The 57,039-nt window shown below is 69.7% G+C and carries 44 protein-coding genes (2 of these 44 cut by a window edge); 20 read left to right on the top strand and 24 right to left on the bottom strand.

All coding sequences use genetic code 11. The annotated features are described in order from the left end of the window. Positions 1-706, bottom strand: partial view of a phosphate/phosphite/phosphonate ABC transporter substrate-binding protein gene (gene phnD / locus BM133_RS19140; RefSeq protein ID WP_093436974.1) — the 5' portion only. It extends 356 nt beyond the left edge of the window; the window shows 706 of its 1,062 coding nt (coding positions 1-706); the start codon lies at positions 704-706; its stop codon lies off the left edge, out of view. A 163-nt stretch (positions 707-869) separates the two neighbouring features. Here phnD and BM133_RS19135 point away from each other — a divergent pair, with 163 nt between their 5' ends. From BM133_RS19135 to BM133_RS19125, 3 genes are all read left to right on the top strand, one after another. After that, positions 870-2,762, top strand: coding sequence for an ATP-binding response regulator (locus BM133_RS19135; protein WP_093436971.1), 1,893 nt, complete (start codon positions 870-872; stop codon positions 2,760-2,762). Between the two features lie 152 nt (positions 2,763-2,914). Beyond that, positions 2,915-4,012 (top strand): ABC transporter substrate binding protein, encoded by a 1,098-nt coding sequence (locus tag BM133_RS19130; RefSeq protein WP_256219262.1) that lies wholly within the window; start codon positions 2,915-2,917, stop codon positions 4,010-4,012. Continuing rightward, complete coding sequence (locus BM133_RS19125) at positions 4,009-6,024, top strand: hybrid sensor histidine kinase/response regulator (protein WP_093436969.1); 2,016 nt, start codon at positions 4,009-4,011, stop codon at positions 6,022-6,024. Before BM133_RS19130 ends, BM133_RS19125 begins: the two co-directional genes overlap by 4 nt. Positions 6,025-6,027: 3 nt before the next feature. Here the strand turns inward: BM133_RS19125 and BM133_RS19120 are convergent, their stop codons facing one another. After that, entirely contained in the window at positions 6,028-7,017 is a 990-nt protein-coding gene (locus BM133_RS19120) for a GlxA family transcriptional regulator (RefSeq protein ID WP_093436966.1), read from the bottom strand. A gap of 95 nt (positions 7,018-7,112) precedes the next feature. On the opposite strand from BM133_RS19120, the gene BM133_RS19115 reads away from it, so the two are divergent. Beyond that, the gene (locus BM133_RS19115) at positions 7,113-7,745 is read left to right on the top strand and encodes a cysteine hydrolase family protein (protein WP_093436964.1); all 633 of its coding nucleotides are present in this window, start codon (positions 7,113-7,115) and stop codon (positions 7,743-7,745) included. Positions 7,746-8,024: 279 nt separating this feature from the next. Here the strand turns inward: BM133_RS19115 and BM133_RS19110 are convergent, their stop codons facing one another. From BM133_RS19110 to BM133_RS35195, 6 genes are all read right to left on the bottom strand, one after another. Then, complete coding sequence (locus tag BM133_RS19110; protein WP_093436961.1) at positions 8,025-13,421, bottom strand: two-partner secretion domain-containing protein; 5,397 nt, start codon at positions 13,419-13,421, stop codon at positions 8,025-8,027. A gap of 2 nt (positions 13,422-13,423) precedes the next feature. Then, positions 13,424-15,199 carry a ShlB/FhaC/HecB family hemolysin secretion/activation protein gene (locus tag BM133_RS19105; protein ID WP_256219261.1) on the bottom strand — a complete coding sequence of 592 codons (1,776 nt, stop codon included), beginning with the start codon at positions 15,197-15,199 and terminating at the stop codon, positions 13,424-13,426. Between the two features lie 14 nt (positions 15,200-15,213). Continuing rightward, the gene (locus BM133_RS19100; RefSeq protein WP_256219260.1) at positions 15,214-17,280 is read right to left on the bottom strand and encodes a CHAT domain-containing protein; all 2,067 of its coding nucleotides are present in this window, start codon (positions 17,278-17,280) and stop codon (positions 15,214-15,216) included. Positions 17,281-17,552: 272 nt separating this feature from the next. Continuing rightward, positions 17,553-20,441, bottom strand: coding sequence for an ExeM/NucH family extracellular endonuclease (locus BM133_RS19095; RefSeq protein ID WP_177224873.1), 2,889 nt, complete (start codon positions 20,439-20,441; stop codon positions 17,553-17,555). 271 nt (positions 20,442-20,712) lie between these two features. Continuing rightward, a complete protein-coding gene (gene katE, locus BM133_RS19085) occupies positions 20,713-22,908 on the bottom strand; it encodes a catalase HPII (protein WP_093436948.1) in 2,196 nt (731 codons plus the stop codon). Positions 22,909-22,982: 74 nt separating this feature from the next. Next, positions 22,983-23,135, bottom strand: coding sequence for a hypothetical protein (locus BM133_RS35195; RefSeq protein ID WP_177224872.1), 153 nt, complete (start codon positions 23,133-23,135; stop codon positions 22,983-22,985). A gap of 291 nt (positions 23,136-23,426) precedes the next feature. Between BM133_RS35195 and BM133_RS19080 the strand changes: the two genes are divergently transcribed. Next, a complete protein-coding gene (locus tag BM133_RS19080) occupies positions 23,427-24,245 on the top strand; it encodes a transglutaminase-like domain-containing protein (RefSeq protein ID WP_093436945.1) in 819 nt (272 codons plus the stop codon). Positions 24,246-24,263: 18 nt separating this feature from the next. Here the strand turns inward: BM133_RS19080 and ligD are convergent, their stop codons facing one another. The 3 genes from ligD to BM133_RS19065 all read right to left on the bottom strand — a co-directional run bounded on the left by ligD (position 24,264) and on the right by BM133_RS19065 (position 28,882). Continuing rightward, positions 24,264-26,822 carry a DNA ligase D gene (ligD, locus tag BM133_RS19075; RefSeq protein WP_093436943.1) on the bottom strand — a complete coding sequence of 853 codons (2,559 nt, stop codon included), beginning with the start codon at positions 26,820-26,822 and terminating at the stop codon, positions 24,264-24,266. 12 nt (positions 26,823-26,834) lie between these two features. Further along, entirely contained in the window at positions 26,835-27,818 is a 984-nt protein-coding gene (locus BM133_RS19070) for a non-homologous end joining protein Ku (protein ID WP_093436940.1), read from the bottom strand. A gap of 65 nt (positions 27,819-27,883) precedes the next feature. After that, positions 27,884-28,882: a succinylglutamate desuccinylase/aspartoacylase family protein gene (locus BM133_RS19065; RefSeq protein WP_093437141.1), complete on the bottom strand. Its 999-nt coding sequence runs from the start codon at positions 28,880-28,882 to the stop codon at positions 27,884-27,886. A gap of 155 nt (positions 28,883-29,037) precedes the next feature. On the opposite strand from BM133_RS19065, the gene BM133_RS19060 reads away from it, so the two are divergent. Next, positions 29,038-29,319 carry a hypothetical protein gene (locus tag BM133_RS19060; protein ID WP_093436938.1) on the top strand — a complete coding sequence of 94 codons (282 nt, stop codon included), beginning with the start codon at positions 29,038-29,040 and terminating at the stop codon, positions 29,317-29,319. Here BM133_RS19060 and rpe read toward each other — a convergent pair. Further along, positions 29,309-30,001 carry a ribulose-phosphate 3-epimerase gene (gene rpe, locus BM133_RS19055; protein WP_093436935.1) on the bottom strand — a complete coding sequence of 231 codons (693 nt, stop codon included), beginning with the start codon at positions 29,999-30,001 and terminating at the stop codon, positions 29,309-29,311. The genes BM133_RS19060 and rpe overlap by 11 nt on opposite strands. A gap of 59 nt (positions 30,002-30,060) precedes the next feature. Between rpe and apaG the strand changes: the two genes are divergently transcribed. The 4 genes from apaG (at position 30,061) to BM133_RS19035 (ending at position 35,028) form a co-directional block, all read left to right on the top strand. Continuing rightward, positions 30,061-30,456, top strand: coding sequence for a Co2+/Mg2+ efflux protein ApaG (gene apaG / locus BM133_RS19050; RefSeq protein WP_093436933.1), 396 nt, complete (start codon positions 30,061-30,063; stop codon positions 30,454-30,456). A 119-nt stretch (positions 30,457-30,575) separates the two neighbouring features. Next, the gene (locus BM133_RS19045) at positions 30,576-32,558 is read left to right on the top strand and encodes a site-specific recombinase (RefSeq protein ID WP_093436930.1); all 1,983 of its coding nucleotides are present in this window, start codon (positions 30,576-30,578) and stop codon (positions 32,556-32,558) included. Further along, positions 32,555-33,826: a cation:proton antiporter gene (locus BM133_RS19040; RefSeq protein WP_093436928.1), complete on the top strand. Its 1,272-nt coding sequence runs from the start codon at positions 32,555-32,557 to the stop codon at positions 33,824-33,826. The genes BM133_RS19045 and BM133_RS19040 overlap by 4 nt, the downstream gene beginning before the upstream one ends. Beyond that, entirely contained in the window at positions 33,823-35,028 is a 1,206-nt protein-coding gene (locus BM133_RS19035; RefSeq protein ID WP_093436925.1) for a YbdK family carboxylate-amine ligase, read from the top strand. The genes BM133_RS19040 and BM133_RS19035 overlap by 4 nt, the downstream gene beginning before the upstream one ends. 33 nt (positions 35,029-35,061) lie before the next feature. Here BM133_RS19035 and BM133_RS19030 read toward each other — a convergent pair whose 3' ends face one another. Next, the gene (locus BM133_RS19030) at positions 35,062-35,298 is read right to left on the bottom strand and encodes a hypothetical protein (protein ID WP_093436922.1); all 237 of its coding nucleotides are present in this window, start codon (positions 35,296-35,298) and stop codon (positions 35,062-35,064) included. Positions 35,299-35,423: 125 nt separating this feature from the next. Here BM133_RS19030 and thiL point away from each other — a divergent pair, with 125 nt between their 5' ends. After that, positions 35,424-36,383 (top strand): thiamine-phosphate kinase, encoded by a 960-nt coding sequence (gene thiL / locus BM133_RS19025; RefSeq protein WP_093436920.1) that lies wholly within the window; start codon positions 35,424-35,426, stop codon positions 36,381-36,383. Here thiL and BM133_RS19020 read toward each other — a convergent pair whose 3' ends face one another. Together BM133_RS19020 and BM133_RS19015 are read right to left on the bottom strand one after the other, a co-directional pair. Next, the gene (locus tag BM133_RS19020) at positions 36,384-37,094 is read right to left on the bottom strand and encodes a DUF3053 domain-containing protein (protein WP_093436917.1); all 711 of its coding nucleotides are present in this window, start codon (positions 37,092-37,094) and stop codon (positions 36,384-36,386) included. Between the two features lie 36 nt (positions 37,095-37,130). Then, complete coding sequence (locus tag BM133_RS19015) at positions 37,131-38,039, bottom strand: LysR family transcriptional regulator (RefSeq protein ID WP_093436915.1); 909 nt, start codon at positions 38,037-38,039, stop codon at positions 37,131-37,133. A 101-nt stretch (positions 38,040-38,140) separates the two neighbouring features. On the opposite strand from BM133_RS19015, the gene BM133_RS19010 reads away from it, so the two are divergent. After that, entirely contained in the window at positions 38,141-39,148 is a 1,008-nt protein-coding gene (locus tag BM133_RS19010) for a Bug family tripartite tricarboxylate transporter substrate binding protein (RefSeq protein WP_093436912.1), read from the top strand. A 51-nt stretch (positions 39,149-39,199) separates the two neighbouring features. Continuing rightward, entirely contained in the window at positions 39,200-40,909 is a 1,710-nt protein-coding gene (locus BM133_RS19005; RefSeq protein WP_093436910.1) for an FAD-dependent oxidoreductase, read from the top strand. Positions 40,910-40,913: 4 nt separating this feature from the next. Here BM133_RS19005 and BM133_RS19000 read toward each other — a convergent pair whose 3' ends face one another. Beyond that, complete coding sequence (locus tag BM133_RS19000; protein ID WP_371286347.1) at positions 40,914-42,338, bottom strand: MFS transporter; 1,425 nt, start codon at positions 42,336-42,338, stop codon at positions 40,914-40,916. Positions 42,339-42,559: 221 nt separating this feature from the next. Here BM133_RS19000 and BM133_RS18995 point away from each other — a divergent pair, with 221 nt between their 5' ends. Both BM133_RS18995 and BM133_RS18990 read left to right on the top strand, forming a co-directional pair. Then, positions 42,560-43,087: a phosphatidylglycerophosphatase A family protein gene (locus BM133_RS18995; RefSeq protein ID WP_093436905.1), complete on the top strand. Its 528-nt coding sequence runs from the start codon at positions 42,560-42,562 to the stop codon at positions 43,085-43,087. Positions 43,088-43,092: 5 nt separating this feature from the next. Further along, on the top strand, positions 43,093-43,611 hold the full coding sequence (locus tag BM133_RS18990) for a CinA family protein (protein ID WP_177224871.1): 519 nt from the start codon (positions 43,093-43,095) through the stop codon (positions 43,609-43,611). Positions 43,612-43,638: 27 nt separating this feature from the next. Here BM133_RS18990 and BM133_RS18985 read toward each other — a convergent pair whose 3' ends face one another. Further along, entirely contained in the window at positions 43,639-44,823 is a 1,185-nt protein-coding gene (locus tag BM133_RS18985; RefSeq protein ID WP_256219259.1) for an Acg family FMN-binding oxidoreductase, read from the bottom strand. A gap of 75 nt (positions 44,824-44,898) precedes the next feature. Between BM133_RS18985 and BM133_RS18980 the strand changes: the two genes are divergently transcribed. The 3 genes from BM133_RS18980 to BM133_RS18970 are packed head-to-tail and all read left to right on the top strand — an operon-like array spanning position 44,899 to position 46,650. Then, positions 44,899-45,795 carry a LysR family transcriptional regulator gene (locus BM133_RS18980; RefSeq protein ID WP_093436897.1) on the top strand — a complete coding sequence of 299 codons (897 nt, stop codon included), beginning with the start codon at positions 44,899-44,901 and terminating at the stop codon, positions 45,793-45,795. Between the two features lie 49 nt (positions 45,796-45,844). Beyond that, positions 45,845-46,342 carry a nuclear transport factor 2 family protein gene (locus BM133_RS18975; protein WP_093436894.1) on the top strand — a complete coding sequence of 166 codons (498 nt, stop codon included), beginning with the start codon at positions 45,845-45,847 and terminating at the stop codon, positions 46,340-46,342. Continuing rightward, positions 46,339-46,650 (top strand): GNAT family N-acetyltransferase, encoded by a 312-nt coding sequence (locus BM133_RS18970; protein WP_093436892.1) that lies wholly within the window; start codon positions 46,339-46,341, stop codon positions 46,648-46,650. Before BM133_RS18975 ends, BM133_RS18970 begins: the two co-directional genes overlap by 4 nt. Here BM133_RS18970 and BM133_RS18965 read toward each other — a convergent pair. Continuing rightward, positions 46,640-47,827, bottom strand: a complete 1,188-nt coding sequence (locus BM133_RS18965) for an MFS transporter (protein WP_093437139.1) — start codon at positions 47,825-47,827, stop codon at positions 46,640-46,642. The genes BM133_RS18970 and BM133_RS18965 overlap by 11 nt on opposite strands. Positions 47,828-47,876: 49 nt before the next feature. Beyond that, complete coding sequence (locus BM133_RS18960) at positions 47,877-48,674, bottom strand: UPF0149 family protein (protein WP_093436889.1); 798 nt, start codon at positions 48,672-48,674, stop codon at positions 47,877-47,879. A gap of 56 nt (positions 48,675-48,730) precedes the next feature. Here BM133_RS18960 and BM133_RS18955 point away from each other — a divergent pair, with 56 nt between their 5' ends. Continuing rightward, positions 48,731-50,428, top strand: a complete 1,698-nt coding sequence (locus tag BM133_RS18955; RefSeq protein ID WP_093436886.1) for an FMN-binding glutamate synthase family protein — start codon at positions 48,731-48,733, stop codon at positions 50,426-50,428. Positions 50,429-50,492: 64 nt separating this feature from the next. Further along, on the top strand, positions 50,493-51,392 hold the full coding sequence (locus BM133_RS18950) for a BUD32 family EKC/KEOPS complex subunit (protein ID WP_093436884.1): 900 nt from the start codon (positions 50,493-50,495) through the stop codon (positions 51,390-51,392). A gap of 13 nt (positions 51,393-51,405) precedes the next feature. Here the strand turns inward: BM133_RS18950 and BM133_RS18945 are convergent, their stop codons facing one another. The 5 genes in view from BM133_RS18945 to BM133_RS18925 are tightly spaced (at most 22 nt apart) and all read right to left on the bottom strand, a layout consistent with a single transcriptional unit that may run on beyond the window. Beyond that, positions 51,406-53,703 carry a fused MFS/spermidine synthase gene (locus BM133_RS18945; RefSeq protein ID WP_093436880.1) on the bottom strand — a complete coding sequence of 766 codons (2,298 nt, stop codon included), beginning with the start codon at positions 53,701-53,703 and terminating at the stop codon, positions 51,406-51,408. Then, complete coding sequence (locus BM133_RS18940) at positions 53,703-54,908, bottom strand: TadE/TadG family type IV pilus assembly protein (RefSeq protein WP_093436877.1); 1,206 nt, start codon at positions 54,906-54,908, stop codon at positions 53,703-53,705. The genes BM133_RS18945 and BM133_RS18940 overlap by 1 nt, the downstream gene beginning before the upstream one ends. Positions 54,909-54,930: 22 nt before the next feature. Then, positions 54,931-55,272 (bottom strand): DUF192 domain-containing protein, encoded by a 342-nt coding sequence (locus BM133_RS18935; RefSeq protein WP_042577057.1) that lies wholly within the window; start codon positions 55,270-55,272, stop codon positions 54,931-54,933. An 8-nt stretch (positions 55,273-55,280) separates the two neighbouring features. Continuing rightward, on the bottom strand, positions 55,281-56,171 hold the full coding sequence (locus BM133_RS18930) for a type II secretion system F family protein (RefSeq protein WP_093436875.1): 891 nt from the start codon (positions 56,169-56,171) through the stop codon (positions 55,281-55,283). Positions 56,172-56,186: 15 nt separating this feature from the next. Beyond that, on the bottom strand, positions 56,187-57,039 hold the 3' portion of the coding sequence (locus BM133_RS18925) for a type II secretion system F family protein (RefSeq protein ID WP_093436872.1). It continues 5 nt past the right edge of the window; the window shows 853 of its 858 coding nt (coding positions 6-858); the start codon falls outside the window, past its right edge; it ends in the stop codon at positions 56,187-56,189.

Raw genomic sequence — 57,039 nt, 5'->3', positions numbered from 1 at the left:
GCCCGGCCTCGGCCGGAAAGCGCAGCCTGAAGCGTTCGAAGTCGGCCGAGTTGTTGGTGGCCACGTCGGCCTCGCTGTTGGCCACGGCCAGCGCGTTGGTCTGGTGGGTGCCCACGACTTCGCTCAGAAAGCGCGTCTCCATCGCGATGTGGTTCGGCAGGAACAGCTGCAGCTGCGGCACGATGAAGCCCGACACCGACTGCTTCTCGCCGCGCGCGATCCGCCAGCGGTCGGGCTGGTCCAGCAGGTTCTTCAGCGTATTGAGGGGCGGCGCCTTGCGCGCGAGCAGCAGCGCGCGGTAGCCGGGCAGGCCGTCGTGCCGCACGACCTGCGCCACCACCTTCATGCGGCGCTGGGTCACGGCGTCCAGCGCCATCTTTCCCGAGAGGAAGGCCATGTCGACCTCGTCGCGCTGGATGGCCTGCTCCAGCGCCTCGTACGAATTGACCGAGAGCACGCTCACCGGGCGGTTGATGGCGCGGCTCAGCTCGGCCAGCAGCGGGTCCCAGTCGCTGCGCGACTCGAAGGCGCCACCCAGCGGCAGGATGCCGAAGCGCACGGGGGCCGCATCGGACGGCGTGGGCTGGGCACTGGCCGCCATCGGCAGGCCGAAGCAAAACGCCAGGGCCGCAGCCCGCAAGGCGGCGGCTAAGGCGGCAGGCAAGGCGGCAGGAAAAACGGCGGAAAAGCGCAGGGAAACCAGCATTTTGGGAGCCGAAAGGCGTAGGTCCGCTGCGGACCAGCGGGTCTAACATGGGCGAATCGGACGCCATTAAATATCAAATACAAGTTAATTTCGTGATGTTTTTCCTGTCTTCCATGTTCGCCGCCGCGCCCATAAGCTCGCGCCCCATGGGTTCAATGCATCGATGAACTGGAACTTCCGCGTCCTGCGCAAGCTTGCGCGCCTCACCTTCGCCCAGCAGCTGATCCTGCTGGCGCTGGTGCCGGCGACCGCGGCCACGCTGACTGCGATTGCCGTGCTCACGCGCCAGCACCTGGGCAACCTCACCGAACTCATGCGCGCCAACGCGCAGACGGTGGCGCTGCAGGTGGCCACGGTGGCGCAGGCGCCGCTCGCGCGCATGGACAAGCGCGCCCTGCAGCGCACGGCCCAGTCGGGCACCTACCAGCCGCACGTGCAGCAGGTGCAGATCTGGACCGAAGACGGCGAGATCGTGGCCAATTCCGAAACCGTCGACCGCGCGCGCGGCGAGGGCCTGCAGGTGGTGGTGCCGATCGTGGCCGACGACGGGCGCCACAACGGCAAGGTGATGGTCGAGATCGGTCTCTCCGCGGTGCAGAACGCCCGGCGCTCGGTGTGGCTCAACGTGGCGGTGGTGCTGGCGTTCAGCCTGGTGGGCGTGGGGCTGGCCGGCTGGTGGGCGGCGCGGCGCATCAGCGAGCCGATCCGCGCGCTGGGCAAGGCGGTCGACCGCCTGGGCGCCGGCGAGGACGCGAGCGTGGCCATCGAGGGCACGCTGGAGGTGCAGCACCTGCAGCTGGGCTTCAACCAGGCGGCGCGCGCGCTGGCCGAAAGCCGCCGGCTGCTGCAAAGCCGCATCAACGAGGCCACCTCCGAGCTGGCGCGCAAGAACGCGCTGCTCGAAGTGGCCAGCCAGGCCAAGACGCGCCTTTTGGCCGCGGCCAGCCACGACCTGCGCCAGCCGCTGCACGCGCTCACGCTCTTTTCCGACGGGCTGGCCAACGGCGAGACCGATCCGGTGAAGCTGCAGCGCATCGGCCACATCCGCGAATGCGTCGAGTCGCTGGACCGGCTCTTCTCGGAACTGCTCAACCTCTCGCAGCTCGATGCCGGCGTGCTGCAGCCGCAGTGGGCCGACTTTCCGCTGGACCGCCTGTTCGACGAGATCAGCCGCAACTTCCGCCCGGTGGCCGAGCAGCAGGGCCTCAGGCTGGTGGCGCGCAAGACGGAGCTCTGGGTGCGCTGCGACTACGTGATGCTCTCGCGCATCTTGAACAACCTGGTGTCCAACTCGCTGCGCCACACCATCGAGGGGGGCGTCTTGATCGGCGCGCGGCGCCGCGGCAAGGGCGTGCGCATCGACGTGGTGGACACCGGCGTGGGCATCGCAGCGCAGCACCAGACGCGGGTGTTCGAGGAGTTCTACCAGGTGGAGCCGACCGGCCGCCAGTCGGCGCGCGGCGCGCGCGGCATGGGCCTCGGGCTGGCCACCGTGCAGCGGCTGGCGGAGCTTTTGAACACGCGCGTGGAGCTCAGCTCCCGGCTGCACAAGGGCACCTGCGTGCGGGTGCTGGTGCGCTCGGCGCCGGCGGCGCTCACGGCGCCCGTGCCCTCGCCCATGGCGGCCGGCATCGAGGACGAGGAGGCGAGCCTGGCGAACCTGCGCATCCTGGTGATCGACGACGAGCGCACCATCCTCGAAGGGCTGATCGTGGTGCTGGCCAACTGGGGCGCGGAGGTGATGGCCGCGCAGACCCGCGCCGAGGCGCTCGCGCTGGCCGACACCTGGGACCAGCCGCCCGACGTGGTGGTGAGCGACCTGCTGCTGCAGGGCGGCGACAACGGGCTGGACGTGATCGCCGCGCTGGAGCGCCATCCGCGCGGCATCGGCGCCGGCACGGCGCGCCTCCTGGTGACCGGCGAGACCAAGCCGGACCGCCTGCGCGAAGTGGCGAGCGCCGGCATCACCGTGCTCTACAAGCCGGTCTCGCCGCGCGTGCTGCGCCAGGCGATCCAGGCCCAGCGCGCCGCCGCATTGCTCCACACCGACGCATAGACCATCGGGCATAGGCCGTGCGGCCGCCGCGCTGTGCAGTTCGTCACGCTGGCACGGGGCTCACGGGGACTGACATAGCCCCTCCGCCTTATCGCGCGAAGCGGGCCCCGTCCTTACATTGGGTCATGCACCCTCGCTGCAGAAGCAGTCACATGTCCGTCGTCGCGAAACACCCCTCCACCTCCTTCCGCGGAAGGCTGCGCGGCGCTGCGCGCGCGGTGCTGGCCTTCGGGCTGACCGTGGGCGTGGCGATCGGTCTCATGGGCCTGTCCACGGGCAGCCGCGCCGCGGCGGCCGCCAGCCTGACGGTGCTCATGAGCGACGACAACGCGGCGCATTCGGAATTCGTGCAACAGCTGCGCGCGAGCCAGGAGCCCGGCAGCCGCTTCGAGCTGGTGCGCCTCTCGCCGACCGGGGAGATGGCCCAGACCATCGAGACAGCGGGCGCCGACACCGAACCGCGCGCCAATGCGGGCGTCCGCACGCGCAGCATGCGGCCCTCGGCCGCCGACGCGAACCTCACCATGGCCGTGGGCGTCGCTGCCGCGCGCGCCGCCGTCGAGCGGCCGGGCCAGGAGCCGCTGGTGCTCGCGATGTTGAGCCGCCTGGACTACGAAACCCTCAGGGCCGCGAGCCCGGCCCTGAAGCGCAGCGACCGCCGCGTGGGCGTGCTGCTGCGCGACCCGGCCATGGCCGACCAGCTCGCGCTCATCGGCGCGGTGCTGCCGCAGAAGCACCGCATCGGCGTTGTCGCCACGCCCGAGTCGGAGCCGCTCGTGCGCGAACTGCAGCGCGCCGCGCAAGGGGCCAATCCGGCGTGGGACGTGCGCGTCGAATACGCGCCCGACGCGAAATCGCTCGCCTCCGCGCTGCGCACCGTGGTGCCGATGAGCGATGCGTTGATGGTGCTGCCCGACCTGATCGGCGACAACCAGGCCGCCACGCTGTCGGTGCTGCGCGCCGGTGCGGGCGCGGGCCTGCCGGTGTTCGGCGCGAGCGAGGGCCTGGTGCGCTCGGGCGGGCTGGCCGCGGCGGTCTCCACGCCGTCGCAACTCGCGCAGCAGGCCCGCCTGCTCGGCCAGAAGGTGGCCAGCGCGGGTAACAACAGCAGCGGCAGCAGCAACAACAACCCGCTGGTGGAGGCGGCCACGCCCGCCACCGTGCGCGTCAACGCCACCGTGGCACGCGGACTGGGCCTCCGTCTGCCGGAGGAACGGGAACTGACCGACCGGCTCGCGGCCACGCGATGAGCACCCCACGCCCCGCCGAAGGCTCGGCGCCCGCCGGGGCGGCAGGTGCGGCCACGCCGGCCGACCCCGCGGCGCAGCCCCGCAGCCCCGGCGCTCCCGCAACTTCCGGTTCGCCCGGCACCTCGAGCACGCTGGTCGTGCGCGGCAACCTGCAGCGCGACCTGTTCCGCCTGGGCGTGGTGCCCTGCGCGGCGGTGGCGCTCGCGCTCACCGGCTGGTTCACCCACAACCGGCTGCAGACGCTGGAAGCCCAGTTCGACGCCGAAGGCCAGGCCGTGGCGCGCCAGGTGGCGGCAATGAGCGACCTGAGCCTGTACGCGGGCGACGTGCCGGCCCTGCAGAACGTGGCCAACGCGGCGCTGCGTGGCGGCCAGGTGATGCGCGTGGAGATCAGCAACAGCGCGGGCGTGTACGTCACGGCCGGGCCCAAGACCGAATCGCTCGCGCAGCTGCGCATGTTCACTTCGCCGGTCACGCTGCGCGAAGCGTCGCGTGCGAGCGCCTTCGCGCCCGCCGGCTCCACCGCCGCGGGCGACACGCCCATCGGCCTGGTGCAGACCTTCCGCGACACCACCGCCTACGCGCGCGAGCGCAGCCGCTCGCTCATCGCGGGCATCGGCATCGCGCTGGTGGCGCTGCTGGCGGCGTGGGCCTCGGTGCGCCACATGGCGCGCACGGTGGCGCGCCCGCTCCGGCGCGTGTCGCGCACCGTCGCCGCGCTGGAAGCGGGCCACTTCGACATGCGCTGCGAAGTGGTCGAGGGCGGCACGCGCGGCACCCACGAGCTGGCCGTGCTCGCGCACGACATCGACCGCCTTGCCGAGCGCCTGCAGCACAACCGCCAGGTGAGCGAAGAGCGCGTGCGCGAAGCCACTGCCGTCGCGCTGCAGCGCATGGCCGAGGCCGAGCAGGCCGCGCTCTCCCGCGCGCGCTTTCTCGCCGCTGCGAGCCACGACCTGCGCCAGCCGCTGCATGCGATGGGTCTTTTCATCGACGGCCTGCTGCCCAGCGCCACCGCCGCGCAGCGCCCGGCCGTGCTGCGGCTGCAGGAGAGCACCGAGTTCATGGGCGTGCTGCTGGACGACCTCTTGGAGATCTCGCGGCTCGATGCGCAGGTGCTCACGCCGGCCATCACCCGCATCTCGCTGGCCGCCCTCTTCGACCAGCTGGACGCGCAACACGCCGCTGCCGCCATCGAGGCGCGCGTGCGGCTGCGCTGGAGCGACCGGGGCCTGGCGGTGCGCACCGACGCGGCGATGCTGCAGCGCATCGTCAACAACCTGGTGGCCAATGCGCTGCGCCATGCGCCCGCAGGCGGCACCGTGCTGGTGGCCGCGCGGCGCAGCCCGGCCGGCGTGCGCATCGAGGTGCGCGACAACGGCGTGGGCATCGCGCCGATCCACCAGGGCCGGATCTTCGAGGAGTTCTACCAGGTGGCGAACACCGAGCGCGACCGCCGCCGGGGCTTTGGCCTGGGCCTGGCGATCTGCGCGCGCATCGCGACGCTGCTGGGCACCCGCATCACCGTGCGCTCGGCGCTGCAGGCCGGCAGCACCTTCGCCTTCACGCTGCCCGCCGCGCGCGCCGCCGATGTCGTGCTGCCCGAGCCGCCGCCCGTGATGCCCGCGCCGCTCGCGGGCCTGCGCTGCCTGGTGGTGGACGACGACCCCGCCATCCTGGACGGCAGCCGCGCGCTGCTGGCGCAATGGGGCTGCGAGGTCGAATGCGTGACCACCGGCGCCGAGGCCATCGCGCGGCTGGGCACCGGCGACATCCACTTCGATGCGGTGCTGTGCGACCTGCAGCTGGCCGGCGACGGCGACGGCGTGGACGTGATCGAGGCCGCCAAGCGCCTGCAGCCCGACGCGCTCGCGGTGCTGGTCTCGGGCGCCACCGGGCCCGAAGTGCTGCAGCGGCTGCGCCATGGCGGGGTGATGCTGCTGACCAAGCCGGTGCCGCCGGCGAAGTTGCGGGCGTTGCTCACCACGCGGCGCCACGCGCCGGTGGCCTGAAGCTCAGGCCGCTTCCGCGGTGCGCGAGAACTGCCGGCGGTACACCGTCGGCGACACCTTGAACGCCGAAGTGAAGTGCTTGCGCAGCGACACCGCCGAGCCGAAGCCCGCGCCGGTCGCGACGCGCTCGACCGGATGGTTCGTGGTCTCCAGGAGGCGCTGGGCCAGTGCGAGGCGCTGGTTCTGTATCCACTGCCCGACCGTCGTGCCGGTCGATTCGCGAAAGCGCCGCGTGAAGGTGCGGCGGCTCATCAGCGCGCGGCGCGCGAGGGCGTCGAGTTCGTGCGGCACATCGAGATGTTTGCCCAGCCATTCGAGCAGCGGCGCGAGCCGGTCGCGCTCGGCCGTCGCGGGCATGGGCTGCTGGATGTACTGCGCCTGCCCGCCCTGGCGGTGCGGCGCGACCACCATGCGCCGCGCGGCGCGGTTCGCCGTCTCGGCGCCGTAGCGCACGCGCAAGAGGTGCAGGCAGCAGTCGATGCCCGCGGCCGTGCCGGCGGAGGTGAGCACGTCGCCGTCGTCCACGTACAGCACCTCGGGCTGCAACTTCACCTTCGGGTATTGCCTGGCGAACGCAGCGGCCAGGTTCCAGTGCGTGGTGGCCGGCCGGCCGTCGAGCAGACCGGCCTCGGCCAGCACGAAGGCGCCGAGGCACAGGCCGACGACGGTCGCGCCGCGCCGGTGCGCGGCCTGCAGCGCGCGGATCAACGCGGGCGGCGCGGGCCGGCCGTCGTCGCGCCACGAGGGCACCACCACGATCTGCGCGCGGCGGATCGCCTCCAGCCCATGCGGCACCACGAGCTCGAAGCCCGCGTTGGTCTGCAACGCGCCCGGCTCCGGCGCGCACACGCGCATGCGAAAACGCGGTGCGCCCGAGTCGGTGCGGTCTTCGCCGAAGACCATGCAGGGCACGGACAGGTGAAAGGGGCTGATGCCGTCGAAGGCCACAACGGCAATGACCTCGGCAATGGTTTCTGCGACCGGATGGGACATGGCCCGATCTTATCGATGAATGGCTATCGGGCCACTTTCGGCAAGACGCCGGAAGGCGAACAATCGAGCCCATACCCACCGAGAAGGAGCCAGACATGAGCAACACCCCCACCCCGCGCCGCGCCCTCGTCGTGATCGACGTGCAGAACGAATACTTCGAAGGCGGCGGATTGCCGATCGAGTACCCGCCCATCCTGGACACGCTGCCCAATGTGACCCGCGCCATGGATGCGGCGCGCGCAGCCGGCACGCCGGTTGTCGTGGTCCAGCACCACGCCCCCAAGGGCGCGCCGGTGTTCCAGGCCGACACCCACAACGGCCAATTGCACCCCGAGGTCGCGAACCGCCCGCGCGACCACCTGGTCACCAAGACCTTCCCGAGCGTGTTCACCAGCACCGACTTCGCCGACTGGCTCACCCGCCACGAGATCGACACGCTGAGCGTGGCCGGCTACATGACGCAGAACTGCGATGCATCGACCGTGTTCGAGGCGATGCACCGCGGCCTGAACGTGGAGTTCCTCGCAGACGCGAGCGGCGCGCTGCCGTATGAAAACGCGGCGGGCAAGGTGACGGCGGAAGAAATCCACCGCGTCTTCAGCGTCGTGTTCCACAGCAACTTCGCGGCCGTGACGACGACCGCCGCGTGGATCACAGCGATGCAGGAAGGCCAGGTCATCGCGAAGGACAACGTGGTGATGTCCAACCGACGCGCGCGCGGGGTTTGAGCGTTCGGGGCGGCGATCACGCCGACGGTGGGCCCTGTTTCGCGAATGTCCTCCGGGCTTCGCCCTCCCCCTTGATTTCGCGACACAGGGCCCACCGCCAGCGCGATCTTTCAGAGCACTTGTTGATCGGCCCGCACAAGCAGAGCGCTTTGGGTGTGCAGAGCATCGGGTGCTCCCCGCAGCGAAATCAAGGAGGCGGCCGCAGGCCGGGGGACATTCGCGGAGGGGAGCACCCGGTGGCCTGCGCACGCGCCCCGAACGAGAGCGCGCCTGAACGACTCAGAAGTCCGCACACCCGTTGCGCTTCTCCGTATCCACGCAACTCGAGAGGTTCGGCCGCGACCGCACGCGCGACCATTCGCGCGCCAGGATGTCGCCGCCTTGCGATGCGCGATCCCCTTCGAGCGCCCCGGTCGCGAAGCACATCGGCGGCGGCCCCATGTTGCGGTCGTACAGCCAGGTGGACGGCAAATCGCGCAGCACGTCCGGCCGCGGCAGATTGGGAATCACGGACACCTGCAGCGTCCCCGGCACCACGTTGACCGCATACCCCTCGGCCGAGGTGAAGCTGCCGTTGATCGGATAGCTCCCCGGCGGGCTCGCCGCGTTGGCCGTCGTGCCCGGGGCGCCGTTGAAGCCCGCGCCCGTGTCGCCCAGGATCAACCCGCCGATGAAATAGCTGAAGAACGGATTCGCCGCACCGAACGGCCGGCTCGCATTGTTGATGACCACCGTGGCCACCGGCTGCTGCGCATAGATGAAGTGGTTGTCGCCCGGCGACACGCTCACCGCGCACAGCCCCGAATACGCGCAGTGGTACAGGTTGGGCAGCAGGCCCGAGCCACGCAGCCCGCCGCGGTTCTCGCCGATCCAGGTGTCGGCCCACACGCGCCACGGCGCGCCGCCGATCGTGTAGCCGCCCAGGTTCTGGAAGCGCGAAGCCGCCACGAGATCGGCGCCGCTGCCGCTCGTCACATTGGCGCCCAGCAGGAGGTCGCCCGAGAGCGTGCGCACGAACACCGTGTCGGCCGCCATCGAGGTGGCCGACGCGACCTGCGGCGCATTGCCCGCGGCGTCGTAGCCGGTGACCGAGACCGAACCGAGTTGCACCGTATCGACATCGACATACCGGAACGCACCTGCCGCGCCACCGCCCACGGTGTCCGCGCTCACGTTGTTCGCCGCCGTGTCGAGCAGCACGCTGCCGGCCGTGGAGCGCGCCATCAGCGTGCCCGCCGTGATCGGCGCCGCGGCCGTCTGCGTGATGTTGCCGCGCGAGAGCAGGCCGATCTTCGATGCCGTGAGCGCGCCGCCCAGGTTGATGTTTCCGCCGCCTTCGTTCTGCAGCGTCAGCGCCGAAGGCAGCGCGAGCGGCCCGACGATGTTGATGTCCGCCGCATGCGCATTGCTGCCCGCCACGATGGTGGGCGCGCCCAGCCGCGTGAACTCGGCCGCCGACACCGCGAAGCCGTTGGCGGCCGTGCCGCCCAGCGTGATCGTGTTGGCCGTGCGGTCGACCGCATTGCCCGCCGCGTCCACGCCGCCGGGACGCAGGTTCAGCACATTGCCCGCGCGCACGGTGCCGTCGATCGCCAGCGCATCGATCGAGCCGTCGTTGCTCGCGCGCAGCACCACGTTGCGGTTGCCGTCCACGCGCGCGCCGGTGGCAATGGCCAGGCCCGTGCCGTTGGCGCCCGATTCGCCCGCGACGTCGATGCTGCCCACGCCCAGCGTGGTGACCAGCGTGTTGGCGGCCAGCAGCACGCCGCCCGAGGTGGCGCTCGCGACGCCCGGCGTCACCAGGCCGCGGATGCTGATGTCGCCGTCGATGCTGCGCACCTGCGTATTGGCCAGGCTCACGGCCTGCACCGAGATCGGCCCCGTGCTGGCGTCGTTCACGCCGCTGCCGATGCCCAGGATCGAGATGTCGCCGCTGGTGGTGAGGATCTGGTTGGCCGGCCCGGTCGCGTTCATGCGCACGCCCGCGCCGCCTGGCGCGGTGCCCGAGATCGACACGTCGCCCGTGCTGCTCTGGATCGTGATGCTGCTCAGATCGACCGTCGCGGTGAAGCCCGAGAACGTCGGCGCAGCGCGCTTGCCCGTGATCTGCACGAAGCCGCCGGGGCCTGCATCGCCCAGCGCGGTGGTCCGCGTGTCGATGCTGGTGTTGGTCAGCTGGATCGCGGCGCCGAAGTTCGTGCCGTTGTCGGCATTCATCGTGACGTTGCCGCCGTTGGTGTTGATCGCGCCGTTGAAGAAGATCGCGCCGCCCTGCCCGCCCACGCCCGCGTTGAACACCACGTTGAGCGCACCGGCGTTGGACTGGATCTGGTTGTTGTTGAAAGCCGTGATGCCGTGCGCGGCGTCCAGTTGGAAGGTGAGCGGTGCGCCGCCTACGGAGCGCACGATGGCCGCGTCCTTGGCGAAGGTGATGGCGCCGTCGAACGCATTGCCGCCGGTGCCGGTGGTGATGGTCACGCTGGTTCCCTTGTCCAGCGCGGCGTTGATGTCGCCGTCCTGGACGACCGAGTTGGCCAGCGGATCGAAGGGGTTGCCGGTGAGGCTGCCCGCGGCGGTGCCGTGGGCGATGGTGACGTTGAAGGGGTCGATCAGCCATGAGCCCGCGTTGCCCGCGCCGCCTACGGGCACGGAGGTATCGACGCGCACGCCCGTCAGGTCGAAGTGCGGGGCCGATGTTTCCACGAAGCCGCCGTTGCCGCCCGAGGCGCCCCCGCGCGCCGAGAGCGCCCCATGGGCGCGCAGCGTGTCGCCCGCGACCACCTTCACGATGCCGCCGTTGCCGCTGCCCGTGGCATTGGCATCCAGTTGGGTCGTGGCACCCACGGCAACGGAGCCGGTGCCCGCGATGTCGATGCTGCCGCCGCCGGTGGCGCCGCTGGCATCCAGGCGCGCGACCAGCACGTCGCCGTCTCCGAAGTCGACGCCGTCGACCAGCACGTTGCGCCCGCGCACCGAGATGCTGCCGCCCTTGCCCGTGCTGCTCGCGACCGAGATCAGGGCATCGGTGGGCGGTGCGGCGTTGACGGACGGCGCGGCATCGAGCGCCTGGAAATCCGAGAACGAGTTCACGCGCAGCGAGACGTCGGTGCCCTGCGCATCGATGGCCACCGTGCCGCCGTCGGCCCGCAGTGCATTGGGCTGCCCCGCGTCGGTGCTCACCTGCACGCCCCAGGCCGAACTGCCGTCGGGCGTGATGACGATGGCGCCGCCGGTGTCCAGGTTGGCGGTGAAGCCTTCGCCGCCCGCCTTGCCGATGATGTCGATGCGCCGGCCGTTGCCGGCCGTGACGTTGCCGCCGATGAACACGCCGTCGGAGCTGCCCGCGGAGCGGCCTTCCTCGGCGAAATCCGCGCTCTGGCGCATCGCGTCGAGGTTGCCGCCGGTGCCTTCGATGCGCACGTCGCCACCCGCGACGACGCCGGCATTGCTGCTGATGTCGACACCGCTCTGGCTGAAGATGCTGGCCACCGGCATGTCGGTGGTCCAGTCGGTGCCGCGCCCCGTCAGCTTCACGTCGCCGCCGGTCGAAGCGACGGTGGTGCCGTAGCCCACGTTGACGCCGTTCCCGCCGACGCCGCCGATGCCATCGACGCTCACCGTGCCGGTGCCGTCGGCCTTCAGCGTGCTGTACCAGAGCGCGACGCCCTCGCTCGACGAGAAGCGGGGGTTGCCGCCGTCGTCGGTCGCCACCCACGAGCGGCCCTGCCCGCGCAGGCTGACGATGCCGCCGGCGTTGGTGGCCAGCGTGCTTTCGCTCACGTAGATGCCGGCGACCCACTGCTCGTCGGAATGCGACGACGAGCCGCCCACCGCGCGGCCGTTGAGCGCATCGCCCTGGCCGAAGAAGCGGATGTTGCCGCCGTTGGCGTCGATGGTCGCGCCCGTGAGACGGATCGCGCCCGCGTAGTCGGTATCGAAGTTCGGACTGTTGCCGCTCACGGAGATCTGCGCGGGGTCCGCCGCGCGGGCCGCGATGGCGCCGGTCGAGTCGGCGTTGAAGTCCACGTGGAGCGCGCCCAGCTTGGACACGATCGAGGAGCCGTTGTCCATGCGGATGCTGCCGGCGGAATCCACCCGCAGCGTGGCAGTGCCGCCTTCCTGCTTGACCACCTGCACGTTCTCGCCGAACAGCACGCCGCGCTGGTCGCCGATCGCGCCGCTCGCGAGCGTGACGTCGGTGCCGCGGCCCAGCGCGTTGCCGATGCTGCCCGCATGCACGCGCGCACCGGGCTCCAGGGCCGGAAAGGCCGGGTCGAACGCGGCGATGTCGGCCGCGTTGGCCACCTCGAGGTTGCCGGTCGGGGTGTCGATGCGCCAGCTGCCGTTACCCCCACCGTTCGCGCCGCCGCCGGCGTCCACGCGCGCATCGCCGATGCGAAGGCCATCGGCCTTGGTGGTGATGGTGCCGCCGTTGCCGCTGCCCGCGCCGCGCGCGCTCAGTTCGCCGAACACCTGGACATGCGATTCGCGCTGCGGGGCGGCCAGGCCGTCCGCGAGGACCTGGCCCGTTGCCGTGCCCACGTCGATGGTGCCGCCCGCGCCTTCGCCGGTGGCGCTGGCGCGCAGCGCCGAGCCGGAAGAGAGCGCCACGTCGTAGCCGCGCACCGCGACCGTGCCGCCGCCCGCCTGCCCGCTGGCATCGAGCAGCGCCGGCGGGCCTTCGTTCGTGGCCTCCAGTTTGACCTGCCCTGCCGCGATGCGGATGGTGCCGCCGCGCTCGCCGGCCGCGGCGCCCGTGGCGTCCAGCGTGCCGCCGGTCATCGCGACCTGGTTGTCCCGCCCGCCGCCCAGGAAGATCTCGCCGTTGCGCGTGCCGATGGAGCGCGCGCGCACCGTGCCGGTCTGGTTGACCACCAGTTCGCCCACGGTGATGGAACTGCCCACGAGCGCCACGCGCCCGCCGTCGGCCTGGATCGTGCCGCTGTTGCCCACGGCCGCGCTGGTGGCCATGGCGTCGGGCGCGATCACGATGTTGGTGAGCCCGTCGCCCACCAGGTCCAGCGTGATCTTGCGGCCCGAGGCCAGCGCGACCGTGCCGTTGTCGGCCGTGATGGTGCCGGTGCTGCCGTTGCCCACCGCCGCGCCCATCAGCACCACTTCGCCGCCGCCGGTGGCGGTGATGCTGCCCAGGTTGCGCACCGCAGCCGTGTTGACATCGGCGCGCTCGAAGGTGAGCTTGGTGGTGCCGTCCATGAAGCTCTGGTTGGAGGTCGTCAGTGCCAGGGTGGAGGCGATCAGCCCGCCCACGTTCACCGTCGCGCCCTGGCTGAACATCACGCCGTTGGGGTTGACCAGGATGACGCGCCCATTGGCGTTGAGCTGGCCCGCGATGGTCGAGAGCTCGTTGCCGGTCACGCGGTTGAGCAGCACGCTGCTGGCGCTCGGCTGCACGATGTTGACGACGCCGCCCGCACCGATCGAGAAGGTCTGCCAGTTGGCGATGCCGCGCGCGAGCGGCTGGGTGATGCTCATCACGGCGCCGCTCTGCGTCATCGCGACGCCGCCCGCGATGGGCAGGAAGCCCGTGGGCAGCACCTGCGCGATGGCCGGCGAGAGACCCGCGCACAGGAGCGAGATCGCCAGGGGCCGCAGTTGCAGGCCGCGATGGGTGCGATGGGGATAAGGCCGTTGGCGGGAGAGGTTGCGTTGCTTCATGGTCAGAACGCCTTGATGAGCTGCACGTAGAGGCGCGGATTGCGCCCACCGCCGTCGGTCTGCGCCGGCGGCGTGCCGGCGCGCCAGGCGAGCGTGGCATTGATCGAGAAATTGCCCGGCCGCGACCAGCTCACGCCCACGCCGTAGCCGCGCAGGCTGTGGCTGTTGGCGCCGTCGTAGGGCGTGGGATTGCGCACGATCTTTCCGTGCGCGGCGTCGTAGAACAGGAAGGGCGTGAGCTCTTCGTTGAGCGACCAGCGCCACTCGACCGTGCCGATCACGCCCTGGTCCACCAGGAGTTCGCCCGAGGGGTACGCACGCACCGCGCGCGCGCCGCCGAGCGCGAGTTTCTCGGAGCCGTCCAGGTTCTTGCTGGCCCACTGCCCGCCCACCGACAGGTACAGCGAATGGCGCGGCATGATGGCCTGCAGGCGCGAGAGCTGGAAGCTCAGCTTGGTGAAGCCGCCTTCGGTGCCGTGGCCGCCGAGGCTCTGGTCGGCCAGGCGGCTCTCCGGATCGCGGATCGAAAGATTGCCGTGGTACAGCGTGCCCGAGCTCGCCCAGTAGCCGCCGCCGAACACCTCGTCGCGGCGCTCCCAGGTCCACCCCACGCTCAGGCCGTGCACGCGCTTGCGCGAGTTGGTGTTCGCGATGCCGACCTCGTCGGTCAGGTCCTTGATGTCGGCGCCCAGGCGCAGGAACAGGTTCTGCTGGCGCTGGCGGATCAGCGGGTAGTTCAGCGAGAAGTCCAGCACGTTGGCGCGGCCGCGCGCCTCGTAGTCGGCGAACTGGCCGCCCAGCTCGTAGTTCACGCGCGCCAGGCCCACCCCGGCGCGCAGGCCGCTGGTGCCGATGGGCGCCTCGTAGGCGATGCGGCCGAACTGCAGGTCGTTGCTGTCGGACACCATCAGGCGCATATCGAGGTTGTCGCCGATGCCGAAGGGGCTCAGCCAGCGCGCGGTGCCGCCCACGCGATAGCGCCCCGATTCCTTGGTGCCGTGGTTGTCGGCCTCGGCCGTGAAGGCCCAGCGCGGCGCGGCAGCCACTTCGACCGAGAGGTCGGTGGTGCCGGGCGCCGTGCCTTCCTGCAGGCCCGACGACACCTTGACGCCGGGCTGGTCGGACAGGAGCAGCATCGAACGCTCGTAGCTCTGCGCGCTGACCGCCTCGCCCGGTTGCAGCGGCGCGAGAAAGCCGCGCACGCGCGCTTCGCTCAGCGGCGCATCGGGCGCGACGACCACGTCGACCTTGCCCAGTCGCCCTTCGATCACGCTGATCTCCACGATGCCATCGCGCACCGTCTGCACCGGCACGATGGCCTGCGCGAGAAAGTAGCCGCGCTCCTTGTAGCGCGCGGTGATCGCCTGCGCGAGCCCTTCGAGATCGCCCAGCGTGACGTCGCGGCCGATGTAGGGCGTGGTGATCGATTGCAGCTCTTCGTTGGTCAGCGCCTTGACGCCATTCAGGCGCAGGTCGGTGAGCCTGAACGTCGGGCCGGCGGGGCGCGGCGGGGCCGGCAGGCTCTGCGGCGCGACGGTGCCGGTCGCTTGCGCGAGCGGGCGGTCGCAGGTGCCGCACGGGTCCTTGGTGGGAAGCAGTTCGGTGGTGTCGCCCGCATCGTTGGCCGAGGTGGCCTGCGGTTCTGCCTGCGCTTGTTCTTCGGCATGCGCGCGATCGGCGGCCATGAAGAAGATGGCCGACACCAGGGCGCCGGTGGCCCAGGCGACGGGACGCAGCGCGCTGCGCGGAGCGAGGGCAAGGGAACGGGTTCGGTTCATGGCGTTGCGCATGCTCAGCTCCCCACCGTGAGGCGCCAGTTGCCGATCAGGTTGAACGGCGCCCAGAAGAAGGGATGAGACATCTTGGGGTCCTTCAGCACGGCCAGTTGTCCGGCCTGCATGGCCTTCTGGATGTCGCGGCCCTTGGAGAGCTCGCCGTAGAGCGTGCCCATGAGCACGGCGGTCGCATCGTCCGACACCGGCCAGAGCGAGGCGATGAGGCTGGAGCTGCCGGCCGAGAGGAACGAGCGCGTGAAGCCCAGCACCTCGTCGCCCTGCGCGATGCGCCCCAGGCCCGATTCGCAGGCCGAGAGCGTGACCAGCGCGGTGCCGTCCATCGGCATGCCCAGGATCTCGTGCGCTTCCAGGAAATTCTGCTTGCCGCCTTCGTTGGCCAGCAGGATGCGCGAGTACAGCGGATCGACCGCATCGGCCTCGGCGTGCGCGGCCACGTGCATCAGCGGCGAGCGCGCGGCCACCTCGCGGAACTGCGTCTTGGTGGCGGCCGCGCCCATGTACACGGTGTTGCGCGGGAAGAGTTGCGCGAGCTGCTTCACCTCGGTCTCGGCGCCGGGCAGGTCGTACTTGTCCTCGATGCGCGGATTGCCGAAGGCCACCAGCGAGGCGTTCACGCGCGGCGTGCGCTGCGCCAGCTGCACCGCGATGCTCATCGACGGCGCGACCGACACCGGGTGCGTCTCGATCACGTAGCGGCCGTCCAGCCGCAGCGCCTGGAACGGCAGGTAGTGCAGCGGGCCGTGCGGCACGATGACCAGGCGCTGGCCCGGCGCGAGGCCCAGCGGCCCGAGCAGCGCGGCGCCCAGCTTGTCGGCGTTGGTGATGGCGGTGCGGCGTCCGCGCACGATGGAGTTGCGGAAGGTCTCGACCAGCTCGTTGAGCTCGTCGCGCTTGACGGCCACCGTTTTCTCCTGAATGGCATTCGGGCTCACCACCCACACCACCAGCCGGTCGGGCAGCGAGTGGAACTGCACCACGCGCTCGTCGGCCGCCAGCGTGCGCTGCAGCGTGGCGAGGTCGACGGTGCTGGTGGCCTGCTCGCTGACCTTCGCGCGGCCGCGCACCGCATCGAGCAGCGCGCGCGAGCGGCTGTGCTCGCTGACCTCGAAGGCGGCGCGCGCATCGCCCGCGTCGCTGTAGACCGACACGCCGCGCTCGAACACCGATTGCAGGTCCGAGAACAGGCCCATCTTGAATTCTTCGCTGCGGAACCTGGCGCGCACCTTGTCCACGCCGCCGAGCGCCTGGCCCACGGCCTCGGCCGCGGCCTGCTTCTGGCCCAGCGCGATCTCGCTGCGCGCCACGCCGTCCCAGGCCCAGAGGCGGTAGTACTCGGTGTCGGCCCCGACCTGGCGCGCGGTGAGCGCACGGTACATGTCGCGCGCCTCGGCCGGCTTGTTCTCGGCCAGCAGCAGGCGGGCGCGGGTGCGGTCCAGCTGCGCGGTGAGCGGTGCGTCCTTGGGCGGCGCCATGGTGCCGAGCACTTCGCGCGCCCGTGCGGCATCGCCCGATTCGATGAGCGCGTTGACCAGCGAGGCCTGCACCAGCGGCGCATAGCGCGGCGAGCTGTTGGCCAGCGCCTCGTCGTAGCTGATGACGGCGCCCGAGAAATCGCCGCGGCGCGTGCGCACGTCGCCGATCACCTTCTGCACGGGGCCCACCACCAGCTTGGGGTCGCGCGCCGGGTGCTTGAGCGCTTCGCGTGCGAACTCCTCGGCTTTTTCGAGCTGGCCCGAGTAGCTGTAGACGATGGCCAGGTCGCGGTTGGCCATGGCCATGAGGTTCGGATCGCGCGTGGCGTTGGCCAGGTGCAGCGCCTTGCTCGCGGCGCGGATGCTCTGGCGGAACTCACCCGCCTCGGCCAGCGCGACGGCCTGGCTGCAGTACTGGTAGCCCGAGAGCTTGACCGCGTCCTGCCCGTAGAGCACGGCACCTTCGCTGGTCAGCGCCAGCAAAGTGTCGGTGTCGGCCAGGCGGGCCTGCTCGGCCTTGCTGGCCGCGGCCTCGGCGTTCGGCGCCTGCGGCTGTGCCGACGCCGAAGTACCGTAGCCCAGCAGAAGCATGCCGGCCAGGCCGAGCGCACCTGCGAATCCCGCACGACGACGTGCAGGGAGCTCCCATCCCCAACTTGAAAACCACGCCATTGGACCCCCGCACGCGGCCGGTGCATCTGCTGTTGCTGCAGATGCTCGACGCCGCGGAAGTGCGCGCCGTTCAGGCCTCGTGGGGAAAGTCTAGGAGGGGGTACCTCTCGCGCCTATTCGCAATACGGTCTAGCGCAAAAGGACTAAGTCATGAAGGCGAAACCGGCGTGGGGGCCGGTTTCGCCGTGTGCTCACTGCACCGTGTGCGCGCCCAGGCCCGCGGAGGTGTCGATGGGGAAGCTGTCCCATTCCAGCGACGGATCGAAGGCCAGGCCCGGGTTGCGGTCCCCGGCCTTGATGGTGGCCTTGCGGCGCAGCGTCTGGTTCAGCGTGCTGACGCCGCCGACGCCGGTCCATTCGGTGCCGGGGTCGGTGCCGACCTGGCCGATGCGGTCGATGACCACGCCCGACTTTTCCAGCGTCAGCGCATCGTCGCCATTGAAGTTGATGACGCTGCTGTTGATGATGGTGCCCGGCGGCTTGAAGGCCGCCGTTGCGGCATTGTTCGCAAGCACCAGCACGCCACCGGCAGGCAGGGAGCCGGTCAGCGGCGCGAAGCTGCTCGGGGCGGCCGCGCCGTTGGAATACAGGTTCAGGGTGTACAGGCTCAGGTCCACGGCCGCGGCGGTCGGGTTGTAGATCTCCAGGGCCTTGTTGGTCGCCGAGCCTTCCACGTACTCGCTGAAGAAGAGGTCCGGCGCGCCCGGCGGCGTGACCACCACCACGGTGCTCGCGTTCACGCTGCCCGACTGCACGGCCGTCTGGCCCGCGGAGTTGGTGAGCGTGACCACGACGCTGAAGGTGCCCGCGGCCGCGTAGGTGTGCGTGACCGTGCCGGTGCCCGGCGCCGTCGTGGCGGCGCTGCCGTCGCCCCAGTCGACGCTCAGCGACGCCAGCGTGGTCGCGCCACCGGGCGTGGCCTCCGAGATGTTCACGCTGTAGGTCTCGCCGACCTTCACCGCCGCCGGGATCGACGCGGTGACGATGGGTTGCGCCGCGGCCGCATCGGCCGTGAGCGTGAGGCCGACCAGCACGGGGTCGTGGTCCGACGCGCGGAAGGGCGTGGGCGCGAAGCGGTCGTCGGTGGTGAAGTCGGTGTTGTAGTCCAGCGCCGTGGGCTCGTCGGAGTTGATGTGCCAGACGCTCACGCCCGAGACCTGCGTCTTGAGCGAGGCCGAGGCATAGGAGTGGTCCAGCGCGCCGGTCTCGCCACCGAAGACGTAGGTGTAGCGGTCGTTGGCGGGCATGCGCTTGAGCAGGCTCTCGTTGCCGGCGGCTTCCAGTTGCTGGGTCGGGTCTTCCAGCAGGTAGCTGTTGAAGTCGCCCATCATCAGCACGTCGTTCTCGACCTGCGGCGCGCCCATGAGCTTGAGCTTGGCGACGAAGCTGTTGAGCGCCTTCGCCTGCTCGATGCGCGCCAGGTTGAAGCAGCCCTGGCCCATGTCGATGTCGCCCGTGGTGGGGCAACTGCCCTTGCTCTTGAAGTGGTTCACCACGAACCAGAAGCCGCCGTTGTTGCCCACGGTGTTGAAGCGCTGCGCCAGCGGCGGCCGTCCGCTCGCGGCGGTGTAGTTGACCAGGTCCGCGCCCGTCGGCAGCACGACGTTGCCCACGCGCTGCACCTTCGCGGGCTTGTAGAGGATGTCCACCTTGATGGCATCGGTGCCGAACACGCCGCTGTGCACCGCGGCATAGGTGTTCGCGCCGACCTTGGCGTTGAGCGCGGCCAGCAGGTCGTCGGTCGCCACGTCGGTGTTCTGGATTTCCATGAGCCCGACCACGTCGGCATCGAGCCCCGCGATGGCGGCCACGATCTTGGCCTGCTGGCGCTGGAACTCGACCAGGTTGTTGGCGCCGCGGCAGTTGCCCGCGGCAGCGGGGCCGGTGCCGAACGAGCAGCCCTGCCCGGTCTGGCCCGAGGCGGTTTCTCCGTTCAGGAACGTGGTGAAGTAGTTCAGCACGTTGAAGCTCGCCACCTTGAGCGTGCCGCCGACCACCGGTGCGGTGGGCTGGCGCGCATTGGTCTGCGCGAACACGGGCGCCACCGTCGGCTGGATGCGGTAGGCGCCGAAGTTGTGGCTCAGGATGCCGGTGACCTTCTGCGTCGTGTCGCCCATGCGCCGGGTGCCATCGGTGCCGGGCGCGCTCAGGTAGGGAATGGGGTTCGGGTTCTGCGGCGAGGCGCCGTCGTCCAGCACGATGCGCGAGAGCAGGTTCTGCGCATGCGTGGCCGATGCGTTGCCGTTGGTGGTGTTGAACTGGCGCCCGTTGAGCGACAGCACCATCTGGCCGTAGCGGCCGAGCTCGAAGAGTTCGGTCACGGCCAGCGGCTGCGCGATCTCCACCAGCATGCCTTCGTAGCGCTCCAGCGTGGATTCATCGGCCACCGGCAGCGTGATCTGCTTGGGGGCGACGGCCACGCCGCTGCCGCAGACGCTGATGACCAGCGGGTCGCCGCCGGTGCCCGCGATCTGCGTGATGGCGTCGGGCTTGGCGCCGGCACCCGCGGTCTGGCCGAACTCGGTCACCGCGCCCGAGACCTGGACGTAGTCGCCCACGGCCACGCGTGTGGCGGCGCCCGGCGCGTAGACGAAGATGCCTTCGGAGGTCGCCGGGTCGGCGTCGGGCACGAGTTGCTGCACGAAGAAGCCGTTGAGCTTCACGATGCTGGTGCCGGTGTTCTGGAAGTCGCCGACGACCACGCCGCGCACGGTCACGGCCTGGGACGCCATGGGGCTCAGGTCGCCCGTTCCCTGGATGGCCGAGATGGCCGTGAGCGGCGCGCTGGCCGGCACGGCGGCCGAGCAGGTGGGCGGGGTGACCGGTGGCGTCACGGGCGGTGTGACGGGCGGATCTTCCGGCGGTGTTTCCGGTGGCGTTTCCGGCGGTGTCGCGGGTGGCGTCGTCGGCGGCGTCGTCGGCGGCGTCGTGTCCGGCGGTGCGTTGCCCGAAGGCGGAGGGATCAGCGGGAAGGAAGCGCCGCCCCCGCTGCCGCCGCCACCGCAGGCGGTCAGCACGAGCGCCAGGGTCAGCGCCAGGAATTTGAGTTGCCGGATGGGCCTCGATGCCGGATGCGTCATGTGGGAACTTCTTGAAGGAGATAAGAAACAGCGGGCGAGCAGCGGCTGTTTCTATGTTCCTTGTGTGTCATCCCCGAGTAACCCCGATTTCACTTGGGTGACTGCGCAGGCGCGGCCTTGTCGTGGACAGCCCGCGCAAGGCGCAGCGCGACGCCATCGACGCGCGACGGCGCGAGGTGCAAGCGAGGATCGGAAGGGAGTGGTGCGCGAGACGCGGCTCACGCTCGCCGGGCACTAGAGAAGCGCCCGGCGGATCGGCCTGGACAGCCTGCTAGGCAGGCACCGCGTCGATGTTGGCGCGGTCCCAGTGGCGGTGCTTGGCGATCGCCGCGATGAAGTCGTGCGCGATCTGCGTGGCCGCCGTGCTGTCACCCAGGTTGGTGACCGGCGTGGCGGCCACGACCACGCCCGCGGGCGCATCGCTGTCCGCGCCGATGCCCAGCGTGGCGAGCAGCTGCACGCCCTCGCCCACCGTGCAGATCGCCTTGCAGTGCTTGTAGGCCTCGAGCACGAAGTGCACCGCGTCGCCCGTGGCCGCCATCGCGGCCGCGGCGTCGGCGCCGGCCGGCACCAGCACCGCATCGAACATCACCGAGGGCGTGTTCGTGAAGGTCATGTCGACATCGATCTGCCGCTTGGACGCACTGGCCACCGTGCCCAGTCGCGGACCGACGATCTTGCACTGCGCGCCGGCCTGCTCCAGCGCATCGCGGATCGGCTTGAGCGAGGCCGAATCGACGCCGTCGGCCACCAGGATCGCGATCTTGCGCGTGCGGATCGAGCCGTCGCCGGTGTCGGCCATGCTGAGCGCGGGCGACTCGTCGATGGGCAGCGCGATGCGGTGGTCGCGAAAGCCCGCGCGGCCCGCCGCCGCCTTGGCATCGGGCTCGCCGATGCCCAGCGGCTCGGCCACGCGGCGCGCGAGCTTCTCGTCCACGTGCGCGAGGTTGTCGACCATGCGCTGGCGGATCGCCGGCACCTCCAGCTTGGAAAGCTCGAAGCGGAAGGCCGCGATGATGTGTTCCTTCTCGGCCGCGCTCTGGCTGTTGAAGAACAGGCGCGCCTGCGTGAAGTGGTCGTCGAACGAGGGGCTGCGGCGGCGCACCTTGGGCGCGTCGATCTCCTCGGGGAACGATTGGAAGCCGTTGCTGCCGCCGTCCACGCGGAACTCGGTGCCGCTGCCCAGCGTGTTGGGCTCGTAGGCCACCTGGCCGCGCGCGATGGTCTGGCGGTGCATGCCGTCGCGCTGGAAGTTGTGGAACGGGCACACGCCCTTGTTGATCGGCAGTTCGTGGAAGTTCGCGCCGCCCAGGCGCGAGATCTGCGTGTCGGTGTACGAGAACAGGCGCCCCTGCAGCAGCGGGTCGTTGCTGAAGTCGATGCCGGGCACCACGTGGCCGGGGTGGAAGGCCACCTGCTCGGTCTCGGCGAAGAAGTTGTCGGGGTTGCGGTTGAGCACCAGCTTGCCGATCTTCTGCACGGGCACCATTTCCTCGGGGATGAGCTTGGTCGGGTCGAGCAGGTCGAAGCCCAGCGAATGCTCCTTGTCGGCCGGAACGATCTGCACGCCCAGCTCCCATTCGGGAAAGTCGCCGTTCTCGATGGCTTCCCAGAGGTCGCGGCGGTGAAAGTCCGCGTCCTTGCCGGCGATCTTCTGTGCCTCGTCCCACACCAGGCCGTGGATGCCCAGCTTGGGCTTCCAGTGGAACTTCACGAAGTGGCTCTCGCCGCGGCCGTTGATGAAGCGGAAGGTGTGCACGCCGAAGCCTTCCATCATGCGAAGGCTGCGCGGGATGGCGCGGTCGCTCATGGCCCACATCAGCATGTGGGTGCTCTCGGGCATGAGCGAGGCGAAATCCCAGAAGGTGTCGTGCGCGCTCGCGGCCTGCGGCATCTCGTGGTGCGGCTCGGGTTTCACGGCGTGGATGAGGTCGGGAAACTTCATCGCGTCCTGGATGAAGAACACCGGGATGTTGTTGCCCACCAAGTCGTAGTTGCCTTCGCGGGTGTAGAACTTGACGGCGAAGCCGCGCACGTCGCGCACCGTATCGGCCGATCCGCGCGAGCCGGCCACGGTCGAGAAGCGCACGAAAACGGGCGTCTTCACGTCCGGGTCCTGCAGGAAGTCGGCCGAGGTGAACTGCGACATCGACTTGTAGACCTGGAAATAGCCATGCGCCGCCGAGCCGCGCGCATGCACGGCGCGCTCGGGAATGCGCTCGTGGTCGAAGTGCGTGATCTTCTCGCGCAGGATGAAGTCTTCCAGCAGCGTCGGCCCGCGCACGCCCGCCTTCAGCGAGTTGTGGTTGTCCGGGATCTGCAGGCCCTGGTTGGTCGTCAGGTGCGCGGGATGCTCGGTGGTGAAGCCATCCAGCTGCAACTGCTTGGCGTTGCGGCCGTCCCCGGATTTGGTGGTCTTGGCGGTGCTGGCGCGGCGACCTGCGGCGGCTTTGTTCTGGGGCGTCATCGGGGACCTGGGATCTTTCATGGAGCAGCGGGCGAGAGAGGGAGAGGGGAGAGGAGGAGAACGGAAGAAGGCTCTCAGCCCATTTCGTTGTTGTTGTCCAGGAGCATGTCCAGCACGTTGACCACGGCGACCAGGCAGATGCAGCCTGCCACCGCGGCGACAGCCCACACGAGGATTTCGTCGCCCAGCGAACCGGTGAGCGAGCCGAACAGCGATGAAAGCTCCATGATTTCCCTCCAAGGAATATCCAGATGAACAGAGACCTCCGAGGTTAGGTTTTGAACCGACTGTTACCCGTAGTGGCGCCCCTCCCTCGGATGTCGGAGAGCGTGCGCCCCGGCGGTAGGAGCGCGACTACAGCGCCTCGCGGCGGACTACGACGCGTCGCGGGTTGTGGCCGTGCGGCTTTTGGAGCGCCGTCGCATAGCATGGGGCGAAGACGGCACCGATCGTGCTTGTCGTCTTCTTTGTGCCTCGCGCACCGGCGCATACCGGCTCACCAGGGAAGAAACACGCCAATGCAGATCCAGATCGGCTACGACATCGAAATCGGCGTCACCGCCCCCACGGCGTTGATCTACATGCTGCAGGTGCACCCCTCGCGCGCTGCCGACATCCAGGGCAGCGAGAACATCACCATCAGTCCGCCGCTGGTGACCGACCACTACCGCGACAGCTTCGACAACCAGTGCGCGCGCGTGCACGTGCCGCTGGGCGTGAGCAGCGTGCGGCTGCGCAACCAGGCCACCGTGTACGACACCGGCCTGCCCGACACCATCGACCTGGGCGCCAGGGAGCACGCGGCGGCCGACCTGCCGGTGGCGGCGCTGCCTTTCGTGCTGCCCAGCCGCTACTGCGAGGTCGACAGCGAGCTCCTGCAGTTCGCCTGGGCCAACTTCCTGAACGTGACGCCGGGCTGGAGCCGCGTGCAGGCCATCTGCGACTTCGTGCACGGCCACCTGCGCTTCGACTACCAGAACGCGCGCGCCACGCGCACCGCGCTCGAGGGCTTTCGCGAGGGCACGGGCGTGTGCCGCGATTTTGCGCACCTGGCCATCACGCTGTGCCGCTGCATGAACATTCCGGCCCGCTATGCAACGGGCTACCTGGGCGACATCGGCATTCCGCCGGTGCCCTATCCGATGGACTTCAGCGCGTGGTTCGAGGTCTACCTGGGCGACCGCTGGTACACCTTCGATGCGCGCCACAACAAGCCGCGCATCGGGCGCGTGGTGATGGCGCGCGGGCGCGATGCGGCGGACGTGCCGATCACGATGGTGTTCGGCGCGAACACGCTGCAGCGCTTCGAGGTGACGACCAGGGAAGTGCTGCAGTAGGCGGTTCGGAACCGGGCGCTAGCCCGGCTTGTAGTCGAGCATCTTCATGGCCGCGGCGATGCCTTTCCGGCTGCGCTCCAGCGCGGCCCACGGCTTGTTGCCGGTGGCGAAGCGGTCGGCCACGTTGGCGAGGGTCCATTGCGCGGCGCTTGTGAGCGCGGGCAGCTCGTCCCACGCCACGGGCACCGACACGCCCAGCCCCGGGCGCGAGCGCGCCGACCACGCGCTCACCGTGGTCGCGCCGAAGCCGTTGCGCAGGTAATCGACGAACACCTTGCCCACGCGGTTGCGCGGCCCGCTCTTGGCGACGAAGCGGTCCGGAATGGTCCGCGCCAGGTGCACCACCACGGCCTGCGAGAAGCCCTTGACCTCGTCCCAGCCGTACTGCCGGCGGATCGGCACCACCACGTGCAGGCCCTTGCCGCCGCTGGTCTTCAAGAACGACGGCAGGCCCAGCTCGTCGAGCAGCGTGCGCACCAGCAGCGTGGCCTCCTGGATCTGCGGCCAGTCCACGCCTTCGCCGGGGTCCAGGTCGAAGGTCATGCGGTCGGGCCGGTCGATGGCGCGCGAGGTGGCGTTCCAGGTGTGCAGCTCGATCACGTTCATCTGCGCGGCGCCGATGAGCCCGGTCTTGCTGTCGATCTGCAATAGCGGCTCGTGGCTCGGATCGAGCGCGGGGTCCAGCAGGGTGACGCCGGGTATCTCGCGGTTCTGCAGGTGTTTCTGGAAGAACAACTCGCCGCCCACGCCGTCGGGCGCGCGCACCAGCGACACCGGCCGCCCGCGCAGGTGCGGCAGCATGAGCGTGCCGACCGCGTCGTAGTAGGCGGCGAGTTCGCCCTTGGTGATGCCGCTCTTCTCGTCGATCACGCGGTCGGCGTGGGAAATCTTCAATGCCATGGGTGCCTTCGCTCCTTTCTTCTTCGCGGGCGTCGCGGCCGCTGCGTCGGGCTGCTCGGGTTGTTCCGCGCGCTCGCGCACGATGCCGCGCGCGGGCTTGTCCGCGCGCAGCCCCTGGAACACCGAATGGCGCACGCGGTCTTCGCGCGTCCATTCGCCGAACGAGACCTCGGCCACCAGCGTGGGCTTGACCCACTGCGCCTTCGCGTTCGCGCCGTCCGGCACGGGGGTGAAGGGGCAGTCGCCGGTGGCCAGCTTGTCCAGCCGGGCCTTGATGTCGGCGAGGCGGTCCGCGTTGAAGCCGGTGCCCACGTTGCCGCAATAGCGCAGCCGCCCCTTGTCGTCGTGCACGCCCAGCAGCAGCGCGCCGAAGCCCGCGCGTGCGCCCTTGGGCGCGGTGTAGCCGCCGATCACGAACTCCTGGCGCTGCTGGTTCTTGAGCTTGATCCAGTCGGGCGAACGGCGCGACACATAGGGCGAGCCCTTGCGCTTGCCGACGATGCCCTCGAAGCCGATGCGCGCGGAAGACGCCAGCAGGTCGCGCGGCGATGCATCGAAGGCCTCGCTCAGGCGCAGCGGGGCCGGCGGCCGCTTGCCGAGCAGGCGGACAAGTTGCGCGCGCCGCGCTTCGACCGGCTCACCGCGCAGGTCCTCGCCGTCCAGAAAGGGCGCATCGAACAGCCAGTAGACGATCGACGAGGTGGCGCCGCGGTCGAAGGCGTTCTGCAGCGCCTGGAAGTCGGGCGCGCCGTTCTCGCCCTCCACGGTGATCTCGCCGTCGAGCCAGGCCGAATCGGTCGGCAGCTTCGCGAGCGCCTTGGCGATGGCGGGCAGCTTGTCGGTCCAGTCGTGGCCGTTGCGGGTGAAGCAGCGCACCTTGCCCTTGTCGATGCGGGCGAGCAGGCGGTAGCCGTCGAACTTGAGCTCGTAGAGCCAGTCGCCGGGCGATGAAGGGGGAGAGGCTGCGAGGGTCGCAAGCTGGGGCTGGAAGGCGGCGGGCAGCGCAACTTTCTTCGCGGGCTTTTTTGCCGCCGCCTTCTTCGCCGGCACCTTGGCGGCCACCTTCTTCGGCGGACGGTCCACCTCGTCCACGCCGCGGCCGGTCAGCACGCTCGCGGGCTGTTTTTCGAGCACGTCGTAGTCGGCAAGATCGCGCGCCTGGTCATCGCGCTCCTTGATGAGCAGCCACGGCTCGTGCTTCTCGTCGCCCTTGCCGTGCATGCGCACCAGCGTCCAGTGGCCCTTGAGCTTTTCGCCGCGCAGTTCGAACTTGAGCTTGCCGGCCGCGAGCGCCTTGCGCGCATCGCCGTCGCTGCCCCCGGCCGGCAGCCAATCGCCGCGGTCCCAGACGATGACGGTGCCCGCGCCGTACTGCTTGGGCGGAATGGTGCCCTCGAAGTCCGCATACGAAATCGGATGGTCCTCGACATGCACCGCCATGCGCTTGACCGTCGGGTCGAGGCACGGGCCCTTGGGCACGGCCCAGCTCTTCAACGTGCCGTCCAGTTCGAGGCGGAAGTCGTAGTGCAGATGGCTCGCGTGGTGCTTCTGGATGACGAAGGAGAGCACGCCCTGGCCCGCGCGGCCGCCCTCCTTGGGCTCGGGCGTGCGCGAGAAATCGCGCTTGCCGTGGTAGCGCGAGAGCGCCTTGCGCGCGGTCGATGCGGTGGTGCCCATGGTCGGTGCGCCTCAGGCCGCACGCCTGGCGCGGGGTTTCGCCTTCGCCGGGGTCTTTGAAGCGGCTTTCGCGGCGGGCTTGCGTTTCTTCGCGGGAGGCCGGGGGCGGAGCGCGGGTTCTTCGTCCTCGTCGTCATCATCCTGAACGGCCGCGGCCTTCTTTGCGCCGCCCTTGCCGCGCAGGCTCCGCTGCAGCAGTTCGGTGAGGTCGATGATCTTGGCGCCGCCGCGTTCGGACGCGCCTTCCTCGGGCTCGGGCTGCGTCACCGTCTCGGTCTGGCCCGCCTTCACCTTGCGCTCGACCAGGCGCAGGATCTCGTCCTTGAACTCATCCTTGAATTCGTCCGGCTCCCAGTCGGCGCTCATGTCCTCGACCAGCTCCTGTGCCATCTTCAATTCGCGCTCGGTGAGGCCCGCCTTCTTCGCGTCTTCCGCGGGCAGCGGCAGGTCGTCCCAGGGCCGGATGTCGGCGCCCCAGCGCAGCAGGTTCAGCACGAGGCCCGGGCCCACGGGCACCAGCGCCGCCAGGTGCTGCTTGGTCTGGATCACGACGCGGGCCACGCCCACGCGGCCGCTGCGCTGCAGGGTCTCGCGCAGCAGCGCATAGACCTTCGCGCCGCGATTGATCGGCGCCACGTAGTAGGGCCGCTCCAGGTAGACGAACGGAATGCCGTTGGCCGGCACGAAGGTCTCGATCTCGATGGTCTGCGTGGTCTTGGGGTAGGCGGCGGCGATTTCCTTGTCGCTGAGCACCACGTACTCGCCGTCCTCGTATTCCACGCCCTTGACGATGTTCTCGCGCGCGATTTCCTTGCCGGTCTTCTTGTTGATGCGCTTGTAGCCGACCGGATCCATCGAGCGCTTGTCGAGCCAGTCGAAGTCGATGCCGTGGTTGGTGGTGGCCGAGTAGAGCGCCACCGGGATGTGGACCAGGCCGAAACTGATCGCGCCCTTCCACAGGACGCGCGGCGCGGGGGCTTTTGTCGAGACGGGCATGGACACACTCCTTCAGGCTGGAAATGTGTGCCGCGGGCCCGGCCGGGCGGTGTAGGAACGCGGCCTCAGGCCTTGCCGGCCACCGGCCCGAGCACGCGTTCGCTCGGGCGCGCGAAGTAGAACCACTCGGCGCCCGGCAGCGCGAGCGCGTTGGGGAACACGATGAAGCCGTCCTCGGGCGCGCTCAGCAGCGTGCCGTCGTGGCGCATGCCGATCGGCTCGCCGCGCTGCACCTCGTCGAAGGTGGCCCAGTCGCGCACGAAGCTGTCTTCCTCGTGCAGGCGATCGGTCACGCTGGCCAGGCGCAGCAGCCTGGGCTCGGCCGATGCGGCGGGCAGGCCGGCCGGCAGCGGCGCCATGCCCAGGAGCGCGAGCGTGCGGCGGATGGCCCGCCACGCCACCTCGGGCGCCTCGGGGTCCTGGTGCTGGCCGCATTCGAGCGTGACGCCGTAGCCGCCGCAGCTGCGGATGTATTCGTTGGTGCCGCGGCCGAAGTCGAGCGCGGCCTCTTCGGCCGGCGCGCCGCCCGCGCGCTGTGCGAGGCCCGCGGCGTAGATGTCGAGCCAGCCTTCCACCACGATGGGCGTGCCGATGTGCAGCGCGAGCTGGCCCTCTTCGTAGGAGCGGGCAAAGGGCTCCAGCGTGCCGGTGTTGTCGCGCGGGCCGATCATCGCGAAGGCCTCGCCCTCGCTCTGGAAGGAGTGCAGGTCCAGCAGCACCTCGTGGCGCGCGATGACGGGCGCCAGGCGGTTGGTGATGCGGGCTTCGTAGTCGGCGGGCGCCTCGGTCGGGCGGAACAGGCGGTTGAGGTTGCGCTCGCCTTCGCGCTGCAGGCGCCGGCGCGCCAGCGGGTTGGCCACGGGCACCAGCGTCAGCTCGCCGCGCTGCAGCTGCAGCGTGCCGGCATCGAACTCGGCCAGGATGCGCGCGATGCCCGCGGTGCCGCAGGTCTCGTCGCCGTGCACGCCGCCGACCACGAGCAGGCGCGGACCGGGCTGGAGCGAGGCGAAGGTGTGGATGCGCAGGCTGTCGGTCGCCACGCCGGCAAAAGGATCGGAAGACATGCGGGCCATTATTGCGGAGGCCCTTCACCGGAGGCAAAGCCGCTATGGGTTTCATAGCGCCGAGCGGCCACCTACAGGGCCTGCCTTGCATGTCCTACCGCGGGTGCGGACTCACCGGCACAGGCTTGCCTGCAATGCCACGAAGGAGCCACCGCATGACCCGAGCCAACACCACCAAGACCACCAAGACCCCGCCCACCGATCCCAAGGACGCGACGAAGGACGCGGGCGGCGGCAAGACCAAGGTCGAGCAGGGCGGTGAATCGGCGCCGCGCCTGCCGCACGAGCGCGACCAGTCCTCGGACAGCCAGGCAACCCGGGACGGGCATCCGCCCGAGGTGGGCCGCCAGGCGCATGAAGACGTGGAGCGCGGCGTGGTCGATACCGACCGCGGGCCGGAGGCCGACCGCGTCTACAACGACAAGGTCAAGCGCTGACGCCGGCCAGTTGCTGGCGCATTTCGGCGATCACGGCGCCGTAGTCCTTGGCATTGAAGATCGCGCTGCCGGCCACGAAGGTGTCGGCACCGGCCGAGGCCACGCGCGCGATGTTGTCCACCTTGATGCCGCCGTCCACTTCCAGGCGGATGTCGCGCCCGCTCTGCTCGATGCGCTTGCGCGCGAGTTCGATCTTGCGCAGGGCCGAGTCGATGAAGCTCTGGCCGCCGAAGCCGGGGTTCACGCTCATGATGAGGATGAGATCGATGTCGTCGATGGCCCAGTCCAGCGCCTCCAGGCCCAGCCCCGGGTTGAACACCAACCCGGCCTTGCAGCCCGCGGCCTTGATGGCCTGGATGCTGCGGTGCACGTGGGGCGATGCGTCGGGGTGAAAGCTGATGCAGTCGGCGCCCGCTTGCGCGAAGGAGGCGGCCAGGGCGTCGACCGGCTGGATCATGAGGTGCACGTCGATCGGTACCGGCGTGCCGTCGGCCGTCTTGGCGTAGGGCTTGAGCGCCTGGCAGATCATCGGGCCGAAGGTCAGGTTCGGCACGTAATGGTTGTCCATCACGTCGAAGTGGATCCAGTCGGCGCCGGCGGCGATCACGTCGGTCAGTTCCCGGCCGAGGTGGGCGAAGTCTGCGGAGAGGATGGAGGGGGCAATGCGGAACGGGGTGCTCATGCCCCCGATTCTCGCAGCCGCCAGATGCCCGAGGAAAGCCCTCCGTTACCATCCGCCCCATGTCACACAGCCCCTTCAGCGTCCAGGTCGAGCCGCGCTACCTGGCCGACCAGTCCTCCCCGACGGACAACGTCTACACCTTCTCGTACACGATCACCATCACCAACGTGGGCACGGTGGGGGCGCAGCTGATCGCGCGCCACTGGCTCATCAACGACGCCTCGGGCCATCCGCAGGAGGTCAAGGGCCTGGGCGTGATCGGCCAGCAGCCGCTGCTGGCGCCCGGCGAATCGTTCCGCTACACCAGCGGCTGCCGGCTGCAGGCCGCGAGCGGCACGATGCACGGCAGCTTCTTCGTGGTGAGCGAGGAAGGCGAGCGCTTCGACGTGCCCGTGCCGATGTTCGTGCTGGAAGCCGACATCGGCGGAGCACCCGTTTCACGGGTGCTTCACTAAGGCACTCCCCCAGGCTTCGCGCACTTCGTGTCGCTTCTCCTTCCCCCTCGCCGGGGGCAACACCTGCGGCCCGGCAAAGCCGGTTCCGCGGTGTTCCCACTCTTGAATTGCTGACTCCCATGGCTGCCGCATCGCGCGACTTGCAGGGGCTGCTTGCCGGCCTCGACCCCACGGCCGATGTGGCGCAGCGCCACATTTGGCTCATCGATCTCTTCGACTGGCTGCGCGGCGACCGCGCCTCGCCCCAGGCGGCCATCGGCCGCGTCTCCCTGCTGCTGGACGCCGTCGAGGCGCGCCCCGAGCTGCGCGAGCGCCTGCGCGCCTGGTGGCGCGTGTTCACGCAGTCGGTCGACCTGACCACGCTCCTGGCCGACTACGGCTTCGCACCGCGCACCGCATTCGTGAGCGAACTGAGCGAACGGCTGCGCCGCAAGATCCTGCCCGGCACGCCCGAGACCACCGATGCGTCGGACCTGTTCCGCATGGTGCTGCCCGGCGTGTTCGACGCGGGCTGGATCGCGCTGCTCGACGAGACCCGGCTCGCCCGCATCGGCGCGCTGCTGGCCGATGCGACGGTGGACGCCGACGGCTCGCCGCGCTGGCGCCACACGGTCATGGACGCGGTCACATATTGCGGCAGCCAGGTGGTGGCGGCCGGTTTCTCGCCCGAGCTGCGCCTGCGCATCAGCGCGGAGCACCACGAGGCGCGCCCTTTCCACGCGCTGATGGCCGACCTGGACGAACTGCGCGAGCAGATGTTCGAGCAGCCCGCGGGCGCGGAAAGCGACCAGGCCCTGCAGGCCGCCTTCGTGGCCTTCCGCGACCGGCTCGACGCCTGCCGCGCCAGCGCCTCGTCGGTCTACACGCACCTGGAGGACAACGGCATCTCGGTGGGCCTGGTGTTCCGGCTGCGCCAGTTGCGCGAGCGCGTGCTGCGCATCCGCGAACTGCTCGACTGCCTGATGTCGCCCGTGCCCGCGCCCAGCGTGGCGCGGCTGGTCGGCAAGCTGGTGCTCGCGGGCGGCGAGCGCAACAGCATCCGCGCGCTGGTCGCCTCGAACTCCTCGATGCTCGCGGCCAAGGTGACCGAGCGCAGCGCCGAGACCGGCGAGCACTACATCACCCGCGACCGCGCGAGCTACCTGCAGATGGTGAAGAAGGCCGCGGGCGGCGGCGCGCTCACCGCCGTGACGGTGCTGCTGAAATTCGGCATCTACGCGCTCGCGCTGTCGGCCTTCTGGGCGGGCCTGGCCTCGGGCCTGATGTATGCGGCCAGCTTCGTCGCGATCCAGCTCCTGCACCTGACGCTGGCCACCAAACAGCCCGCGATGACGGCACCGGCGCTCGCGGCGCGGCTGCGCGACATCAAGGCGGACGCAGCGGTGGACGATTTCGTGGACGAGGTGGCCAACCTCGTGCGCTCGCAGGTGGCCGCGGTGCTGGGCAACGTGCTGGTGGTGGTGCCGGCGATGGTCGCGCTCGCGCTCCTGGTGCAGTACGCGCTCGGGCGGCCGCTGCTGGACGCGGCGCATGCCGCGGCCACGCTGCATTCGCTCTCGCTCGTCGGGCCGACCGCGCTTTTCGCGGCAATCACCGGCATCCTGCTGTTTTCGGCCAGCATCGTCGCCGGATGGACAGAAAACGCCTTTGTCCTGCATCGCCTGGACTCCGCCATGCGTTACAACCCACGCATCGGCGCCTTTCTGGGTGCCGCCCGGGCTCGCCGCTGGGCCACCTTCATGCGCACACACATCTCAGGCTTCGCCTCCAACATCTCGCTGGGACTCATGCTCGGACTGCTTCCCGCGTTCGCGGGTTTCTTCGGGCTCGGGCTGGATGTGCGCCACGTGACACTCTCGGCCGGGCAGATCGCCGCGGCCGCGGCGTCCACGGGCCTGCCGGTGCTGCAGCAGCCCGCCCTCTGGTGGGCGGTGGCGGCGATTCCGGTGATCGGCGCGCTCAATGTGAGCGTGAGTTTCTATTTCGCCTTCCGCCTTGCGCTGCGCGCGCACAGCGTGAGCCTGGGTGACCGCGCCCGCATCCGCAGCGCCATCTGGGCGCGCTGGCGCAGCCGCCCCGTGAGCTTTTTTCTACCTGCATGAATTTGACGAGCTTCATCAACGATCTGCTGGGCTTCTGGTCCGAATGGGTGCGCCCCTCGGCGGGCCTGCCCACCGTGCTGTGGTCGCTGCTGCTGGCAGCGGCGGCCGCCTCCGGCCACCTGGTGCGACGCTACCTGGGGCTGCCCAAGGTCATCGGCTATTCGCTGGTCGGCGCGGTCGTCGGCTTTGCCGGCTTCGAGGGCGCGATCTGGCCGCTGCGCGGCATCAGCCTGTTCCTTCTTGAGCTGGGCGTGGCCGTGGTGCTGTTCGAGGCCGGCGGCCGGCTGCCGCTGCGCTGGTTCCGCCACAACCCGATGGTGCTGGTGCAGAGCCTGCTGGAGGCCACGCTCACCTACTTCGGCGTGTACTGGGTGCTCACGCTGCTGGGCCTGCCCGAGCCGGTGGCCAACCCGATCGCGCTGATGGCCATCGTCGCCTCGCCGGCGGTGCTCAGCCGCGTGATCATCGACACGCGCGCCGCGGGCCCCGTCACCGAGCGCGCGATGACGCTGGCCACGCTCAACACCTTCTATGCGCTTGCGCTCGGCTATGCGCAGGCCGGCCTCATCGAGCGCGCGCCGCAGACCATGCTGCAGAAACTCTACCCGGTGGCGGTGGTGCTGGGCCTCTCGTTCGTGGTCGGCGCGATCATGGCGCTGGCCCTTCGCACCGCGCTGCGCGTGATGAGCCCGACGAGCGAGAACACCTCGATCCTGCTGCTCGCGCTCATCGCGGCCGGCGCGGCGCTCACCGCGCACATCGGCGGTTCGGCGCCGCTGGCGGCATTGATCGGCGGCGTGCTGCTGAAAACGCTCAACCCCAAGCCCTGGGCGTGGCAGCGGCAGCTGGGCACCGCGGCCTCGCTGCTCACCATGCTGATGTTCGTGCTGGTGTCCATCGTGGCGGCGCAGGCCGACTGGACGTTGCCGGTGGCCAGCGTGGTGCTGGCCGTGATCGGCGTGCGCATGGTCGCCAAGATCTCGGGCGTGGCCATTGCCAACCCCGGCAGCGGCGCGAGCTGGAAGCAGGCCTTCTGGGTCGGCTGCGCGATGTCGCCGCTGTCGTCGATCGCCCTCTTGATCGCATCGAATTTCGCCACCGCGTCGCCGCTGCTGGGCACCATGATCACGCAGGTCGCCCTGCCATCGATCCTCTTGATGGAGGTGGTGGGCGCCGTGCTCGCCACCGTGGCCATCCACGCGGTCGGCGAGAGTTCGGTGCCCTGGGCGCCCCAGGCCTTCAGCACCACCGAGGACACGCAGCGATGAGCACCGCTCTCCCTACCATCGACCCCGACAGCGACGACGTGCGCTCCGCGCCGCTGGCCGCCGACCCCGAAAGCCGCGCGGTCAAGCTGGAGCCCTTCAACAAATCGGAGGCGCTGTCGCTGGGCGTGGAGCTCGAGCTGCAGCTGGTCAACACGCACGACTACGACCTGGCGCCCTACGCCGAGGACATGCTGCGCCTGATGGCGCAGACGCCGCTCCCGGGCAGCGTGGTGCCCGAGATGACCTCCAGCATGATCGAGATCTCCACCGACATCTGCCACTCGGCGGCGGACGTGATCAAGCAGCTCTCGCCGATCCGCGAGGCGCTGATCAAGAACGCCGACAAGCTCAACATCGCGGTGGTCGGTGGCGGCACGCATGCGTTCCAGCAATGGCACGAGCGACGCATTTACGACAAGCCACGCTTTCGCGAGCTCTCGGAGCTGTACGGCTACCTCTCCAAGCAGTTCACCATCTTCGGCCAGCACGTGCACATCGGCTGCCCCGATGCGGACGCGGCCTTGCTGATGCTGCACCGCATGTCGCGCTACATCCCGCACTTCATCGCGCTGTCGGCCTCCTCGCCGTTCGTGCAGGGGCAGGACACGCAGTTCGACTCGGCGCGCCTGAATTCGGTGTTCGCGTTTCCGCTCTCGGGCCGCGCGCCGTTCACGCTGAGCTGGAAGGAATTCGAGGCGTATTTCGAGCGCATGACCCGCACCGGCGTCGTGCGCAGCATGAAAGACTTTTACTGGGACATCCGCCCCAAGCCCGAGTTCGGCACCATCGAGATCCGCGTCTTCGACACGCCCCTCACGGTGGAGCGCGCCGCCGCGCTCGCGGGCTACGTGCAGTCGCTGGCCGCGTGGTTCCTGCAGGAGCAGCCCTTCGAGCCGACGGAAGACGACTACCTGGTCTACACCTACAACCGCTTCCAGGCCTGCCGCTTCGGGCTCGATGCGGTGTATGTCGATCCGGCCAGCGGCCAGCACATGCCGCTGCGCGAGCACATCCTCATGACGATGACGCAGCTCGAATGGCACAGCGAGGCGCTCAACGCCACGCAGGCGCTGGGCGAACTGCGCACCAGCGTGGAAGCCAATCGCAACGATGCGCGGTGGCTGCGGGAGAAGCAGGGCAAGGAGCGGTTGCTGGCCGAAGTGGTGCGGCAGGCCGCGTTGCGCTTCCGCGGTGCCGCCTGAGCGAACGCTATCTGCCGGCTACCACCACCCGCTTCACGAAGCGAGCGTGGCGCCGACAATGAACATGGCGATGCCCAGGTACCAGATGCGCATCAGCCAGACCCCGACCTTGTGCCGTCTCGCATAGACGTACACGTAGAGCGGCACGAAAAGGCAAAGAAGACCTTTGCCCGGGTTCCCCGTGAAAGCATGCAGGGCGATGCCGGCTTGCGCTGCAAACGCGATGGCAAGACCGGAAAGCAGCAAGACTGGACCAAGCGTTAGAGACACTGAATTTCTCCCTCTTTTCACCCGACTCTAGCCGGAGCGCGCAAGGTCCGGCGAAGCTGCAAGGCAGCTCGCGACGAAATCGATGCGCCCGTCGCTTGCCCACGCACCCCTTATGCTCCACCCCCATGGGTGAATTCGACCTGATCACACGCTATTTCAAGCGTCCCGCCACGCGCTCCCCGCTGGGCGTGGGCGACGACTGCGCGCTGCTCGCGCCCGCGCCGGGCATGCAGCTCGCGGTGTCCTCCGACATGCTGGTCGAGGGGCGGCACTTTCTCTCCACCGTCGAGCCCGCACGGCTGGGCCACAAGGCGCTGGCGGTGAACCTCAGCGACTTGGCGGCCTGCGGTGCCAGGCCATTGGCCTTCACGCTCGCGCTCGCGCTGCCGGGCATTGACGAGCACTGGCTTGAGGGCTTCTCGCGCGGCCTCTTCGCGCTCGCGGACGAACACGGCTGCGAGCTCGTGGGCGGCGACACCACGCGCGGCCCGCTCAACCTCTGCATCACGGTCTTCGGCGAAGTGCCCGCCGGCGCGGCCCTGCTGCGCTCGGGCGCGCGCGCCGGCGACGACATCTGGGTCAGCGGCACGCTGGGCGATGCGCGGCTGGCGCTCGAAGTGTTCCGCGGCACGATCGCGTTGCCTGCCGACGTGTTCGCACAGGCCCGCATGCGCATGGAGCAACCCACGCCGCGCGTGGCGCTGGGGCAGGCATTGCGCGGCATCGCCTCGTCGGCCGTGGATGTGAGCGACGGGCTGGTCGGCGACCTGGGCCACATCCTCGGGTCGAGCCGGGTCGGTGCCACGCTCGATGTGGATGCGGCCGTCGGCACGGTTGCGGCGGCGGGCACAGCAGGCCTGGGCACCGAGATGCTGCGCACCTGCGCGCTGTCAGGCGGCGACGACTACGAGCTGGTGTTCACCGCGCCGCCCTCGGCGCGCGCCGCGGTCGAGCAGGCCGGCAAGGACAGCGCCACGCGCGTGACGCGCATCGGCCGCATCGAGGCCGGAGCGGGCCTTCGCATCGTGGACGCGAACGGCGCACAGGTGGCGCAGCGCTTCGGCTCGTTCGATCACTTCGTCTGATCAGCTCCCGCGCACCATCGCCTGCATCTTGCGCTGCGCGGCGTTGATGGCAGCGGACTGGCCATTGAGGTTCTGCAGCATCTTGTTGAGCTCGGCCTGCACGGCCGGATCGGTCACGGTGACCGAGGCGCCCGAGATCTGGATCTTCGACTTGTTCTGCTGCAGGAAATCGCCCACGGCCAGCGCGCCGTCGAACGTGGTGTCCAGCGCGGGGAACACTTCCTTGAAGGTGGCCGCCGGCGCCGAGACGGTCTTCTCGTAGGCCTTGTCGTAGACCTGCTTCAGGTCGTCGGGTTGCTTCAACTGCGCGCGCGCTGCATCGGCCTTGGCAAGCTGCTGGTCGAGCGCGGTGCGCAGGCCCGCCAGGCCCTCCTTGGCGGCCTTCAGGTCGTCGCGGCGCGTGGCCAGGTCGCCGATGGAGCGCAGCGCGCCCTTGGCCATGACATCGCCCATCGGCTGGCTCACCGACTTGTTCATGCCTTCGTTGAAATCGGTGATCACCGCGTAATGCTGCGCGTAATCGCCGAACGATTTCTTCTGCTCCTCGTTCGGCGACGGCACGCGCAGGCCCGGCTTGTCGAGCACGCGGGTCTGCAGGAACTCGATGAAGGCGGTGCGCTGCTCGGCCTCCTTGTTGCCGCAGGCCGCGAGCGCGAGGCCCAAGGCCAGGACGAGCGACAGGGCGCCCATGCGTTGAACGAAAGCTCTCATGGGACAGGCCCTCCCCGATTGGTATGAATCGAAAAATTATAGAGAGCGCTTGATGGCATCGATCAGCGCACGCGCCGCGACCGACAGCGAGTGGCCGCGCTTGGTGACCACCGAGATGTCGCGGGAGACCCGCGGCGCGCTGAGCACCTTGACCACCAGCGACGGATCGTTCGCATCGCGCGCGAAGGCCGAGGGCATGATCGATGCGCCCATGCCGCTGGCCGTCATCCAGAGCGCCGTGGAGAGAAAGGACACCTCGTTCACCACGTCCAGCGCCACGCCCGCATCCGCCGCGGTGCCGTCGATCAGCGGGCGCACGCCGTAGCCGGGGCGCACGGTGATGACGGGGTGGCCGCCCAGGTCGATCCATCGCACCACGCGCGCCTTGGCCAGGGGATGGTCGTTCCTGCACACGAGCGCCAGGTGGTCGCGCATGAGCCGCTGCACCTCGACCTCGGCGCCGGGCCGCTCGGGCGTGCCGATGCCGAAGTCCACGTGCTCACCGAGGATGCGCGAGATGAACTGGTCGGGCGCGCAGTCGTTGACCATCACGCGAACTTTCGGATGCTCTTCGCTGAAGCTGCGGATCGCCGCGGGCAAGAGGAAGGTGGCCAGCGTGGGCGTGATGGCCAGGGAGACACGCCCCCGCTCGAGCGTGGCCAGCTCGCGAAAACCGGTCGAGAGCGAATCGACGTCGCGCAGGATGCGCTCCGCGGTGGGCAGCATTTCGTTGGCCGCCGCGGTCGGCTTGAGCGAGCGCGTGGTGCGGTCGAACAGGCGCGTGCCCAGCCCCTCCTCGAGCTGGCGGATCAGCATGCTCACTGCCGACTGCGTGACGAAGAGCCTTTGGGCGGCCGCGCTGAGCTTGCGCAACTGGTGCACCGCGAGGAACGCGCGCAGCTGGCGAATCGTCGGGCTGAACGTAGGACTGAAGTTTTCATTCATAAGGTGAACTGATATTTGATACGAAATTTCTCGATTTACGAATGAATTTCCGCAGCGTTCAATCGCTCCAAACCAAGTAAAAAGACAATCAAGGAGTTCCAATGACAGCACCGATCGCCAGCAAGGCGCAACCGCTTCGCAGGCAATTGCTGCTGGCCACGGCCTGCACCCTCTTCGGCGCCACCGCCCTGGCGCAGGCGCCCTCCCCCGATTTCCCCACCCACCCGATCCGCATGGTGGTGACTTTTCCGCCCGGCGGCAGCGCGGATGCCGTGGTGCGCATGCTGGTGCCCCGGCTCAACGAGAAGCTGGGCCAGCAGGTGGTGGTGGACAACCGCCCCGGCGCCGGCGGCAACGTGGGCCTTTCGCTGGTGGCGAAGGCGCCGGCCGACGGCTACACGCTCGGGCTGGGCGCAGCCGGCGCGCTCACCGCCAATGTGAACCTCTATGCGCAGATGCCCTTCGACCCGGTGAAGGACTTCAAGCCCGTGGGCATGGTGGCGGCCACGCCGTTCGTGATCGTCGGGCATCCCTCGGTGCCCGCGCGCACGCTGCCCGAACTGATCGCGCTGGCCAAGGCGAAGCCGGGCACGCTCTCCATGGGCCATGGCGGCAACGGCACCGCGATGCACCTGTCGACCGCGCTCTTCGCGCAGATGGCCGATGTGAAGCTGATCGAGGTGCCCTACCGCGGCTCGGGCCCGGCGGCGCTCGATGCGCTCGCGGGGCAGGTGCAGCTGGCCCTGGTCGACCTGCCCGCGTCGCTGCAGCAGATCAAGGCCGGCAAGCTGATCGCCTTCGCGGTGACCAGCGCGCAGCGCGTGCCGATGCTGCCGGACGTGCCCACCGTGGCCGAGGCGGGCCTGCCGGGCTACGACTCGACCGGCTGGTTCGGCGTGGTGGCGCCGGCGGGAACGCCCGCCCCCATCGTGGCGCGGCTGAACGCGGAGATCAACGCCGCGCTCGGCGACGAACAGATCAAGGCCGCGATGCGCAACCTCGGCGCGGAGCCCGCACCGAGTTCGACCGAGGCCTTCGAGGCCTACATCCGCAGCGAGACGAAGAAGTGGGCCAAGGTGATCCAGGTCGCCAACATCCGGCTCGACTGACAGACCCGACAGGCCCGACAGACCAGAGACAGAGACAGGCAAGCACGAACAATGAACGACACCCCATTGAAGGCCGACGTCCTCATCATCGGCGCAGGCCCCGTGGGCCTCACGCTGGCCATGGACCTGGCCTCGCGCGGCGTCTCGGTGATCATCTGCGAGACGCGCCGTTTCGCCGAGCCGCCGAACGTGAAGTGCAACCACGTGGCCTCGCGCACCATGGAGCAGTTCCGGCGCCTGGGCGTGGCGCAGAAGCTGCGCGATGCGGGGCTGCCCGCGGACTACCCCAACGACGTGGTCTTTCGCACCACCGTGACGGGCGCCGAGCTCACGCGCATTCCCATTCCGTGCCGGCGCGACCGCTACACCGAGACCGAGGGCCCCGACGCCTGGTGGCCCACGCCCGAGCCGCCGCACCGCATCAACCAGATCTACCTGGAGCCCATCCTGCTGAAGCACACGGCGGCGCTGCCGGGCGTGCAGCTGCTCAACCGCACGCAGTTCGCGGGCTTCACGCAGGACGAGGGCGGCGTGACCGCCATCGCCACCGAGATGGACAGCGGCGTCACGCGCAGCATCCGCTGCCGCTACATGGTGGGCTGCGACGGCGGCAGCTCGGCGGTGCGAAAGCAGATCGGCGCCAAGCTGGAGGGCACGGCCGTCATCCAGCGCGTGCAGTCCACCTTCATCCGCGCGCCGCAGCTGCGCGCCATGATTCCCGGCAAGCCCGCGTGGTCGTATTACGCGATGAACCCTCGCCGCTGCGGCACGATGTTCGCCATCGACGGGCATGAGACCTGGCTGGTGCACAACCACCTGAACGCCGAGGAGCCCGAGTTCGATTCGGTCGACCGCGACCAGGCGCTGCGCGACATCCTGGGCGTGGGCCCCGATTTCTCCTACGAGGTCATCAGCAAGGAAGACTGGATCGGCCGCCGCCTGGTGGCCAACCGCTTCCGAGAGGGCCGCGTGTTCCTTGCGGGCGATGCGGCGCACCTGTGGGTGCCGTATGCGGGCTACGGCATGAACGCGGGCATCGCGGATGCGCTCAATCTCTCGTGGCTGCTGGGCGCCTGCGTGCAGGGCTGGGGCGACGAGGCCATGCTGGACGCCTACGAGGCCGAGCGCCAGCCGATCACCGAGCAGGTGTCGAACTTCGCGATGGACCACGCGCAGAAGATGATCCGCGCGCGCCGCGCCGTGCCGCAGAACATCGAGGCGCCCGGCCCCGAGGGCGAGGCGCTGCGCGCGGACATCGGCAGCGAGGCCTACGCGCTCAACGTGCAGCAGTTCTGCTGCGCCGGGCTGAACTTCGGCTACTTCTACACCGGCTCGCCGATCATCATCGCGGACGGCGAGCACACCGCGCCGCCCTACTCGATGGGCGACTTCACGCCCTCCACCGTGCCGGGTTGCCGCGCGCCGCACTTCTGGCTGGCCGACGGCCGCTCGCTCTACGACGCATTCGGCCCCGGCTACACGCTGCTGCGCTTCGACCGCAGCGTGGACGTGCGGCCGCTGGAGCGCGCCGCGCAGACTTACAACATGCCGCTCACGGTGCTGGACATCGAGACCGCGGAAGTGCCCAAGGCCTACGCGCACCGCCTGGTGCTGTGCCGCGCGGACCAGCACGTCGCCTGGCGCGGCGCGCACCTGCCGTTCGACGTGTACGACCTGGTGGCCATCCTGCGCGGCGATGCCAAGCGGGTGCGCGAGCGCAAGCGGGCGCTGGCCTGGGAAGGCGTCGTCGCCGCCGCTTGAGCGTCTAGCCGCGCCGTGCAGCCACGACCCGGTAGGCCAGCCACACGGCCAGCGCGGGGGCGAGCGCAAAGCTCGCGAACAGCCACGCCGCGGCCGACCGCGCGCCCTGGACACCGCCCGGCAGCGTGAGCCCCGCCGCATTGGCCACCAGCCCCGCCACCGCGGCGCCCACGGCCATGCCGTAGAGCTGGATCGTGGTGATCGAGGCGGAGGCCAGCCCCTCCTCGCCCTTGGGCGCCAGGGACAGCACGCGCGTCACCAGGTGCGGCCAGCCGACGCCCACGCCCAGTCCGACGGTCGCCAGCGCCGCGGCAACCAGCACGGTCTCCAGGCCCGCGCCCGGAACCCCGGGGAACGGCAGCAGCAGCGCGAGCGCCACGAGCCCCAGCGTGCAGGCCACGGGACCGGCCCGCAGCATGCGGTCGGCCCCCGCGCCACTGCGCCCCGACGACAGCAGCGAACCCGCGCTCCAGCCGCCGGCCATCGCTGCCGTGAGGTAGCCCGCGGCGAGCGGCGAATGGCCGTGCAGCAGTTGCAGGAAGTACGGCACGAAGATCTCGGTGGTGGTGCCGATCAGCAGCAGCGCGACGCTGGCGTAGATGGCGCCCAGCGGCGCGCTCGACACATACGCGCCGCCCGGCAGCAGCCGCACCGTGGCCTGGCGGTCGATGCGCGTGGCGACGACGCCGATGGCCAGGCCCAGCACCACGCCGGCCGCCTGCAACGCCAGGTCGGGCAGGAGCCCGCTCGCGGCAATCACCAGCACCGAGGCGGCCAGCAAGCCGATCTGCAGCGCCGGAATGCGCGGCATGGTCGCCGGCCTTGAATGACGCACGCCGGCGCCGGGCCGCAGTTGCACCACGACCAGCAGCGCCTGCGCCGCGGCCACTGGCAGCAGGAACCAGAAGGCCCAGCGCCAGTGCCCGGCCTCGGCAAACAGTCCGCCCACGGCCGGCCCGCACAGCGTGGCAACGCCCCACATCCCCGAGACCAGCGCCACGGCACGCGGCCACAGCCGTTGCGCGAACACCAGCTGGATCAACGCATAGCTCAGCGCCGCCAGCAGGCCGCCGCCCAGCCCCTGCACCGTGCGGCCGGCGAGCATCCAGTGCATCGCCGGCGCGAGCGCGCAACCCATCGAACCGGCGGTGAACACGGCCAGCGCCGCAAGGCATGCGCCGCGCGGGCCCAGCACCGCGAGCAGCCGCACCGACAGCGTGGCCCCGAGGATCGAGCCCACCACGAAGAGCGTGGTGCTCCATGCGTACCAGTCGAGCCCGCCGATCTCGCGCACCACCGAAGGCAGCACCGTGGTCACGATGTGGACGTTGACCGCGTGCAGCGCGACGCCCCCGGTGAGCGCCAGCGCGCGCCAGCCGTTGCGGCCGGTGAAGAGTTCGCCCCATCCGGCCGTGGCCGGCGGCGGCATCGAGGAAGGATCGGTGGAGGAAGAAGCGGCAGGCGGCATGGCGGACCCGAAAGACTGGAAAGGAGCCCGGATACTAGGCGCCGCCATTGAATTAAACAAGTTATTGCTTTGATAAATAAAATCCACCGCCCGAGTGAACCGGCGCCCGGATGCGCGACACTTCGGGCCTGATGCAAGCCGCTTCCCCTTCTTCTTCTTCCCACGCCACCGCTTCCGGCGCCATGCCGCAACCCTCGATCCGCCGCCCCACCCTGCGCTTTCTGTTCGGGCACCCGGCGCACGCCATCGCGCTGGGTTTCGGCTCGGGCCTGCCGCGTTTCGCGCCCGGCACCGTGGGCACGCTCTGGGCCTGGGTCGCCTTCGCGGTGATGCAGCTGTGGTTCACGCCGGCCACCATCGGCTGGATCATCCTGGCCTCGCTCCCCATCGGCTGGTGGGCCTGCACGGTGACGGCGCGCGACATGAACCTGGCCGACCCCGGCGCCATCGTGTGGGACGAGGTGGTCGCCTTCTGGATCGTGCTCTGGCTGGTCACGCCGGCCGGGCTCTTCGCGCAGGTCATTGCCTTTGGCCTGTTCCGATTCTTCGATGCCGCCAAGCCCGGCCCGGTGGCCTGGGCCGATGCGCTGTTCAAGCAGCGCGACGCCACCCAGGTGCGCTGGTGGCGCGCGGGCTTCGGCATCATCCTGGACGACCTGGTGGCGGCCTTCTGCACGCTCCTGGTCATTGCGCTCTGGCGCGCGTGGTGAACCCTATGGATTCTTCTTCGACGTTGTCGTCGCTCCCCGACCAGGACACCCCCGCACTCGTTGCGGCCGTGGCCGAACGGCTGCTGAAAAAAGGCTGGATGCTCTGCACCGCCGAGAGCTGCACCGGCGGCCTGATCGCCGCGGCCTGCACCGAGCTGGCCGGCTCCAGCGCGTGGTTCGAGCGCGGCTTCATCACCTACTCCAACGCGGCAAAGACCGAGGTGCTGGGCGTCGATGCGGCGCTGATCGATGCCCACGGCGCGGTCAGCGAGCCAGTGGCGCGCGCCATGGCCACGGGCGCCATCGCGCGCTCGGCGCCGTCCCGCGCGGCCATCGCGGTGACCGGCATCGCCGGCCCCACGGGCGGCACGCCCGAAAAACCGGTCGGCACGGTGTGGTTCGGCTGGTCGGTCGACGGACAGTTGCGCACCGAGCGCCGCCGCTTCGACGGCGACCGCGCCACGGTACGCGCGGCCACGGTGCACTACGCGCTGCAGACGCTGGTGGAGCTGCTGGGCGAATAAGCCCCGCCGCATCCATCAGGCTCGGGCTCAGGCCAGCATGAAGTCGCTGACCGCGCGGCGCGGCGCTGCAGGCACCGACGCCATCGGGTAGCCCAGGCGGCACATCATCTGCAGCGTCTGGCTGCGCGCATTGCGCGGGGGCTCCGCGCCCAGCAGCAGGTCGTGCACCGCCGCGTGGTGCGGCGCCATCTCGGCGAACTCCTCCAGCGGCTGGCTCATCGGGTGCAGGCCCACGCCGAGGTCGGTGGCGCGCAGCTGCTGGCGCACATAGGCGCGGCCCGCGGCGATCTGGTCGGTGCGGCTGTTGCCGCGCGTGCTGAGCCAGACGAAGCCCATGGCCGTGTGGGCCTGGTCCTCGAACACCTGGAGGGTCTCCTTGAACGAGTCGCTGTCTTCCGGGGCGGGCACGTTGCGGTCGAACTGCCCCAGCGCGATCGCCAGGCGCAGCGCCGGGTCGTTGCGCGAGAAACCGTCGCGGTGCTCCAGGATCTCCTGCGGCCCGACGCGCAGCATCCGCAGGTTTTCCAGCGCGGTGCCGGGCGTGGTGATTTCCACGCGCGCGGCCGCCGCGCAGAGCTTGCGCAGCACCCGCACGCGGGGCATGTCCACCGTGCCGTCGGCCCGCACCGTGCCGCCCGCGGGCGCGATGGCGGTGAGCCCCTGCAGCATGTCGGTCGATACCGGCCGGCCGGTATCGAAACGCTGTTTCGGCGTGCGGCGCCTGAGCACCTGCGCAAAGAGCGGATCGGGCGCGCCGCCGCCCGACAGCCGCAGCCGCGCCACCGGGATGTGCGGCCAGTGCCGCGGCTCGCTCGGCAGTTCGCCCTGCGGCCACAGCTGCACGCTGGCCAGGATGCCCTGCTGCGCGAGCGCCATCACGAGCAGCTCGATGAAGGCGCCATGGCCGATGAGGGCCTGGCGGCCATAGGGGTCGGTCTCGGGCAGCAGGCGCTCGCGGTCGCAGTAGAGAACGATGGCATCGGGCTCGCGCAGGTCCACCAGCCAGGGCTGGCAGTTGTACGCGGTGGGCGCGGTGACCGCGTAGGCCACGGCGCGCTTGCGCGCGTCGGGCTCGTTGCCGGGGCCGTTCCATATCTCGAGTGCGGCCGCCGGGATGTCGGAGTGCAGCCACCAGGTTGCCAGAGCCACCGCGCCTGCCGCCACCACCACACCGCCTCCCAGCAGCCGGACAAAGTTTCTTCGTTCATCCATTGCCGGCATTATCGAAAGACGCCTTTCAATTCACAATGCGTCAACTTTTGATACCTGCTATGCGGAACTGAATACGTGGGCCTGGACAGCAACCTGGATTTCGACTGGCGACTGGTGCGTGCCTTCCTGGCCGCGCTCGACCACGGCAGTCTCCTGGCCGCGTCGCGCGCGCTGGGTGCGAGCCAGCCGACGCTGGGGCGGCACATCGCCGAGCTCGAGACCCAACTGGGCGTGGTGCTGTTCGAGCGCACCGGCCGGGGCCTGCGGCCCACGGCCATGGCCGCGCGGCTGGCCGAGTCGGCGCGCGCCATGGAAAGCGGTGCGGTCTCGCTGTCGCGCAGCGTGTCGGGCGCCAACACGACCACCGCGGGCACGGTGCGCATCTCGGCCAGCCAGGCCACGGCGCGCCAGATGCTGCCCGCCCTGCTGGTGCGCATGCGCCAGGAGCTGCCGGAGATCCAGGTCGAACTGGTCTCGACCAACGAGGTCAGCAACCTCCTGCGGCGCGAGGCCGACATCGCGATCCGCATGACCCAGCCCACCACGGCCACGGTGGTGGCGCGGCGCATCGGGCGCTTCGCGCTCGGCGCCTTCGCCCATGTCGACTACCTGCGCCGCCGCGGAACGCCGCGCCAGACGGCCGAGCTGCTGCGGCACGACGTGCTGGGCTACGACCGCATCGACACCATCGTTCGCATGTCCGCGCAGCTGGGCACGCCGCTGCAGCGCGAGGACTTCTGTTTTCGCACCGACGACATGGGCGCCTACTGGGAGGCGCTGCGCCAGGGCATGGGCATCGGCTTCGTGAGCGAATCGCTCGCGCGCACCGACAGCCAGGTGCAGCGCGTGCTGCCGCAGCTGAAGATCCCGTCGCTGCCGGTCTGGCTCGCGGTGCACAGGGAGATCCGCACCGACCGGCGCATCCGCGCGGTCTATGATTTCCTCGCGCGCAACATCCCGGCGTCGATCTGACAGCTCCTGAGAAGCTCCCGAATCTCCCCCGATAACTCCAAGAGGCCTCATGACAGCAGCCACCAATGCCCAGACCATCGAGCGCTTCTACAGCGCGTTCGCCAAGCTCGACGCCGCCACCATGGAGGCCTGCTACGCGCCCGATGCGGTGTTCGACGACGAGGCCTTTTCCCTCAGCGGCCGGCGCGAGGTGGGCGGCATGTGGCGCATGCTGGCCACCGCCACCAAGGCCAAGGGCGCGGACGTGTGGCGCATGACCTTTCGCGACGTGCAGGCCGACGACACCACGGGCAGCGCCCACTGGGACGCGCACTACCGCTTCAGCGCCACGGGCCGGCTGGTGGACAACAGCATCGACGCGCGCTTCACCTTCACGCCCGAGGGGCTGATCGCCACGCACCGCGACACCTTCCCGTTCTGGACCTGGTCGCGCCAGGCGCTCGGAACGCCGGGCCTTCTGCTGGGCTGGACGCCGATGCTGCGCAACAAGGTGCGCGCCACGGCGGCCGGCAATCTTTCCAAATTTCTTTCGAGCCAACCCTCATGAGCAACGACATCGTCTTCACCTCCAACGAAGCGGCCCACCGCTACGAAGCCTCCATCGACGGCCAGCTCGCGGGCTACGCCGAATACAACCTGCTGACCGACGCGATCATGTTCACGCACACCGAGGTGCTGCCTGAATTCGAAGGCAAGGGCGTGGGTTCGGGCATCGCCAAGCACGTGCTGGGCGAGGCACGCACGAAGGGGCTGCATGTGATCCCGGTGTGCCAGTTCATCGCGGGGTACATCCGCAAGCACCGTGAATACGCCGACCTCGTGCGGCCGGATATTCAGCGCGCCTTCAAGATCTGACGGTCACGGCCTTCGGCGCGGGCAGCCACGCGAAGGCCGCGATGCCCAGCACCAGCAAGGTGGCGATGGTGGCCAGCACGGCCGTGAGCGGATCGCCGCCGTGCGCCGCCGCAATGGACGCCGCGACACCGGTGCCCCACTGCATCAGCGCGACGCCCAGGAACATCGCCATCGTGAAGACGGCCATCGCGCGCCCGGTGAGCGTCACGGGATACGCCACGCGCACGTCGGCGTACTGCCACACGATGAAGCCCGAGAGCACGCCGATCAGCACCATGCCGAAGATGTCGAGCCACGCCGAGTGCAGCACGGCGATGAGCGCGAAGAGCGCGGCGTAGACCAGCCCGCAGATCACGATCCAGCGGCGGCGCGCGGCGCCGTCGCGGTCCAGCCGCCCGAACAGTGGCGCGCCGACGAGCGAGATCACCGACACCGCGAGCGCGACGTTGCCGCTCTGCACCAGCGAGTAACCGTGGCGCTCCATCATCAGCGGCCCGAGCCACAAGCCCCGCAGCGAGATGAAGGCGGCATACGTGACCGCGCCGAGCACCATGATGCCCAGCGTGTGCGGCATCGCGAACAGCGCGCCGAACTGGCGGATCGCCTCGGGGATCGACTCTTTCACCTGCGGCGCGGCCGGAGCGGGCTCATGCACCCAGTACCAGATCGCGAGCCACGCGAGCGCCGCGGCAACGGCCAGCACGAGGAAACCCGCGCGCCACGAATACGCCTCGACCAGCCACGCGAGCGGCGTGCCGGTGGCCAGCATGCCGATGCCGCCGATGGCCAGCACCATGCCCGACACGGGCGCGAAGCGCGCCGCTGGAAAGTGCCGCGCGATGAAGACGGTGCACACGAGAAAGGCCGGCGCGCAGCCCACGCCGATCAACGCCTGCCCCGCGACCAGCACGAGATAGCTGGACGACACCGCCGAGAGCAATGCGCCCGCGATGGCGATCGGAAAGGCCACGAGCACCGTGCGGCGCACGCCGTGCAGATCGATGCCGATGCCCATGAAGAGCTGCATCGCGCCGAAGGCGAAATGAAAAGCCCCCGAGAAAATTCCGAGGGCCTGGGCGGAGAGCTTGAAGTCGGTCTGCAGCGGGCTCGCCATGATGGCGCCGACCGTGCGGAAGGCCTGGCTGAGTGCGACCCCGGCGCAGAGCGCCAGGACCATCACCCAGGCGGCGCGCGACGTCAGGGGCGCGGCGCCGTCCGGACCGGTGCTAGGCGGCACCGTGGCACTTCTTGTACTTTTTTCCGCTTCCGCAGGGACACGGATCGTTGCGGCCCGGCGTCGCTTCCTTGCGGATCGTCTCGACCTTCGGCCCCAGGCTCTTCCAGAGCTGGCGCAGGTCATACACCGCCCAGATCGCGGCGCCGAAGTCGTCCAGCCGCTGCTGGCTCACGCTGGGCGGCGCGTCGTCGCTGTACATCGAGAGCGTGGGCTTGGCGGTGTCGTCTTCGGTGAGCGCGACGATGTTGTCCAGCGCGTCATCGAGCATCTGCGCGGCGTCCTTGTCGCGCGGGGTGGCCCAGTCCTCGGGCCAGTTCTCGACGGCGTACATGAAGCCGAGCGCCCAGACCTGGGCGAACGAGGGAATCTCTTCCCCGGCCACCTCGGCGCGCTCTTCCTCGGGCAGCGAGGCGATGGCGCCGCGGGTGTCCAGCACCTCGGGCTGCCAGCTGCGCTCGTCGTCCAGCGTCTCGACGGGGGCGTCCAGGCCCTCTTCGATCTCGCGCCAGCGGCGCTTCCAGTTCCAGACGAATTCCATGTGCTGGGCGGCAACGAAGCCGTCGCCCAGCAGCACGGGCCAGTATTCGGCGGGTTCGATGGCCCGGCGGGTGCAGATCAGCGCGGCCATGAAGCCCTCGCAGAACTCCCACTGGGGAATCTCCTCGTCGTGCTCGCGCATGGCGTCCAGCGCGGTGTCCAGGGCGTCGAAATCGTCGGGGCCCAGGGGTTCCTGGGCGGGCGTCGCGGGCGTAAGGGGGGTCTGTGGGGTGTCGGGGGAAGTCGTCATGGCAGGTTCGGGGCAGCCCTCTATGATGCAGCAGGCTCCCGGAGTCATCTATTTCTATGCCCACGATTATTCCGTTTCCGGCGCGCTACAGCGCCTTTGCCTTGTGCGTGGTCGGCCTGCTCGCCTGCCTGGCCTTCGTGCTGGTGTCGCCGCACCTCTGGCTCGCCTGGACCGGCGTGGTGGTCTTCGCGGTACTCACAGGTACCGGCATCCACGACCTGCGACAGCCGCGCCACGCGATCCTGCGCAACTACCCGGTCATCGGCCACCTGCGCTTTCTGCTGGAATTCATCCGGCCCGAGATGCGCCAGTACTTCATCGAGAGCGACTCCGAAGCGGCGCCCTTCTCGCGCGCGCAGCGCTCGCTGGTCTACCAGCGCGCCAAGGGCGAGCCGGACAACCGGCCGTTCGGCACGCAGCTGAACGTGACGATTGCGGGCTACGAGTGGATCAACCACTCGATGCAGCCGACCAAGCTCGCGAACCACGACTTCCGCATCGTGATCGGCGGCACGCCGCAGCCGTCCGGTGCGAACCCCGCGCAGGTCTGTACCCAGCCCTACAACGCGAGCGTCTTCAACATCTCGGCCATGAGCTTCGGCGCGCTGTCGGCCAACGCGATCCTCGCGCTCAACCAGGGCGCCAAGATGGGCGGCTTCGCGCACGACACCGGCGAGGGCTCGATCTCGCAGCACCACCGGGTGCACGGCGGCGACCTGATCTGGGAAATCGGCTCGGGCTACTTCGGCTGCCGCAACGACGACGGAACCTTCAACGCCGAGCGCTTCACCGCCAACGCGCGCGACCCGCAGGTGAAGATGATCGAGATCAAGCTGAGCCAGGGCGCCAAGCCCGGCCACGGCGGCGTGCTTCCCGCTCCCAAGGTCACGGCCGAAATCGCCGCGGCCCGCGGCGTGCCGGTGGGCGTGGACTGCATCTCGCCCTCCTCGCACAGCGCGTTCTCCACGCCGACCGAGATGATGCATTTCGTCGCGAAGCTGCGCGAACTCTCGGGCGGCAAGCCGACGGGCTTCAAGTTCTGTCTCGGGCATCCGTGGGAATGGTTCGGCATCGTGAAGGCGATGCAGGCCACGGGCATCACGCCCGACTTCATCGTGGTCGACGGCGCCGAGGGCGGCACGGGCGCTGCACCGGTGGAGTTCAGCGACCACGTGGGCGCGCCATTGCAGGAAGGCCTGCTGCTGGTGCACAACACGCTCATCGGCGTGAACCTGCGCCACCGCATCAAGATCGGCTGCGCCGCCAAGGTGATCACCGCCTTCGACGTGGCCCGCATGATGGCGCTGGGCGCCGACTGGTGCAACGCGGCGCGCGGTTTCATGATGGCGCTGGGCTGCATCCAGGCGCAGAGCTGCCACACCGGCCACTGCCCTACCGGCGTGACCACGCAGGACCCGCTGCGCCAGCAGGCGCTGGTGGTGCCGACCAAGGCCGACCGCGTGCGCAACTTCCACCGCAGCACGCTGCACGCGCTGCAGGAGCTGGTGCAGGCCGCGGGCCTGGACCATCCGCAGCAGATCACCGCGCACCACATCGTGCGCCGCATCTCCGACACCGAGGTGCGCCTGTTGAGCAACCTGGTGATGCAGGTGCAGCCGGGCGCGCTGCTCGGTGCGCTCGACGCGCAGCACAATGTCTTTCGTACCTACTGGCCGCTGGCCAGTGCAGAGAGTTTCCAGCCCGTGACGCAGGGGCCCTATGGGCTTGTGCCGGCTTTCGCAATGGCCGCATGAGCGCAGCGCCGGGCCGCCCCAAGCCAGCTTGTACCGCGGCACGAAGTGCGGAGGTACCGACCTGATGAATCCACTGAAACGAGGCGCATCGACGCGCCTGCACAGCGCCAAGGGTGCCGCTTCGGCACCCGCGCCGCTCGACGCGCTGCCCCATCCACCGGCGCCCGGCGACTACGCCGAGTTCCTTCGCATCACCCTGCCCAAGCAGCAGAAGAACGTGGCGAGCCACCGCTTGGGCAGCGAGCGCGTGTGGCTCAAGAAGGCCGGGCCGCGCCACGGCAAGTGGGGCTACCGCGTGATGGCGGCGGTCGCGCGCATGGCGCGGCTGGACATCATCAAGCCGGTGCCCAACCCCGGCGGCGAGGCCGCCATCGCCACCGAGGCGCGGCGCCTGAAGCAGCTCGCGGCCGCGGGCCTGCGCGTGCCCACGGTGCTGGCGCAGCAGCCCGATGGGCTGCTGATCTCCGACCTCGGCGAGAGCGGTCGCGCCACCGTCGTGCTGCAGGAGCGCCTGGACCAGGCCGCCGCGGCCGGTCCCGCCGCGCTGCTCGCGGTGTGGCGCGAGGGCCTTGCCGCCATCGCGGCCGTGCATGTGCGCGGCCAGCACCTGAGCCAGGCCTTCGACCGCAACCTCGTGCAGTGCCCCGACGGCGTGATCGGCTACATCGATTTCGAGGACGACCCCGCCGAAGTGATGACGCTGGCCGAATGCCAGGCGCGCGACTGGCTCAGCTACCTGCACTCCACCGCAATGATGCTGGAGGCCGCCGCGCCGCAGGCCGCCGGCCAGCACTGGCACGCGGCGCTCGCCACGGTGAACGAAGAGGTGCGCGAGCGCATCGCGAACGCGGCACGCCGCATGAAGTGGGCGCGCAGGCTGCCCGCCAGCCGCCGCTGGGGACGCGACACGCAGCGCGTGCGCGCGGTGGCGCGGCTGCTCGGGCGCTGGCACGACCCCGCCTGAGGCCTTCTCTGCTTCAGGGCTTGACCGTCCAGCGCAGCGCCGCCAACAGGTTGCTGTGATCGTCGGTCCACGTCGCGACGCCCGCGGCATCGATGGCCTCGCCGCGCTCGCGCACGACGGCATCCTGCAGGAAGCGCGCATCGTTCGTCAGCAGCACGTACTCCGAGGAGTGTTCCAGCGTGGCATTGCCGGGCGCGGGCTCGAAGTGCACGCGCAGCGCCTGCATGCCCGCGTCCTCGGCCAGGCGCTTGACCACCGGCGCGAGCAGCAGGTGCCGGTTGCTGATATGAAAGGCGATCACGCCCGTGGGCAGCAGGTGTTGGCGGTACAGCGCCAGCGCCTCGCGCGTCATCAGGTGCATCGGGATGGCATCGCCCGAGAAGGCATCGACCACGATCGTGTCGAAGCGCTGCGAACCGTGCGCATCGAGCTCCTGCTGCATCAAGAGGCGCGCGTCGCCCTGCGCCACCTCGACGGTCGCAGGCGAGTCGGCGAGGTAGGTGAAATGCGAGCGCGCCGCCTCTGTCACGCGCGGATTGATCTCGTAGAAGCGGTAGGTGTCGCCGCTGCGCCCGAAGGCCGCGAGCGTGCCCACGCCCAGGCCGATCACGCCCACGCGCTGCGTCTGGCTGCGGTTCGTGAGCAGCGCCAATCCGGCGCCCGACTTCGGCCCGTAGTAGGTGCTCGGCAAGCGCCGCTGCACCGCGCCCTGCAGCTGTTCGCCGTGCGAGATCACGCCGTGCATCAGCCGGCGCGACGCGGTGAGGCCGCCCGGAATGCCGAACTGCTCCACGCGCAGCGCGCCGTAGAAGTTGCGCACGCGCAGCACCGTGCGGTTGTCGGCCTCGAGCACGCTCGCGATCGAGAGCCAGGCCACCGCCCCCGCCGCCAGCGCGCCCGCCAGGCCCGCGCCCGCGGCCCATGAACGCGCGCGCCATGCGCCGTAGCCCGCCGCAAAGCAGGCGAGCGCGGCGACCGACGCGTGAAAGACGTTGTTGGACACCGAGACCGCGTCCATCCGCAGGAACGCCGCGAACCCCACCACGACGGCGAGCGCGAAGGCGAACCACACCCACTGCTGGCGCCCGCGCACGAGCCACAGCATGATCAATCCCGGCGCCGCCAGGCTTGCGGGCAGCTCCCAGTAGCCGTTGAAGAAATGCGGCGCGACCACGCCCGCGAAGATGCCGCCCACCGCACCGCCCAGCGCCAGCAGCAGGTAGAAGCGCGTGAGCCGCTCGGGCCCGGGCCGCGCACGCGCGAGCTCGCCGTTGGCGAACATGCAGATCGCGAAGAGCCCCGCGCAGTACAGGCCGATGGCCGCGGCGATCGGGAGCGACCGCTGCGGCGTGTTCAGGTACCAGCCCATCACCGGCGTGAGCACCACCACCGCGGGCCAGAAGAGCCGGCGCCGGTACCAGAAGTCGCTGTCGAAGCACAGCACGAAGCTCAAGAGGTACAGCGCGAGCGGCACGATCCACAGCATCGGCACCGAGGCGATGTCCTGCGTGATGAAGGCCGACACCGCCAGCAGCGCGACCGTGCCGAGCGCGGCCAGCACCAGCCACAGCAACTGGTCGGACCACGACAGCGGCGTCGAAGGCGCAGTGCTTGCGGCCGCTTGGGCACCGGTTTGCGTCGGCCGGGCCTTCACCACGGCCACCACCGACACGATCGCCAGCACCGCGAACAGCCCGAAGCCCACCGACCATGCCACGGCCTGCGCGCGCAGCGCGAACACCGGCTCCAGCACGAAGGGATACACCACGAGCGCCGCCAGCGCCGCGAGGTTCGACAACGCGAACAGCCGGTAGACCTTCGCCTGCCGCGGCGCATCGCCCGCATGCAGCCGCGCGACCCAGCTCTGCACCAGCGGCCCCGTGGTGCACACCGCAAGGTACGGCAGCCCGATGGTGGCGGCCAGCACCGCGAGCACGCCGGCCGAGGGGTCGCCCTGCCCGGTCGGCTTCCACGCCGCATCGGGAATCACCGGCAGCATCGCGCAGGCCGCGAGCAAGAGGAGCGCATGCACGATGGCCTGCATGCGCAGCGGCCGGCGCGAGAGCCAGTCGGCGTAGAAATACCCCACGAGCAGCACCACCTGGAAGAACACCAGGCACAGCGTCCACACCGCGGCCGAGCCGCCGAACCACGGCAGGATCTGCCGTGCGATCAGCGGCTGCACCAGGAACAGCAGGAAGGCCGAGACGAAGATGGTCGATGCGCAGAGCGCCAGCGCGCCGGCGCCACGCGCTGCCTGCGCGCCCTGTGCTGCGCCGGCGCCATGCCCGTCGTGCACTGCCTCTCGCATCAGGGCGCTTTGCCCGGGTTCGGCACCTTGTCCAGCTGGCCCTTGACCGAGGCGTCCCAGATGGCCGGGCAGAAGGAGTTGCCGTCACCCACCTTGTCGGCCAGCGCGTCGACGCCGCGCGCCAGGAGCTGCGAGGCCCACTCGGTGCTGTTGTTGCGCACGAAGGCGAAGATGTTGGTCATGGCGTCCTGCGGTTTCTCCAGCACGTTGATGCCCGCATTGTTGCTCCACGCCGGGTCCCACTGCAGGTCGATGCTGCGGTCGCTCTTGGGCCCGAACGAATAGAACGGGTGCCAGAACATCGGCGACTCCATGCCCGCCACGCCGTCGGCGGCCAGCGGAATCTTGCCGTTGGCGATGTAGTAGGCGTCCAGCTGGTTGAGCCGGAAATCGGTGCCCGGCGCGGTGGCGCCGTCCACCGACATCAGCTTGAACCACGCCTCGCCCACGAACTGGTAGCCCTTGAGCGCGGTGAGGATGATCTTGTTGGCCACCGGAATCCCCAGGCGATAGCCGTAGTGCACGCGCAGGTGCAGCACGCTCGACTCGCCCAGCGTCTTGTTCGACACATTGCCGCGCAGCTCCGCATCGGGCGGCAGCGGATCGCCGATGCCCACGGTGGTGCTCATCGCCTTGGCCTTGAAGTCGTAGGGCAGCGGCTTGCGGTAACGCATGGTGTCGTTGGGGATCTGCATGATCCAGCGGTTCTCGCCGAAGTTCTCGATGAAGGCCCAGTCGATGAACGTGGTCTGCGTGGGGTTCAGGTACTCGATGCAGGCCGACTCGATCAGGTCGGTGTTGGTGTCGATCCAGCCCTTGAACATGCCGCCCACGCTGGCGTCGCGCACGTTCAGCGGCATCATGCCTTTCACCAGTCCCTGCCACACGCTCCCGCGCGTGAGCGCGTTGGTGGTGAGTTCCAGCGCCGCGCTGTTGAGCGTGCTCAGCCCGGGCGTGGTCGAGTTGCCGATGCGAAAGATGAAAGGCAGCGGCATGCCGTTGTTCAGCGAGCCCGCGCGTGCCGCCGCGTGCGCGGCGTACTCCAGCGTGAGGCGCGCGCGGTAGATGAGGCCGAACTGCACCACGCACATCACGAACAGGATCAGCACCGGCAGCGCGATCATGGTCTCGGTCATGGAGGCGCCGCGCTGGCTGCGCCGTGGCCACAGGCGGCGCTTCTGGTTCCGTTCAAGAGTGGAATGCATTGCTGTTCTCCTCTGTGTGTAGTTACCAGCCCGACAACTTCAACCCCGGACGCAGCGCGAGCCGCCTCGCCTGGCCCGCGGCCAGTTCGAGCACGTTGGCCGCGCCCAGGCACATGGCCATCCGCATGGGGCGCAGGCTCTCGACCACGCGCGCGATGCCGCCGTGCCGGTCGAGAAAGACGACATCGATCGGGTAGCGCATGCCCACCGTGTGCACCGAGCTGCAGCGCATGATCAGGAGGCCTTCGCTCGCGGCCAGGCGCGGCCGCCCGAGCAGCCCGCGCGTGCGGTCCCAGCCGCGCTCGGCCACGCGCACGGGACCGAAAGGCTGGGCCTGGGGGGAGCGGAGGGAGACGATGCGCATCGATGGTGTCAGTGGTTCTGGGTTTCGAGGAACTGCATCACCAGCGGGAAGAAGATGATGATGAAGGTCACCGGAAAGATGAAGATCACCAGCGGCCCGATCATCTTCACGGGCGCCTCCATCGCGAGCTTCTCGGCCATCTGGAAACGCTCGGTGCGGCGCTGGTCCGAAATGGCCGAGAGCGTGTCGGCCAGGCTCGCGCCCAGCGACTCGGCCTGCGTGAGGTTCGACACCAGGCTCTTGATGTGCTTGTTGTCCAGCCGGTCGGCCAGCGCGTTGAGCGCGTCCATGCGGCTCGCGCCGGTGCGCATCTCGCGCATCATCCGGTCGAACTCCTGGCCGAGCGCGCCGCCTGGGCCCTTCTGCACCGCCTGCGCGATCGCGCCGGTGAGGCTCAGGCCCGCCTGGCAGCACAGCGTGATCATGTCCAGGTAGCCGGGCAGCGTGCGCAGGATGTCTTTTTCGCGGCGCTTGCGGCGATCGCGCATCCACATCACCGGGTAGAGCCACCCCGTCACGCAGGACGCCAGCGTGACCCAGATCTTGGTGGCCGCCATCGCATCGAGCAGGCCCGCGGTCCAGAGGCCGAGCGCGGCCACCACGAGCATCGACACGCACTGCACCGCGATGAACTCCTCGGCCTTGAGCACGAACTCCAGGCCCGCCAGCTGCAGCTGGCGCTTTCTCTTGACCAGCATCGAGGTGGGCGCGATCTCCGAGACATGGAACTGCAGGATGTTCACCACCGGCCACACCAGGCGCAGCATGCGCGGCAGCGGGTCCATGTGCGTGCGCTCCGAAGGCCTGGCCTTGCGGATCAGCGAGATCATGTAGAGCAGCAGGATCACGCCCGTGGTCGCGCACAGGAAGATGATGGCCAGGAGGATCAGCGAGCGCATGGCAATCCCGGATCTTCAGATGTCGATCGCCACGATCTTGCGGATCATCGCGTAGCCCAGCATCAGCATGATGGCGATCACCGTCAGCACGACCCAGCCGATCGTCGTGGAAAACAGGAGCCCCATCGTCGGCTGCATCAGGTAGAGCACGCCCATCAGCAGCAGCGGAAAGAGCGTCATCACCAGCCCCTGGATGCGGCCCTGCGCCGTGAGCGCCTTGATGCGGCCTTCCAGAATGGCCTTGCGGCGCAGCGTCTCGGCCAGCACCTGCAGCGGCTCCGAGAGATTGCCGCCCACTTCCTTGGACACGCGCAGCGCCACCACCACCAGCACGAAGTCGGGAATGCCCAGGCGCTGCGACATCTTCTGGATCGCATCGTCGAAGCTCACGCCCAGGCGCTGCTCCTTGAGCACCAGGCCGAACTCCTGGCCGAGCGGGCCCACCTGGTCGCGCACCAGCACCTGGATGGCCACCGAGAGCGCGCTGCCCGCGCGCAGCGCGCTGGCAATGAAGAGCAATGCATCGGGCAGTTCCGATTCGATCTGCTGGCGGCGCTTCTTGCGCTGCCACGCGAACCAGCGCGCGGGCAGGAGATACAGCACCACCGCCGCCACCACGCCGCCGATCAAATTGCCCGAGATGAGCCAGCCGATCGCGCCGCACAGTGCCACCAGGAAGGCGTGGCCCGAGGCGAACGCCACCGCGTGCTGCGCCTGGAACTCCGACAGGTTCAGCGTGCGGCGGCCGCTCGCCTGCAGCTTGGACATCATCTTGCCGACCAGCTCCGGCGAGCGCTGCAGCAAGAGGTAGCCGCACAGCGTGATGAAGCCCATGCCGCAGAGCACGGAGGCCAGGAGGATCATTCCC

This window comes from Variovorax sp. 770b2 (assembly GCF_900115685.1).
Lineage (GTDB): Bacteria > Pseudomonadota > Gammaproteobacteria > Burkholderiales > Burkholderiaceae_C > Variovorax.
The sequence above is the reverse complement of the archived record's forward strand: the minus strand, read 5'-3'. Positions and strand labels throughout refer to the sequence as shown.

What these genes read in the sequence shown, in the direction of transcription:
- BM133_RS18975 (WP_093436894.1), top strand. Translation starts at nt 45,845, where the DNA reads ATGACAGCAGCCACCAATGCCCAGACCATCGAGCGCTTCTACAGCGCG.
- BM133_RS19060 (WP_093436938.1), top strand. Translation starts at nt 29,038, where the DNA reads ATGACCCGAGCCAACACCACCAAGACCACCAAGACCCCGCCCACCGAT.
- BM133_RS19135 (WP_093436971.1), top strand. Translation starts at nt 870, where the DNA reads ATGAACTGGAACTTCCGCGTCCTGCGCAAGCTTGCGCGCCTCACCTTC.
- BM133_RS19100 (WP_256219260.1), bottom strand. Translation starts at nt 17,280, where the DNA reads ATGCTTCTGCTGGGCTACGGTACTTCGGCGTCGGCACAGCCGCAGGCG.
- BM133_RS18935 (WP_042577057.1), bottom strand. Translation starts at nt 55,272, where the DNA reads ATGCGCATCGTCTCCCTCCGCTCCCCCCAGGCCCAGCCTTTCGGTCCC.
- BM133_RS18965 (WP_093437139.1), bottom strand. Translation starts at nt 47,827, where the DNA reads ATGGTCCTGGCGCTCTGCGCCGGGGTCGCACTCAGCCAGGCCTTCCGC.
- BM133_RS19065 (WP_093437141.1), bottom strand. Translation starts at nt 28,882, where the DNA reads ATGTCTTCCGATCCTTTTGCCGGCGTGGCGACCGACAGCCTGCGCATC.
- BM133_RS19015 (WP_093436915.1), bottom strand. Translation starts at nt 38,039, where the DNA reads ATGAATGAAAACTTCAGTCCTACGTTCAGCCCGACGATTCGCCAGCTG.
- BM133_RS19095 (WP_177224873.1), bottom strand. Translation starts at nt 20,441, where the DNA reads ATGACGCATCCGGCATCGAGGCCCATCCGGCAACTCAAATTCCTGGCG.
- BM133_RS19005 (WP_093436910.1), top strand. Translation starts at nt 39,200, where the DNA reads ATGAACGACACCCCATTGAAGGCCGACGTCCTCATCATCGGCGCAGGC.
- BM133_RS19125 (WP_093436969.1), top strand. Translation starts at nt 4,009, where the DNA reads ATGAGCACCCCACGCCCCGCCGAAGGCTCGGCGCCCGCCGGGGCGGCA.
- katE (WP_093436948.1), bottom strand. Translation starts at nt 22,908, where the DNA reads ATGACGCCCCAGAACAAAGCCGCCGCAGGTCGCCGCGCCAGCACCGCC.
- BM133_RS19010 (WP_093436912.1), top strand. Translation starts at nt 38,141, where the DNA reads ATGACAGCACCGATCGCCAGCAAGGCGCAACCGCTTCGCAGGCAATTG.
- BM133_RS18940 (WP_093436877.1), bottom strand. Translation starts at nt 54,908, where the DNA reads ATGCATTCCACTCTTGAACGGAACCAGAAGCGCCGCCTGTGGCCACGG.
- BM133_RS19070 (WP_093436940.1), bottom strand. Translation starts at nt 27,818, where the DNA reads ATGCCCGTCTCGACAAAAGCCCCCGCGCCGCGCGTCCTGTGGAAGGGC.
- BM133_RS19000 (WP_371286347.1), bottom strand. Translation starts at nt 42,338, where the DNA reads ATGCCGCCGCCGGCCACGGCCGGATGGGGCGAACTCTTCACCGGCCGC.
- BM133_RS19105 (WP_256219261.1), bottom strand. Translation starts at nt 15,199, where the DNA reads ATGAACCGAACCCGTTCCCTTGCCCTCGCTCCGCGCAGCGCGCTGCGT.
- BM133_RS19120 (WP_093436966.1), bottom strand. Translation starts at nt 7,017, where the DNA reads ATGTCCCATCCGGTCGCAGAAACCATTGCCGAGGTCATTGCCGTTGTG.
- BM133_RS19080 (WP_093436945.1), top strand. Translation starts at nt 23,427, where the DNA reads ATGCAGATCCAGATCGGCTACGACATCGAAATCGGCGTCACCGCCCCC.
- BM133_RS19040 (WP_093436928.1), top strand. Translation starts at nt 32,555, where the DNA reads ATGAATTTGACGAGCTTCATCAACGATCTGCTGGGCTTCTGGTCCGAA.
- ligD (WP_093436943.1), bottom strand. Translation starts at nt 26,822, where the DNA reads ATGGGCACCACCGCATCGACCGCGCGCAAGGCGCTCTCGCGCTACCAC.
- BM133_RS19020 (WP_093436917.1), bottom strand. Translation starts at nt 37,094, where the DNA reads ATGAGAGCTTTCGTTCAACGCATGGGCGCCCTGTCGCTCGTCCTGGCC.
- BM133_RS18960 (WP_093436889.1), bottom strand. Translation starts at nt 48,674, where the DNA reads ATGACGACTTCCCCCGACACCCCACAGACCCCCCTTACGCCCGCGACG.
- BM133_RS18990 (WP_177224871.1), top strand. Translation starts at nt 43,093, where the DNA reads ATGGATTCTTCTTCGACGTTGTCGTCGCTCCCCGACCAGGACACCCCC.
- BM133_RS19110 (WP_093436961.1), bottom strand. Translation starts at nt 13,421, where the DNA reads ATGAAGCAACGCAACCTCTCCCGCCAACGGCCTTATCCCCATCGCACC.
- BM133_RS18955 (WP_093436886.1), top strand. Translation starts at nt 48,731, where the DNA reads ATGCCCACGATTATTCCGTTTCCGGCGCGCTACAGCGCCTTTGCCTTG.
- BM133_RS18930 (WP_093436875.1), bottom strand. Translation starts at nt 56,171, where the DNA reads ATGCGCTCGCTGATCCTCCTGGCCATCATCTTCCTGTGCGCGACCACG.
- apaG (WP_093436933.1), top strand. Translation starts at nt 30,061, where the DNA reads ATGTCACACAGCCCCTTCAGCGTCCAGGTCGAGCCGCGCTACCTGGCC.
- BM133_RS18985 (WP_256219259.1), bottom strand. Translation starts at nt 44,823, where the DNA reads ATGGATGAACGAAGAAACTTTGTCCGGCTGCTGGGAGGCGGTGTGGTG.
- BM133_RS18970 (WP_093436892.1), top strand. Translation starts at nt 46,339, where the DNA reads ATGAGCAACGACATCGTCTTCACCTCCAACGAAGCGGCCCACCGCTAC.
- BM133_RS35195 (WP_177224872.1), bottom strand. Translation starts at nt 23,135, where the DNA reads ATGGAGCTTTCATCGCTGTTCGGCTCGCTCACCGGTTCGCTGGGCGAC.
- BM133_RS18945 (WP_093436880.1), bottom strand. Translation starts at nt 53,703, where the DNA reads ATGCGAGAGGCAGTGCACGACGGGCATGGCGCCGGCGCAGCACAGGGC.
- thiL (WP_093436920.1), top strand. Translation starts at nt 35,424, where the DNA reads ATGGGTGAATTCGACCTGATCACACGCTATTTCAAGCGTCCCGCCACG.
- BM133_RS19115 (WP_093436964.1), top strand. Translation starts at nt 7,113, where the DNA reads ATGAGCAACACCCCCACCCCGCGCCGCGCCCTCGTCGTGATCGACGTG.
- BM133_RS19035 (WP_093436925.1), top strand. Translation starts at nt 33,823, where the DNA reads ATGAGCACCGCTCTCCCTACCATCGACCCCGACAGCGACGACGTGCGC.
- BM133_RS18995 (WP_093436905.1), top strand. Translation starts at nt 42,560, where the DNA reads ATGCCGCAACCCTCGATCCGCCGCCCCACCCTGCGCTTTCTGTTCGGG.
- rpe (WP_093436935.1), bottom strand. Translation starts at nt 30,001, where the DNA reads ATGAGCACCCCGTTCCGCATTGCCCCCTCCATCCTCTCCGCAGACTTC.
- BM133_RS19045 (WP_093436930.1), top strand. Translation starts at nt 30,576, where the DNA reads ATGGCTGCCGCATCGCGCGACTTGCAGGGGCTGCTTGCCGGCCTCGAC.
- BM133_RS18950 (WP_093436884.1), top strand. Translation starts at nt 50,493, where the DNA reads ATGAATCCACTGAAACGAGGCGCATCGACGCGCCTGCACAGCGCCAAG.
- BM133_RS19130 (WP_256219262.1), top strand. Translation starts at nt 2,915, where the DNA reads ATGTCCGTCGTCGCGAAACACCCCTCCACCTCCTTCCGCGGAAGGCTG.